Consider the following 57,671-nt stretch of genomic DNA (forward strand, 5'->3'; position numbering starts at 1 on the left):
CCCGCCCCGGCCGAGCCATCCTCGCGATTGCGCTTGGTCCATTTGCCGGTTGCGGTGTTTTTTACCTGACTGCGATCGTCGACCGAGCCGATGCGATGTTCGTCACCTGTATTGCGTGCCATTGTTGGCCTCCTTTGAAAGACCAACGGGTGGAGATTCCGGGGCGTTCCTACAAAAGTGGCGGTAGCCTGTCTGACGCAAAACGATGAAGAAGGAGCCGCTGATTGAAAATTGCCATAGAAAATCACGAAGTCGTCGCTGAACTAGGGCAATCTTTCTCAGGGTGTTGGCATTGTAGCTGACTTCGGCCGGCAAAAATCACAAAAGCGCAAACCTGTCGACGACCGAATTTGCAAGATATGGGAGCACTTCCAGCCGGTCACGAAAATTGTAACCGAAAAACGACTGACGGAATCCTCTAAATCTCGTACCGTTCTCATCGATTTCTTTTGAAGAATGAAATTCGAGAATCTCTAGTATCCGCTCAATGTTAGAGTGTTCTTCCCAGTCTCCAGCACGCAGGATTTTTTCAATATCTGTGTATTCGAACTTGCGCTGCTTGATCTTGGCGAATGCATCCGGATGCATACATTTCAAGAAGCACAGATAGGCAATTAGGTAAGCCGGCCGATATTCTTTATCCGTGTGAGAAGCGTGCGCCAGCGCTGCGGTAGAAGCAATCCTTTCTATTTGCCGAAAGGTAAGATCAAACGCCCCGGCAATCTCAGCTACCGATTCCTCAATATCCCTGGCCTCCTCCGAGGAACTGCCGAGTAAGTCGGCAATCACCTTTCGCGTGTAAACAACCGGTGCTGAGGAATTGCGATACGAACCGCTTTCCTCGAAGAAGATTGAGAAATCAAAAAATTTATCAAGGTATTCTTTGCTCGAAGACCCTAAGCCATAACGGTGTGTTACGGAATTTTGTAAAAATTCCTTATTCGCGACTAATACAAAGTGAAGGCCGTCAACATCGAAGAAATGCTTCAGCGTTTCAATAAGCTTCAACGCAAAGTCAGGTCGACATCGGTCTAGCTCGTCTATTATGAATATGTACCTACCCTTTTGATCCCCATCTTGATCTCCAGAGTCTGCAATTATTTCCGATAGGCCCGCTCTGAAAACCGAAAATGTTGCTTCAGCTTTGGACTGTTCTTCTAAAATACTTTCCGCAGCTCGTTCCGCAAGATCAGCAGCGGCGTCTGCAATAGTTCCCGAAATCTCATCGGTCATATCAAGGTCTGAAATTGAAAGAGCACCAAGCGTACCCGCTTTCACCCCGACTTTCGCACCCGCTACAATTAGCTTTTTCGAAACCGCCACAGCCTTGGACTTGAATGAGCGAATGGCGGCATCGTTTTTTCCACGTCTTGCTTCCAGTTGCCTCAAGATCGAGGCACTTAGCGCGACAAATGGGTTATCGACATAGTCGTTCTCAAAAGCGCTGAAATAGTTCGTAGCAAAGCCCTCTTGATCAAGGCCAATTGACCACTTTTTGACAAAGGTAGTCTTTCCTGAGCCCCAGCGCCCATGCAACAAAGCTACAGTACCGTGCTCCAAAGAACTGTACATTCTCGACAAACGTAGCGCCAAGTCGACGCGAGACAGAGCTTCTGAACCGCTATCGTACGGCGTTTCGAGAAAATCTTCCGGTAAATGAGGCCGAATACGCAAATTATCTCCAATCGTCAGTCAAGCGCTAAGGAGCGTTGCCCTTTCCTACGTGAGGCAAATATAGCTTCTCGCCCTTCTCCCGGTAAACCTTGCTCATCTCTTCCATCCCCTCGCGCGCTTCCTCGGCTTCTTGCGGAGAGGTTTCGCGCTTAATGTTCTCGCTGGCGAGGTAGCTGTCGGAGTTTTGTTTGGCGGCGAAGTCGCGCACTTCCTGCGTGATCTTCATGCTGCAGAACTTGGGGCCGCACATGGAGCAGAAATGCGCGGTCTTGGCGCCTTCTGCGGGGAGCGTCTGGTCGTGGTACTGCTCGGCCGTGTCGGGGTCGAGGCTGAGGTTGAACTGGTCGCGCCAGCGGAATTCGAAGCGGGCTTTCGAAAGCGCATCGTCGCGGACCTTGGCGGCGGGGTGGCCCTTGGCAAGATCGGCGGCGTGGGCGGCGAGCTTGTAGGTCACCACGCCCACCTTCACATCGTCACGGTCGGGCAGGCCGAGGTGTTCCTTGGGCGTGACGTAGCAGAGCATCGCGGTGCCGTACCAGCCGATCTGCGCCGCGCCGATGCCGCTGGTGATGTGGTCGTAACCCGGCGCGATATCGGTGACGAGCGGGCCCAATGTGTAGAAGGGGGCTTCGCCGCAGGCTTCGAGCTGCTTGTCCATGTTCTCCTTGATCTTGTGCATCGGCACGTGGCCGGGGCCTTCGATCATCACCTGCACGTCCTGCTCCCAGGCGCGCTTGGTTAGTTCGCCCAGCGTGTAGAGCTCGGCGAACTGGGCTTCGTCATTGGCGTCGGCGATGGAGCCGGGGCGCAGGCCGTCACCCAGCGAATAGGCGATGTCGTAGGCCTTCATGATCTCGGTGATCTCGTCGAAGCGTTCGTAGAGGAAGCTCTCCTTGTGATGCGCGAGGCACCATTTCGCCATGATCGAGCCGCCGCGGCTGACGATGCCGGTGACGCGCTTGGCGGTCATGGGCACATAGGGCAGGCGCACTCCGGCGTGGATGGTGAAATAGTCGACGCCCTGTTCGGCCTGTTCGATCAGCGTGTCGCGGAAGATTTCCCAGGTCAGATCCTCGGCAATGCCGCCGACTTTTTCGAGCGCCTGATAGATCGGCACGGTGCCGATGGGGACGGGGCTGTTGCGGATGATCCATTCGCGCGTGTCGTGGATGTTGCGGCCCGTCGAAAGGTCCATCACGGTGTCCGCGCCCCAGCGGATCGACCAGACCATCTTGTCGACCTCGTTGGCGACATCGGACGCGACGGCGGAGTTGCCGATATTGGCGTTGATCTTGACGAGGAAGTTGCGCCCGATGGCCATGGGCTCTGTTTCGGGGTGGTTGATGTTGGAAGGGATGATCGCGCGGCCGCGGGCGACCTCGTCGCGCACGAATTCCGGCGTGACGTAATCGGGCAGGCTGGCGCCCCAGGGTTGGCCGTCATTGCGCGCTTCGAGACGGGCGGCTTCATCGCGCAGCATGGCGCGGCCGAGGTTCTCGCGTTCGGCCACATACTCCATTTCGGGCGTGACGATGCCGCGGCGGGCGTAGTGCATCTGGCTGACGTTCATGCCGGGCTTCGCGCGCAGGACCTTCTTCGCGACATTGGGGAAGGCCGGGACGCCGCCGGAGCGGTCGGGGCCAAGCTGGCCATTGTCTTCCGGCTTCACTTCGCGGGCGGCGTATTCCTCGACATCGCCGCGGGCCATGATCCATTCGCGGCGCTTCTGTTCGAGCCCGGCGCGAATATCGATGGTGGCGGCAGGATCGGTATAGGGGCCGGAGGTGTCGTAGACGCGGATGCTGGGTTCGCCGCCTTCGAGGTCGATTTCCCGCATGGCGACGCGCACGCCGCTGCCGCTTTGCGCGCCGACATGGACCTTGCGGCTGCCACGGATCGGGCCGGTGGTGACGCCGATGTCGAATTTGCTGTTGATGTCGGCCATGCGCTTGCTCTCCTCGAGGCGGAGAAAGAGCGGAATTCCGTTGCCGCTCCACTCCCTCCGCCGATGCTAATCGGTTCAGGTTCAACGGGTCGCAGGGCGTGACACCTGCCTCTCAGCCAACACTGGCTCCCCGGGGATGTGCGCGAGTGTAGGGGCCTGCGCGCCGGCACGCAATAGGACCGGCCATGCGTGGGTGCCGCGGAAAGGCTTCTACGTTATTTACCGTAGTTTAAGCGCGCCCGGGTTATGGGCGCGGCGTCGTGATTTGCCAGCGTGTCGCTTTTGCGGGTGTTGCCCGCCCCCTTGCCCGGCGCGCCAGGGAATGGATCGCTGCGCTGTGCGTCATGATCGCCGCAGTCATGCTGCTGACCCCGCAGGACGCCAGTGCGCAGGATTGTTCGCGAGCAGGTGCGCGCGGGGCGGCGCCATCGTCGTGGCAGACTTACTGCTGGCTCAACATGAGCAATTACAGCGATGCGCAGGCGCGTTCCACCGGGCAGCCGATGAGCTATGTCCTGCCGGATGGATCGCGCCTGACGTTCCGCCTCCAGGTTGCGGTGACGCCGACCGCCACCGGCACCGCTCTGGTCAGCGCGGCCGCGCCGAGCTGGACCGGGGCGGCGGTCGGCAACAGCAGCTTCCTGAACATTCCGGGACGCCCGATCCTGTATCAGGCTACGAATGGTACCGTAACGACGCTCACGCTGACCAATATCGCCATCATTCCCCCCGGCGGGGTGACGCAGGCCAACCAGTATGCGTTCGTAGTGGCCGATGCGGAATCGACCGACAATTCGGAATACCAGCAATATACGACGAACGGCGGCGCCTGGCAGTTGCTCGACCGCGTGGCACCGCGCAGCGGTACGCAATATCCGGTCAGCACCGGGATCAACACAACCACTTTCCGCACCGCCGGTGGAGGCCAGACAGGAAATGTCGGCGCGTATATCGTCAGTTCGCTGAACCCCACATCGGTGACCATCACGATGCAAGGGTCCGGTCTGCAGGGCGTAATGCTGGCGATACGGTTCGCCTCGATCACCTTGAGCAAGACGATCGCCGGGACCCGGATCGCAGACAACGACCAGTTCCGCTTCGTGATCGAATCCCAGAACGGCGCGACCACCTATGCGTCGGGACAGACGAGCGGAACCGATCTCGGGCCGTTTCCGGCCGCGGTCTTCTCCTCGACATCCGGCGTGCCGCTCGTGCTTCGCGAAGCCATGGTGGCGGGCAGCACCAGTGCGCTGGCCGATTATCGTGCCAGCCTGACCTGCACCAATATCAACAGCGGTTCGACCACGAGCCTGCCCCGCGACGTGGTGACGAACAGTTACAATTTCGGCACGTTGCAGTTCGGCGATTTCGTCGATTGCGTTTTTACCAACACGCCGCTGCCACGCCTGCAGTTGCGCACGGCGATCGCCGCGCCCGGCCGGATTTTCGGCACCGATCAGTTCACCTTGGCAATCCGCAATCAGACGGCGAATACCGAGCTGGCAAGCTTTACCACGACCGGAATGGGAACAACGGCCACGCCCGCGGCCACAGGCCTGCTGGGCGCGATTGCCGGTAATTCCTATCTGCTTTCGGAAACCGCGAATGGTTCGACCGTGCTGACCCGCTATTCTCCGACGCTGGCATGCGCCAATCGCAATGCGACATCGACGACGGCGCTACCCGCGGGAGGCGCGACGGGAACGCTGACCCCGCAACTTGGGGATGTTATCACTTGCACGATCACGAACACCCGGTCCGCGGCACGGCCGATCCTTTCGGTCGACAAGACGTCGCGCATCGTGTCCGACCCCACCGGCAGCGCCAATCCAAAGGCGATCCCCGGGGCAGTGATCGAATATACGGTGACGGTCACCAATTCGGGCGATGCGCCAACGGACGCGTCCACCCTGAGGCTCGTCGATATACCCTCTGCCGCATTGGCGTGGCGGACGGATTTCCCGCCGGTCTTTATCGATGGCGCGACGGTAAGCGGACTTGCGTTCAACGGCGCAAGCAACGTCGCCTATTCCAACCAGCCCGGCGGGACCGTCACCGGTTATTCCCCGCTAGCACCCTTCGATCCTGCCGTGACCGGTATCCGTTTCTCCCCCTCTGGCACGCTGAGGGCATCGAACGGAACTGCGCATCCCAGTTTCACCCTGCGATACAGGATGGTCATCGAATGATCGCACATTACCCTCGTCGATATGCGGGTTGAAGCGGATACGCCCATGCTCCGACAGGCGAATGGCTTATCTGCGAATGATTCTCATTAGCCTTGACTCTTGCAATTAATTCGCAGTAGCGGGCCCTCATATTCGAACGCGAGGGTTTACAATGCGAATGTTGAAGTCCGCCGTGCTTTGCGCAACGGCGCTTGTCCCGTTCCCGGCGCTGGCCAACGTTGCCGACGAGAGCGAACAGCGCACCATCATCGTGACCGGTGCGCGCGATCAAGGTACGACCGCCACGAAGACGGACACGCCGATCATCGAAACGCCGCAGCCGATAACGGTTATCGATGACGAACTGTATCTGGCGCAGGGCGCAGTAAGTATCGGCGACACGCTGAACTATGTTTCCGGCGTGACGGCCAACCCGTATGGCCCCGACAGCCGTGTCGATGGCGCTTTGGTGCGCGGGATCAACGCGCTGCAGTTCCGCGACGGTATGCGGGACATTTTCAGCTATTACGCCAGCATCCGTTCCGACCCGTATAATTTCGACCAGGTCGAACTGGTGCGCGGCCCGGCGTCGGTCCTGTTCGGTCAGGGCGCGCTGGGCGGGATCATCAATCTCGTGTCCAAGCGTCCGGAATTCGAAGCCGGGGGAGAGGTTTCGCTGCGTTACGGTTCGTTCGACCGCAAGGAAGCGCTGGTCGATGTAACCGGCCCCGTGAGCGATACGGTTGCAGCCCGGATGGTCGCGCGGGTCCGCGATGCCGATACGCAGACCGATTACGTGCCGGATGACCGGATTCTGTTCGCGCCGTCCATCACCTTCCAGCCGACATCCGACACCGAACTCACCCTTATCGGCCTTTACCAGGAAGACGACAGCGGTTCGACGTCGCAGTTCCTGCCGCTGGTCGGCACTATCCTGCCCAATCCCAACGGGCAGCTTCCCAACGACCTGTTTGTCGGCAAACCAGGATGGGACCGGTACGACGGCCGACTGCTGCAGGGCACCGCGCTGCTCGAGCATCGCTTCGGCGATAGTGTCCGGGTCAACCTCAAAGCCAGGTATATCGACAGCGACCTGACTTATTTCACGCATTATCCCGATAGCTATACCAACCCGGCAAACCCCTTCGTCCTGCTCGACCCGGCAACCGGCCAACCGGTACTCGACGACGAAGGCGGCTTCGTGCCCGATCCCGAACAGCGCACGATGCGCCTGTATGCGGACGGAACCCTCGCCCGGATGGAAATCTTCTCCACCGACAATAACGTGCAATTCGATTTCGCTACGGGAGCGGGCATCGAGCACACGGTATTGGCGGGCGTCGATTACAGCACCAATTCGGTTTACAAGACCGGCGGCTTCGCCACCGAAGTGTTCGATATCTACGATATCGATTACGGCGCCCTGTCCGACTTTGGTGGCGGCCTGCCCAGCCCTGCCTATGTCGCCGAAGATGTCGATCAGGATCAGGTGGGCATTTACCTTCAGGACCAGATCCGCTTTGCCGACCGGGTGTCGATCGTACTTGGCGCGCGGCGTGACTGGACCAGCGCCAGAAGCATGGGCGGCCCTGCACGGCGCGATTCTGCAACGACGTTCCGGGCAGGTATAATCGGCGAAGTGGTCGAGGGCGTTTCGCCCTTCTTCAGTTATACCGAAAGCTTCGAGCCCATCGCAGGTACAGCCAGCGACGGAAGCGCCTTCATTCCCAAGACAGGGCGCCAGTTCGAAGCGGGCATCAAATTCCACCCGACCGACGCCGTACTGATCACCGTGACCGGGTACGACATCCGGGAAAGCAATCGTCCCGTTTCGGATGACAGCACCCCAGACCCCTTCGACCAGATCCAGATCGGCGAACTTAATTCCAGAGGCATAGAGTTCGAAAGCAGCGCATCGTTGCCCGGCGAGCTGACCGTCATCGCCAATGCGAGCTATAACGAGGCCGAAGTAGCCGGGACCGACCGCCAGATCGATAATGTGCCCAAGGTCAACGCATCGCTCTGGACGACGAAGGGTTTTGTGCTGGGGGATGACGTCTCGCTGCTGCTGGGCGCAGGCGTGCGCCATGTCGGCAAGAACCGATCCTTCGGACCGGCTTTTCCGGATGGCATCGTCACGCCGTCTTTCACCCTGGTCGATGCGTTGGCCGAAGTCGCATTCGCGAACTGGAGCGTGGCCATCAATGCGACCAATCTGTTCGACAAAAGCTATTATTCGGCCTGCCTCGCACGCGGCGACTGCTTCGTCGGCAGCGAACGCAATGTGATGGGCACCGTGAGCTACCGCTTCTGATGGCGGGGGACGTGCTCATTCTCGTAAGCGCCGGGTCTGCCATCCTCGGCATCGCGATATTGCGATACTCTTGGCGCCGCACAGGTCGATCTGTCCCGCAAAACACCGCCGGGTGGTTTTTGCTCGCCGTCGGTGCCGCTGGCGGATGGAGCGGCGCAGGAGCGTGGGGTCTGACCGTCATAATGCTGGTTGGGACGGCCGCAGCCTGCATCGCGCTGATCCCTGGCGCCTTTGAAATGCCCAAGGCTTCGCGGCGAGCAAGGGCCGCGGCAAACGGGGCGAGCGGCGCCGAAGCCGGGGATTGGCGCCGCGGCCTGATGACTTTCGCGCTGACGGGACCAGCGGCATTGGTCGTGACAATCGCCATCGCCCTTGCCGCACGCGATCTTGCCATGCGCTGGCCGGTGGCAGAAGCCGATGGCAATGTCATGGTACTCGGCCTTGTTCCGCTCGTCTGGCCGTTGCTGACCTTCGCGATGCTGATGTGCACGAAGCGCACATCGCAGATCGCCATGCTGGCCATCCCGCTCACCCTGTCGCTCGTTCCGCTCATCCTGCTGGGAGGCCGCTCGTGAAACCACTCTTCGCCAAGCAAACCGTTCGCAAAGGGGTTTCCGCCCATTCCGCCATCGGCCTCGTCTGCTGCGCGCTGCTCTACCTGATCTGCGTGACCGGCACGGCCATCGTGCTGTTCGAGGAAATCCAGCGGTTCGAACAGCCGGGTGCGCCCGAAATGGACCGGATCGCACCGCAAGCGGTCGATGCGGGTATCGCCAATGTCGTGGCAGCCGAGGAAGGCGCCACACCGACCACCCATCTTTACGTACATATGCCGACGAAAGCGCTGCCCCGGACCACGATCACTACGGACACGCAGGCCTTTCATATCGATGCGCAGGGCGCGATTGCCGTGCCGGAAGAAAACGCCTGGGCGGAGTTCCTGCTGGCCTTGCATTACCGGCTCAACCTGCCGGCCATCTGGGGCATGAGCCTGGTGGGACTGTTCGGCGCGATGATCGTGGCGTTGGCTGTCAGCGGGATCGTGGCGCACCCGCGCATTTTCCGCGATGCGTTTCGACTGCGCGCACGGCGTAACGATGAAGTGTCCACGCTCGACTGGCATAACAGGCTGGCGGTGTGGACCCTGCCCTTTGCACTCGCGATTGCTCTGACGGGGGCGATGATCGGTCTGTTCTACATCTCGGGCTACAGCCTGGCAGCAGCGGACTATGACGGGGATAGCGAGGCTGCGATTGCGCCTGTCTTCGGAACGGAACCGGACGAGGACGAGGCAGCAGCGCCCCTGCCCAAGGTGACGCCCGCCCTGGACTATATGACCCGCAACTATCCCGAGGTCCGCGTTTCCTATGCCATCCTGCACGATCCCGGCACGCGCGGGCAGCATGTGCAGATTGTCGGCGTACATGGCCAACGCCTGATCTTCGGCGAATATTACGCGTTCGGAGCGGACGGCACATTCAATGGCACCGCCGGATTGGCGGACGGGACGCTCGGCCAGCAGATCGCGGCGTCGATCTATAATCTGCATTTCGGGAATTTCGGCGGCCTGGCGGTAAAGCTGGCCTATATCGTGTTCGGGATCGCGCTCACCATCGTGGTGTCGACGGGCACCTTCATCTGGTTGAACAAGCAGGACCGGAAGGGCAGCCCGCGCCCGTCCATCAGGGCAAGCTGGTGGGGCATCACGATCGGCATGCCGCTGGGTATCGCGGCGACGCTGGCAGCGCGCATGACGATGGGCAATGAAGCGCCCTTCGTGGCCATATTCTGGATCGTGACGCTTGCGGCGGTGGCGATCGCGCTGATGGCATCGCGCAGATCGACAATCGTCAAGGCAAAGCCCGCGGTGCCGGAATTTGCCCCCTAGCCCCCGATCGGTATAGCGGTCCCACACGTTTCAGGAGGATTGCACACACATGACTTTTCGCGCGCCGTTAACTGCGGGCATTCTGCTCGCCACCGCCTCGCTCGCCGCGCAGGCACAGGCCCGGCCGATGACGCCGGAAGATGTCGCCCGGTTGGAAAGCGTGGGCACGATTGCCGTGTCGTCCGATGGCAGCCGCATCGCCTATACCACCGCGAGCTTGCCCGATGTGACCGACGGCGAAGAGAACGGTTCCACCGAAGAGCGCCTCAATCTCGCTTATGGCCCCAACAATGCGCGCGCCTTCCTGCCCGAAGACATCGACGTGTCGGGCATTTCCTTCTCGCCCGATGGCCGGATGATCAGCTTCGTCTGGGCGGACGAGGACGAAAAGTCAGCCGTATGGGGCATCCCGGTCGATGGCGGCGGTCAACGCAAACTTGCTGCCGTCAACGGCGCCGGCGTGCGTTCCTATGCCTGGTCACCCGATGGCACGACAATCTGGATGCTCGCCGGAGCAGAGGAAGACAAGGCGCGCGACAATCAGTCCAAGGCTGGCTTCAATGCGATCGTCTACGAAGAGGAAGCGAAGCTGACGCGCCTGTTCTCGGCCCGCGTGGGCGAAACGCTCGATACCGATCCGAAGGCCGTGACGATCCCCGGCTATGTCAGCGCCTTCCGCGTTGCGCCCGATGGCCGCCACGCCGTGGTCGACAGCGCGCCCACTCCGCAGATCGACGATGCCTATACCTCGAAGCGCGCGCATATCCTCGACCTGACAAGCGGCAAGGTGCTGCGGGTGGTCGAAACGCCCGGCAAGCTCGGTGATATCGAGATTTCGCCGGACGGGACGCAGCTTTCGATGATTGCCGGGGTCGACATGAACGATCCTGCTGAGACGACGCTGCATCTGGTCGACATGGCAACCGGGCAGTATCGCGCGCTCAACGCCGGTGCGCCCGAAGCCGCGGTCGACGCCGAATGGCTGGCCGACGGACGGCTGGCGGCAGTGATCCACAAGGGCGCGCAGAGCGCTCTGCGGATCTATAATGCCGACGGTTCGGTCGCCGCGGAACACGATGGGGGCGAGCTTATCCTGTCGAGCATCCAGGCTGGCGGAAACACCATCGCGGTGGAAGCGAGCAGCCCGCAGCATCCGACCGAGCTCTTCGTCTGGAAGGACGACGGCTTCCAGCGCTGGACCACGCATAACGATTGGCTGAAGGAGATCGACTTCGGCAAGCAGCGCGCCTTCACCTATACCGCGCGTGATGGTCAGGAAGTCGAAGGCGTTCTGATCGAACCCGTGGGCGGGGCCAAGCGCGGTGGGGCGCCCCTGATCCTTAACGTCCATGGCGGCCCGGAAGCACATGACAGCAATGGCTGGCAGACCGCCTATTCGAAGCCGGGACAGGTTGCCGCCGGACAGGGCTATGCCGTGTTCCTCCCCAATTATCGCGGCTCCACCGGCTACGGCACGGCTTTTTCCAAGCAGCACACCGGCAATTACACCGATCCGGAATTCACCGATCTGGTCGATGCCAAGCGCGCCCTCGTCGACGCGGGAATAGCCGATCCGGACCGTACCGGCATCACCGGCGGATCCTATGGCGGCTACGCCACCGGCTGGGCCGCAACCGCACTGAGCGACGAGTTCGCCGCCGGCGTCATGTTCGTGGGCATTTCCAACCAGGTCAGCAAGTTCGGAACGACCGACATCCCATACGAGATGTACAATGTGCATTCGGGCAAATGGCCGTGGGACGACTGGCAGGCCATGCTGGAGGTATCGCCGATCTACCATGTCGACAAGGCGAACACGCCGCTGCTGATCATGCACGGCGCCGAAGATACCCGCGTTGCCCCCAGCCAGAGCTACGAGCTTTATCGGAGCATGAAGGTGCGCAAGCCTGACGTGCCAGTGCGGCTCGTCCTGTTTCCGGGCGAAGGTCACGGCAATAGCAGGGCCGCCGCCCGGTACGATTATAACCTGCGTATGATGCGCTGGTTCGACACCTATCTGAAGACGGGCGACCGCAAGGCGAAACTACCCGCCACCCGTCCCGATCTTCCAGCAGGCACGACCGGCACCGCCAGCGCGGACTGACGCCTGTGAGACCAAGAAGGGGGCCGCGCGACACTGGATCGTGCGGCCCCCTTTTTTTACCACTGCACGACCAGGCTATTGGCCGCCGGCTGCGATCCATGCATCGATCTTGGCTTCCAGTACCGCGAGCGGGACGTTGCCGCTGTTGAGCACCTGGTCGTGGAACCGGCGAACGTCGAAACCATCGGCTAGCGCCGCTTTGGCGCGAGCACGCAGTTCCTTGATTTTCAATTCGCCTATCTTGTAGCCAAGCGCCTGCCCCGGCATGGCGATGTAGCGAGCGACCTCGTTTTCCGCGTAATCGCGCGCACTGCCGTTCTCGACCATGTAATCGGCCGCTTGCTGGCGGGTCCATCCGAGGGCATGAATCCCGGTATCGACAACCAGCCGGACGGCGCGTTTCAACTCGCCATCCTCCAGGGCCTGCAGCCGCTCCACCGGATCATCGTAGAGACCCAGCTCATATCCGAGGCTTTCGGCGTAAAGTGCCCATCCTTCGCCGAACGCGGTGTACCAGCCGTGCTTTAGCGTATCGGGCAGGTTCTCGTCTTCGATGGCGAACATGATCTGGTAGTGATGGCCGGGGTTGCCTTCGTGCATGTACAGCCGGACCGATGGGCTCAGTTCGCGTTCGGCGGCATTCCAGCCGCTGAAGTAGAAGGTGCCCGGCCGATTACGCTCGGGGTCGCCCGCCTGATAGGACGCCGCGAGGAAGAACTGTTCGCGATAGGGTTCGTAAGGTTCGATCCGCAGCGGTGTTTCGGGTCCGCTGAGGAACATCGGGCCGATCTTGCTGTCGACTTCCTTGGCGGTTTCGTACCAGGCTGCCTGCAAGGTGTCCTTCGTTTTGTAGATTTGCGGGCGACGTTCACCCCGCTCCGCAATCGTCTGCTCGCGCGCCTTGCTGATCCGCGCGACTTCAGACAGACCGAGATCGTGAACCTCCTGCGCGGTTAGCGGCAGAGTAGTCATTTCGGCGATGCGATAATCGTAAAAGGCGTCGCCGCCCGGCATGGCAGAAAGACCAACCGTATCGCGTGCCTTGGGAAGATAGGTATCTGCCAGATAAGCCCGCAGACGACGGATTGCCGGATAGAGCGTTTGATCGATCGACGCTGTCAAATCTGCACGAGCCTGCTCTTTCTGACCATCGGTGAAACTGTCAGGCAGTGCCCGCAGCGGCGCATAATAGGCATTCTCTTCCGCAGGCGTCGAAAGCTGTGTGTCGAGCTGTTCGATCATCATCTCGACCGTCAGTCGCGGCAGGGTGATGCCCTGTTCCAGCCCGTCATCGAACCGCGCGATGACGTCTTCCACCATTTGCCCGTAAGCCTCGTGGCGAGCGATATTGGCGGCGTAATCGCCCGGCGTCTTGAACGGCATCACACCATCGGGGGCGGAAAATCCCGGATAATCGCCCTGAATGCCGGTGAAGTGATCCAGCGGCAGCGCCAAGCGGATTTTCAGGATTTCCGGCTGCAACCCGGCGAGCGTACGCTCACCGGCATAACGGAACGTATCGTAGGCGATCTGGTCCTGTGCGCCCAGCGCGGATCGATCGATCGTTGCCAGTTCGGCCAACTCTGCTTCGGTTGCTACGCGGTCAGCCGCAAAGCTTGCCGGCGAAAAATCGCCGAGCTTGTCCGCATCCGAAAAATCGCCCCTGTAAAATGCGGATATGGGCGAGCGGTCGAGTGCAGCGGCTTCGCTTCGGGCGAGAAGATCGCGCAGTTTCTGTCCTTCGCTGTGCTGAGCGGTTGGAGCCGTGCCAGGCTGGGCAAGCGCAGCCGGAGCCGCCACCGCAGTAACAGCGATGGCAAACGCGGAAGCGGCTGTCAGAGCAATGCGGTTCATGGCCGTTCGGGTCCCTTTCGCTGCGCTCACTGCCCACCCCCAGCAATCCACGCGTCTATTTTGGATTCCAGCACCGGCAGCGGCATGTCGCCTGTATTGAGCACCTGCTCATGGAACCTGCGCACGTCGAAGTTTTCGCCCAATGCGGCCTGCGCCTTGGCGCGCAGTTCCTTGATCTTCAGTTCACCCGTTTTGTAGGCGAGCGCTTGCGCGGGCATCACGATGTAGCGCGCCGTCTCGCTCTCGGCGAAATCGCGGGGTTGCCCGTTGGCAACCATATATTCGATCGCCTGATCGCGGCTCCAGCCGAGGGCGTGCATACCGGTATCGACAACCAGCCGCACGGCGCGCAGCAATTCACCGCCCTGAAGGGCTGCAAGGCGATCAACCGGATCGTCATACAGGCCAAGTTCGTAACCCAGGCTTTCGGCATACAGGCCCCAGCCTTCGCTGAAAGCGGTGAACCCGCCGTAGCGCATGAATTCGGGCAATTCCTCATTCTCGATAGCGAACATCGACTGGAAGTGATGGCCGGGATTGCCCTCGTGCATGTACAGCGCGATCGACGTGCCCAGCTTGCGCTCTGCAACATTGTAGCCGCTGAAATAGAAGGTGCCTGGCCGCGATCCGTCGGCTTTCCCAGCCATATAGCTGGCGGCAAGGTTGAACTTTTCACGGTAGGGTTCGTAAGGTTCGATACGCAGTTCGGTCTTTGGAATGCGTAGGAACAATTGATCCATCAACGGATCGACCCGTTCGGCGACGTCATACCACGCGGCCTGCAAGTCCGCCTTGCTGGTATAGGTTTCACCCGTACGCCCTGCGGCCTCCGCTTTCGCTTCCTCGATCGCAGTGTTGATGCGCGCGACTTCGGCGAGACCGGTGTCGTGGACCTGCTGCGCGGTCAGCGGGAGGGTCGTGTTATCCTCGATGCGATAGGCATAGTAAGCTTCGCCGCCGGGGTTGTCGGTTGCAGCAATGCTTGTGCGCGCTTGCGGCAGATATTCGTTGGCCAGATAATCCCGCAGCTTCTTGAACGCAGGCATCAACGTGCCGGTAAGTACCTCGCGATGCTCCTTCGTCAGCCGTTCCTGTTCGGCCTGCGAAATGCTGTCGGGGAAATTTGCAACCGGAGACCAGTAGGGGCTTTCTTCGATCGGCGCATCGAGCTGAAGATCGAGTTGTTCGATCATCAATTCTACCGACATGCGCGGCAAAGTGATGCCCGATGCTGCGCCAGTCTTGAAGCGCGCGATCGCCTGATCGACGATCTTCGCCATTTCACGGTGACGGCTGAAATTGTTTTCGTAGTCCTCGACCGTGTCGTACGGCATCAGCGCGCCGGGCGCGGAAAAACGCGGGTAGAACACATGCATCCCGCGGAAATGATCGATCGGCAGCGCAAGCACGGTGGGCAGTATCTCGGGCGAGGTCATCGCCAGCGTCCGCTGTTGAGTGTATTCGAAGACATCATAGGCGATGCGATCGGTTTCGCTCAGAGCATCGCGGTCCACGGTCGCCAATTCGGCCAGATTCGCCTCCGCAGCGGCGCGCTCTTCGGCGTAGCTGGCGGGAGAGAAATCTCCCAGCTTGTCCGCATCGGAAAAGTCCCCGCGAAAGAAGGCGGTAATGGGATTGCGATCGAGCGCTTCGGCTTCGCTGCGCTCGAAAAGTGCATGCAGTTTGGCAGCATCGTGTTCGCTGGCAGACATGCCGGCATGGTGCCCCGAATGATCCTGCGCGAAGGCAGGTACGGACACGGTGGCGCAGGCGATGGCGATCGCCGATGCGAGGCGGCTGAAATTACGGCTCATTAATGTAGCTCCCCAGATATGCGCCGGGAAGCTAGCTGCACTCGCTCCGGTAGCAAAGCCCTCTCGACCAACGGTCGGCAAGGGCCCGCGAAATGCGTGGACCTATGCGCCCAGAATGCCGGGAAGGTGCAGGCCCTTTTCTCTCGCGCAATCGAGCGCATCCTCGTAGCCCGCGTCGGCGTGGCGCATCACGCCGCTGGCCGGGTCGTTCCACAGCACGCGCTCGAGCCGCCGCGCGGCATCCTCGGTCCCGTCGGCCACGATGACCATGCCCGCATGCTGCGAAAAGCCCATGCCGACCCCGCCCCCGTGATGCAGGCTGACCCAGGTCGCTCCGCTCGCCGTGTTGAGCAGCGCGTTGAGCAGCGGCCAGTCGCTGACCGCATCCGAGCCGTCCTTCATCGCTTCGGTTTCCCGGTTGGGGCTGGCGACGGATCCGCTGTCGAGATGGTCGCGACCGATCACCACCGGTGCTTTCAGCTCGCCGCTGGCGACCATCTCGTTGAATGCCATGCCCAGGCGGTGGCGGTCGCCCAGCCCGACCCAACAGATCCGTGCCGGCAAGCCCTGAAAGGCGATCCGTTCGCGGGCCATGTCGAGCCAGTTGTGCAGAGCGTGGTTGTCGGGCAGCAGTTCCTTCACCTTGGCGTCGGTTTTGTAGATGTCTTCCGGATCGCCCGACAGCGCGGCCCAGCGGAACGGTCCGATCCCGCGGCAGAACAGCGGGCGGATATAGGCAGGTACGAAGCCGGGGAAGGCAAAGGCATTTTCCAGCCCTTCCTCCAGCGCGACCTGGCGAATGTTGTTGCCGTAATCGAGCGTCGGCACGCCCGCCTCCCAGAAGGCGATCATAGCTTCGACCTGCCTGCGCATGGATGCGCGCGCGGCCTTTTCCACCGCCTTGGGATCGCTTTCGCGTTTGGCGCGCCATTCGCCCATGGTCCAGCCTTCGGGCAGGTAGCCGTTGACCGGATCATGCGCGCTGGTCTGGTCGGTAACGATGTCGGGCCGCACCCCGCGCTTCACCAGTTCGGGAAAGATTTCGGCGGCGTTGCCCAGCAGGCCGACCGACTTCGCCTCGCCCGCGGCGGTCCAGCGCTCGATCAGGGCAAGCGCTTCGTCCAGGCTTTCGGCCTTCTCGTCGAGATAGCGCGTGCGCAGGCGGAAATCGATGCTCTCGGGATTGCATTCGACCGCCAGGCAGCAGGCCCCGGCCATCGCCGCGGCAAGCGGCTGCGCCCCGCCCATGCCGCCAAGCCCGCCGGTCAGGATCCACTTGCCCGTCAGATCGCCGCCATAATGCTGGCGACCCGCCTCAACGAAGGTTTCGTAGGTACCCTGAACGATGCCCTGCGTGCCGATGTAGATCCACGAACCGGCCGTCATCTGGCCGTACATCATCAGGCCCTTCCTATCGAGCTCGCTGAAATGGTCCCAGTTCGCCCAGTGCGGCACGATGTTGGAATTGGCGATCAGCACGCGCGGGGCATCGGCATGCGTGCGGAACACGCCCACGGGCTTGCCCGACTGCACCAGCAGCGTCTCATCGTCCGCTAGGGTCTTGAGGCTCGACAGGATCGCTTCGAAATCGCTCCAGCTGCGCGCCGCGCGGCCGATACCGCCATAGACCACCAGCTCGTCAGGGTTTTCCGCCACCTCGCGGTCGAGATTGTTCTGGATCATGCGGAACGGCGCTTCGGTCTGCCAGCTGCCGCAGGTGAGTTCGGGGCCGGTCGGCGCCTTGATGTCGCGGGCGTTGCGGCGGTCGATACTCATGCAAGGTCTCCGAATGTGCTCTGGATGCCGCCGAACACTGCGGCGATCGTATCGCGCAGGCTGGCGGCCTTGTCGGGGGAGTAGGCGAAGGGCGGTTCCTCCGCTTCGAGATAGGTCGACTGCGCGATTTCCATCTGGATCGCGTGAACCTTGCGGTCGGGCCGGCCGTAATGCCGCGTGGTCCAGCCGCCGCGGAACCGCCCGTTGACGACATGGCTATAGGGCCCGGCGGCACAGGCGTTCGCGACCGCCGCCTCGATCGCGGGATGGCAGGTCGCGCCATTGTCGGTGCCGATATTGAGATCAGGCAGCCGGCCTTCGAACAGGAATGGCAGGCACGACTGGATCGAATGGCAATCGTACAGAACGGCGAAACCGTGGACGCCGCGCACCCGCTCCAGTTCGGCCTGCAAGGCCGTGTGATAGGGGCGGTGAAACGCCTCGCGACGGCGCGCGATTTCGGCGTCGCCCGGTTCTTCGAGCCACAGGGGGTGGTTTTCGAAATCGACCATCGGGACCAGCCCGGTGGTGTTCTGCCCGGGATACAGCGTCGCGCCATCGGGCGGACGGTTGGCATCGATCACATAACGGTTGAATTCGGCCCGCACGATCGTGGCATCGGGTACCAGATCGTCGTAGAGCTGCGGAATATGCCAGTCCGTATCGGCGAGCTTGCGGCCCCGCGCGGTAAGGTTCGCCGCGATGTCCTGCGGCACGAACGTGCCCGAATGCGGCTGGGCCAGCACGATCGGGCCGTCGCCCGCTATGACCGTGACCGGGCTCACCCGGCGAATTCCGCGATCGAGGAAAAGGCAACGCCTTCGCTCAGGAGCCGGGAGCCCAGCAATTGCGCCATGGCGGCGATATCGGGTTCCATCAGCCGATCTTCGGTAAGCGTGGGCGAGGCGTCGCGGATACGCGCGATAACCGCGCCCAGCGTGTCGCTGGTGGCGAGAGGCGCGCGAAACTCGACGCCCTGTGCTGCCGTCATCGCCTCGATCCCGACGATTGCGGCCAGATTGCCGTTCATTTCGATCAGGCGGCGCGCGCCGTGGCAGGCCATGGACACATGGTCTTCCTGATTGGCGGACGTCGGGGTGGAATCGACCACGCGCGGATTGGCCAGCGCCTTGTTCTCGCTCATCAGCGCGGCGCTGGTGACCTCGGCGATCATCAGCCCCGATTGCAGGCCCGGCGACGGCGCAAGGAAGGCGGGCAGCCCGAAACTCAAGGCGGGATCGACCAGCAGGGCGATGCGCCGCTGGGCGATGGCGCCGATTTCCGAAACGGCGATGGCGATACCGTCTGCCGCCATGCCGACGGGTTCCGCGTGGAAATTGCCGCCCGACACGATGGTGCCGTCGCTCAGCACCAGCGGGTTGTCGGTCGCGGCATTGGCCTCGATCCGCAGGACTTCGCCGGCATGCGCCAGCTGGTCGAGACAGGCGCCGATCACCTGCGGTGCGCAGCGCAGGCAATAGGGGTCCTGCACACGCAGATCGTCTTCGCGGTGGCTTTCGCGGATCTGCGATCCGTCGAGCAGGTCGCGAATGATTTGCGCCGCCACGATCTGGCCGCGATGGCCGCGCAGCCGGTGGATCTCATCATGGAATGGCGCGGTCGAACCCATCGCCGCATCGAGCGACAGCGCCGTGGTGACAAGCGAATTGATCGCCAGCCGCCAGCTGTCGAACAGCGCGGCAAAGGCCAGAGCGGTGGACACCTGCGTGCCATTGAGCAGCGCGAGCCCTTCCTTGGCTTCGAGCACGAGCGGTTCGAGGCCTGCGCGCTGCAGGGCCGCGCCCGCCGCCATGCGTTCGCCCCTGTAGAAGGCGTCGCCCTCCCCGATCAGGGTGGCGGCGACATGGGCCAGCGGGGCAAGATCGCCCGATGCGCCGACCGATCCCTTTTCCGGGACCACGGGGGTCACGCCAGCTTCGACCAGCTGCTGCAACCGTTCGACAACCACGGGCCGGACCCCGGATGCCCCGCGCCCCAGCGAAAGGCACTTGAGCGCGATGATGAAGCGCACGATCTGCGGATCGAGGGGCGGGCCGAAGCCTGCGCTGTGCGAAAGCACCAGATTGCGCTGGAGCGTGCCGAGATCGGTTTCGCCGATGCGGACGCTGGCAAGCTTGCCGAAGCCGGTGTTGACGCCGTAGATCGCATCGCCCGAGCCGAGCGCCGCGCCGAGGCGGTCGGCCGACTGGGCTACGGCATCCATCGCCGGCTGGTCGATCCGGAAGGAGCCGGGCGAACGGTACAGTTCCTCGATCTGCACCAACCCCAGCGAACCGGGCGACAATTCAAGCATCGTGATATGATCCTGCAGTGATCCGGCCGCGCAGCAAGTGCCCGCCGATCCAGTAGCTGAGATAATCGGGGTGAGAGACGCCCCATACCGCGAGGTCGGCGCGCTTGCCCGCCTCGATCGTGCCGTGGTCTTCCTCCAGCGCCAGCGCCTTCGCGGCATGGCGGGTCGCCCCGGCGAGCGCTTCTTCGGGGGTCATGCGAAAGAGGGTGCACCCCATGTTCATGGCGAGGCGCAGCGAGGACAGGGGCGAGCTGCCCGGATTGCAATCCGTGGCGAGCGCCATCGGCACGCCGTTCTCGCGCAGCGCGTCCAGCGGCGGCAGGCGCGTTTCGCGCAGGGCATAGAATGCCCCTGGCAGGAGGACCGCGACCACGCCTTTTTCGGCCAGGATGGCAGCGTCCTCGGGCGCGAGCCATTCGAGATGATCGGCAGACAAGGCGCCATATTCGGCGGCCATTACCGAGCCCTTGAGGTCGCTCAGCTGCTCGGCATGCAGCTTGACCCGCACGCCCAGTTCGCGTGCCTTGTCGAACACCTTGCGGATCTGCGCGGGCGAAAAGCCGATGCCTTCGCAAAACCCGTCGACCGCATCGACCAGACCTTCGACGACGGCGGCCTCGAGGCCCGGGATCACGATTTCGTCGATGTAGCGGTCGGCCTCGCCCTCGAATTCGGGAGGCAGCGCGTGGGCCGCGAGCCAGCTTGTGCGGATGCGGACGGGGCGGTGCCCCTCGATCGCGCGCGCAACGCGCAGCATGCGCATTTCCTGTTCGATGGTCAGGCCATAGCCCGATTTGACTTCGATCACCGCGACACCGTCTGCGAGCAAATCGTCGACGCGGCGCACAGCGCTGGCAAGCAGGTCCTCATCCGTTGCTTGCCGCGTCGCAGAAACAGTAGAACGGATGCCGCCACCGGCCTTCGCGATCTCTTCATAGCTCGCGCCCTCGAGACGAAGTGCAAATTCGCGGCTGCGATCGCCGCCAAAAACGAGATGCGTGTGGCAATCGACCAGCGCGGGCGTGACGAGTGCCCCCTCCAGCTCGACCTTCTCCCAATCGGCGTAATCCTGCGGCAGATCGGTTGCATCCCCGACCCAGGAAATCCGCCCCCCTTGCACTGCAATCGCAGCGTCTTCGACCAGACCATAGCCCGTCGCCTCTGCGACCAGCGTCGCGGCCTTGCAGTGGGTGAAAACTCGGCCTGCCATACTCTTGCGCATCTCCTTACCGTGTGATTATGTATGCACATATTACCAAAAAGGCGCAACGGTAAATGGCTGGCATCATCTCCGCACGGCAGGTTCTAACGCCCTCTGGATGGCTTGCCGACCACGCCATTCACCTCGACGAACTTGGCACTATCGTGGAGATATCCCCGCGCGGTTTCGATCCCGCCACTGCTGTCGGGACTGCACTGCCCGGCCTCGCCAACGTCCACACGCACAGCTTTCAGCGCGCCATGGCAGGGCTAGCCGAAGCGCGGGGCCCGCAGGGGGCGGACGATTTCTGGACGTGGCGGAAAGTGATGTACCGGTTCCTGGATATATTGACGCCGGACCACATCGAATCCATCGCTGCACTGGTGCAGATGGAAATGGCACAGGCGGGCTATTCCGCATCGGCCGAATTCCATTACGTGCACCACCAGGTCGGCGGCAAAAAGTTCGACGACATCGCCGAATTGTCCAACGCCATCTTTGCGGCGAGCCAGACCAGTGGCATCGGCCTCACCCATCTGCCGGTACTCTATACTTATGGCGGGCTGGACAGGCGTTCGCTGAATGGTGGCCAGTTGCGGTTCGGCAATAGCGTCGACCAGTTCGAGGCGCTGTATACGCGGATCGCCGACAACAGCCGCGGTCTGCCGGAAGACTTCCGCCTTGGCGTTGCCCCGCATTCGCTCCGGGCAGTCGATCGGGACGGGATCGAGACATGCCTGGCGCTCTGCCCTGAAGGGCCCATCCATATCCATGCCGCCGAACAAATCAGGGAAGTTGAAGAGGTAGAGGGCCATCTGGGCGCGCGTCCTGTTCGCTGGCTGATCGACAATATGCCGGTGGACGAGCGCTGGTGCCTGATCCATGCAACTCATCTCGATGCAAACGAGGTTAAGGCCCTTGCCGCTTCGGGCGCGGTGGCGGGCCTTTGCCCGACCACCGAGGCAAACCTTGGCGACGGGATTTTCGCAGCCCGTGACTATTTTGCGGCTGGCGGGCGCTACGGCATCGGTTCGGATTCCAACATTCGCCTGTCGGTTGCGGAAGAACTGCGCATGCTCGAAGTTTCGCAGCGACTGAAGCACCGCCAGCGCGCGGTGCTGACCGATGACGCGACCCGGTCCAACGGGCGCTATCTTTACGAGCGGGCGGCTCGCGGCGGTGCGCAGGCAATCGGACGGAAAGCAGGCACTATCGAAATCGGGATGCGGGCCGACATCGTCGGCCTGCGCGATGATCTGCCCTTCCTCGACTGGCCGCAACCGGACCAGCGGCTCGATGCGTGGATTTTCGGCGTGGAAGCACACGCCGTTAGCGACCTGTGGTCCGCGGGCCGCCATATCGTGCAAGACGGTGAGCATATTCGCGCTGCCGACATCCGTGCGCGCTTCGCCCGCACTATCCGGGAACTGGGCGCCGCCCTGTGAATGCACAAACGCACCGCGGCATTCGCGAAGCCATTCGTGCCCGCATCGTGGCGGGCGAATGGAAACTGGGTGAACTGATCCCGGGCGAGGTCGATTTCGCCGAGCAGTATGGCTGTTCGCGGACCACGGTGAATCGCGCTCTTCAGGCCCTGGCCCAAGAAGGCATCGTGGAACGCAAGCGCAAGGGCGGCACCCGCGTACGCCCACTGCCCCTCCCCCAGGCGCAGGTCCGCATTCCGCTGGTGCGCGAACAGGTTGAAGACATGGGACGAACCTACAGCTGCGAAATCGTAAAGCGCCGGAAGACGCAACCACCCGTCACAACTTCGCTTAACCTTCAGATCGCGGAAGACAGATCGGCAGCCTATCTGGAGACCCTGCATCTTGCGGATGGGCAGCCTTTCGCTTTCGAAACACGCTGGGTAAACCTTGCTACGGTACCCGATTTCGAAACTGCCGACCTCGGCACGCTGAGCGCAAACGAATGGTTGGTTCGCAAAGTCCCCTTCACGCGCGGCGAGGTAGAACTGTCGGCGATATCGGCTGACGCGAGAATAGCGCAAATACTGAGTATCGGGCGCGGAGAGGCGCTTTTCACCATGCGCCGAACGACGTGGCTCGGCGAACGCTCTGTCACGACCATGGCGTTGCACTATACTCCCGGATATCGGCTGGATTTCACGATCTAGGTCGAAACGAACGGGCTAAGGTTCCAACCGCTTCAGATCGTGCCTTGTGTCGATATCGGCGATGGAGCCGGGATCGTCGGTTGGAACACGGATAACACCGCTTTTGCCGGCAAGGACGGCGCGAGCGCCCTGATCGCCCTTGAGACTTTCGATCAGAGGAAATAGCTTGCTGGACAAAGCCACCGGATGCCCCGGGATACCTTTACACTCGGGATACGCTGCCGGGGCGCCGCCAGCTACCTCTGTCAGCACACGATCGGCCAGTCCGGGATCGAGATCGGGCATGTCGCCCAGAAAGATCGCTACCGCGCGCGTGTCCTGTGGCAGCGTTCGCAGCCCGAATGTCAGCGACGCCGACAACCCTTCTTCCCACTGCCTGCAGCGAACCAGAGAAAGACGGCGATCGGCGAACGGTGCCAAGGCTGCCGCGACGTCATCGGCCTGCGCTCCAAGAACAGCCGTTACGCTGGTTACACGGGATGAAAGGGCTGCTGCGACGGACCAGTAGATGAGCGGGCGTCCGCGAAAAGGGGCAAGCAGTTTCCCGCCTCCGAACCGACTACCCGTCCCCGCGGCGAGGACGATGGCATGGCACCCGGTCGCTTCAGGCAGCGACATGCGGTTTGCGCGAGGGAGCAACGACACGGCGTGTGTCCCCGCGGCAGGCGTCCACTATTTCGGCGACGACCGACAGTGCCACCTCCCATGGAGACGACGCCCCGATGTTCAGACCAATGGGAGCCGAAAGCCGTGCGATCGCTGGCTGATCCAACCCGGCAGACCGCAGGCCGGCGAGGCGTTGGTCCAGCTTGCGACGCGAACCGAGCACCCCGACATAGCCTGCAGGCGATTGCAGGGCAGGGATCAGGGCGCTTTCATCCTGTTCGAGATCGTGAGTCGCCACGGCGACGGCCGTCCAGCGGTCGGGCGCCGGATCGTTCATGGCCTCTGCAAGGGTCCGCCGATCATAGGATACGCCAATGGGCGGATGGGCTTGCGGTCCGAATGGAGCAAGAATGGATACGTCCCAGCCGACGGTCTGGCCGAGCCCCGCAATCGCAAGTGCAAAGGGATCGGAGCCGATGACCACCAGCCTCTGACACGGAAAGTAATGACGGACGATCAGGGCTGGCGCGGTGTCATCGCCATGTTCCTGCGCAATGCATTTTCGCAGCCGTCCATCGCTGATCCAGACAGCGGGTCGGCGCGCAGTTGTAAGCGATCGCAGATCGGCGAGCGCCGCATCGGTCGGCGACACCCGCTCGATGATCACTTCGATACTGCCGCCACAGGGCAGGCGGATGTCAATCAGCGGACTTCCGGTTCCATAGACGATAGTGCGGGGTTGCCCGTCATCGATTACCTCGCGCGCATTCAGCGCCACGTCGTCTTCGATGCAGCCACCCGACAGAAAGCCCCAGCTTTCTCGCGCGGTGACGACCATCTGTGCACCAACTGGCCGCGGGCCGCCATCGGCCTTCACGATGGTGGCCAGGGCAAAGGCATCGCCCCGATTTGCCACCTCGAACATACGCGGCCGGACATCGTCTTCGAGCCCGCTCATCAGCCAGGCAGAGTTTTCAGCCATCCTTGCGATTTACACCCCGTCTGCTGCGATCACGCAAGCGCCGGTAACCGGTCGAGATATTTATCGACCGTAATCGGGTATTCGCGCACCCGCACACCGGTGGCGTTGTAGACGGCATTGGCAACCGCCGCATTGGGCCCGCAAATACCAAGTTCGCCCACGCCCTTCGCCTTCATCGGGGAAACGATGGGATCCAGCGTGTCGAGGAATATGCATTCCTGGTGAGGAATGTCCGCATGAACCGGCACTTCGTAACCGGCCAGATCATGATTGGCGAAAAAGCCGAACCTTTTATCGACATGCAGGTCTTCCATCAGTGTTGCGCCCGCTGCCATGACCATTCCGCCGATTACCTGACTGCGCGCAGACAGCGGGTTCAGGATGCGCCCGGCATCGCAAACGGCCAGCATGCGCGTGATGTGCACTTCGCCGGTAAAGGCATCGACGCGCACTTCGGCGAAATGGGCGGCATAGGTGCCCACATCGTAATCCGATTTGAAATCGCCATAGGTCATTTCGCCATCGGCACTGAGTGCCCCGGCTTCGGTGATCTGCCAGCCCTGTCCATCCAGCGTCGCGAGGCCTCCTTGGAAATCCGCCGCATCGCCATCGAAGCCGAGCTTTTCGCCAATCATCCGGCGCAGATTGACGCAGGCTGCGTAAACGCCCGCAGTCGAGCTTGCGGCGCCCCATTGCCCCCCGGAGCCCGACGAGACGGGGAAGTTCGAATCCCCCAGTTCAACCGTTACGCTATCGAGCGGGAGACCCATGGTTTCGGCGGCGGTCTGCGCAATGATGGTGTAGGAGCCGGTGCCGATATCGGTCATGTCGGTTTCGACCTTGAGCTTGCCGTCCGCGGACAGGCTGACACGCGCGGCCGATTTGGCCGTCGGACCCGCACGGTATCCGGCAGCCACGCCCATGCCCGTCAGCCAGCGACCGTTGCGCGCCTGGCCTGGCTGGGCCTTGCGTTCGGACCAACCGAAGCGTTCGGCCCCTTCCTTCAGACAGCGGGCGAGATGGCGATCCGATATCTTGGTTTCGGGGTCGCCCGGAACGACACCGTGTGCATCGTTGAGGATACGCAGTTCCACAGGATCGATGCCCGCCTGTTCGGCCAGTTCGTCCATCGCGACCTCGAGTGCCATATGACCCGGCGCTTCGCCCGGCGCGCGCATGGCATTGCCTTCGGGAAGATCGATCTGCGAGACATAGGAAGCGGTCAGCCGGTTGGCTCCGGTATAGAGTTTGGGCGTTTGCAACGTGCCATGCTCGCCATCCTCGCCGGTGATATTTGCCGACCAGCACTCATGCGCGATGGCGGTGATCCTGCCATCCGATCCCGCCCCCAGGCGCACGCGCTGGATGGTGGCCGGGCGATGGGTCGAATTGTTGAACATCAGCGGGCGCTGCATCGCGATCTTGACCGGGCGCTTTGCCGCCTTGGCCCCCAGCGCGGCCATCACCGCGTCGGCGCGGATGAACAGTTTCCCGCCGAAACCGCCGCCGACATAGGGCGAATCCACCCGCACATTGTCGGCCTCGATACCAAGGATCGATGCCAGCGCCCTTTTGCCCCAGTTGATCATCTGGTTCGACGTCCACACCGTCAGCTTGTCGCCTTCCCAGGCAGCTATGGTGGCAAACGGTTCCATCATCGCATGCGCTTCGTCAGGCGTGGTGTAAGTGGCATCGATCTTCACGGCCGCACCGCCGAAAGCCCCATCGAAATCGCCCAGGGTGTCCTTCATCGATTCGCCGCTGAAGCCGGTGCCGATTTTGGCCGCGCTTTTGACGCGGGCAAGATCGTGGACGCCATCGGCGGCATCGTATTGCGTACGGATCAGGCTGGCGGCGGCCCTGGCCTGTTCGAACGTTTCGGCCACCACGACGGCGATCGCCTGATGATAATGGGCGATGTCGCGGCCGCCGAAGAGCGGTGCATGATTGTAGGGGCTGGTCCCAACCGGCTCATGTTCGGTCGCCGCAACGATCGCGACGACCCCGGGCGCCCGGCGGGCATCGCCCAGCTCCATCGACCGGATCCGGCCCTTGGCAATCGCCGCGCCGACGATCCAGCCATAGGCCTGACCAGCGACGACGTCGTGCCGCTCTGCCGCATAGGGCGCGGCGCCCGACACCTTGAGCGGCCCGTCGATACGCGGAGTGGACTTGCCGACTAGCTTGGCGCGGTCGAACAGGTTCTCAGTCGCAGGAGCGTTAAATTCCATCTGATCAGCCTCTCGCGTCTGCAAGGATGCCCGCAAGTGCCCGTTCGGCGAGCGGGATCTTGAACTTGTTCTGTTCGGTCGGACGGGCATCGGCAAAGGCCTCGGCCACCACAGCCGATGCCCCTTGCTGAAGCAGCGCGTCCGCCGCCTCCACACGCCACGGCTTGGGCGCTACACCGCCGAAAGCAACGCGTCCTGTGCCGTCAGCCTGTATGACCGCCGCCACAGACACCAGCGCAAAGGCGTATGACCGACGATCGCGGACTTTCTGGTAGAAATGCTGTCCGCCCAGCGGCTCCGGCAGAACCACGGCCGTGATGAGTTCGCCGGGCTCAAGCACCGTTTCGGTCTGAGGGGTGTCGCCCCAGAGGCGATGGAAATCGGCAATCGGTATTGCCCGCGCCGTCCCGTCTGGTTTCACGGTTTCGACCACTGCGTCGAGCACCCGTAGCGCCACGGCCATGTCTCCGGGATAAGTGGCAATGCAGGCATCAGAAATGCCGATGACACCCAACTGCCGCGAAAACCCGCCTAGCGCTGCGCAGCCATCGCCCGGCTTGCGCTTGTTGCAGGGCATGTTGGTGTCGTAGAAATATGCACAGCGGGTCCGCTGCAACAGGTTTCCGCCAGTGGTGGCCTTGTTGCGCAACTGTCCCGACGCGCCTGCCTGGATCGCCCGCGTCAGCACGGCGTAATCCCGCCGCACGGCAGGATGGGCAGACAGGGCAGTATTGGAAACAAGCGCGCCGATCCGCAACCCGCCTTCCGGCGTTTCCTCGATCGCATCGAAGCCCAAGTCCTGTACATCGACGAGATGAGTGGGCGTCTCCACCTCGATCTTCATCAGATCCAGCAGATTGGTGCCGCCGGCGATGAATTTGGCCCCCTGCGTTTCTGCAACCGTTTTGGCCGCGTCTGCCGCCGTTTTCGCCCGTTCGTAAGTAAAGCTGCGCATGATCAGGCCCCCGCCACTTCGGCCATCGCCTCGGCGATGTTGGAATAGGCGCCGCAGCGACAGATATTGCCGCTCATCCGTTCGCGCATCTCCACATTGCTCGGCTGCATTGCCCCATCGAGATCTTCGGTGACATGGCTCGGTATGCCTTTGCGAATCTCATCCAGTACGGCGACCGCCGAACAGATCTGCCCCGGAGTGCAATAGCCACACTGATAGCCATCATGCTTCACGAATGCGGCCTGCATCGGGTGGAGCCTGTCGGCAGAACCGAGTCCTTCGATCGTCGTTACCTCGTCACCCTCGTGCTGTACCGCCAGGCTGAGACACGAATTGATCCGCTCGCCATTCACGATCACCGTGCAGGCGCCGCACTGGCCATGATCGCACCCCTTCTTCGTGCCGGTTAGCTGCAAATGCTCACGCAAGGCGTCCAGAAGCGTTGTCCGCGTATCGAGGTCGAGCTGGCGATCTTCGCCGTTCACGGTAAATTTGAGGGGCACGGTAGCCTCAACGGCAGAAGCCCCGGAATTTTCCTGCGCAAATGCGATCGACGCTCGGCTGGCCGCTGCCGAAGCCACTCCCCCTGCCAGAACGCCCCTGCGAGAGACCTTGAGAAATCCGTCCTGAGCCATGGGCGCCTCCTGTTTTCCTGCCTTGCCATCACTATGGCAGCAAAGCTCCCGATACCAAAATGCTGATTTGCGACCATGCCGTGACTGCTTGGATGCCGACGTGGGTGCTTTTGACTTCGCCAGCAGCGGAGCAGTCGCCCGGCGAATTTGTGCAACGAGCACCTTGCTCGCTACAACGTAGAGCTTCAGAACCGAAACGCGCGACTATGCATGCTTCGATCGGTGACGAGGCGCGCTACGCTTGTCAGAGAGACGGCGGCACCGTGGCATGCAGTAGCGATCACTTGCATCGGGTCGCCGCCCGTCTCACGGGCCAACGGTGGCGGCGCATCAGCAGTCTCCACCGCAGTTTCATCATGTCCGGGGACACGAAGGCGTTCTATCACGGCTTCCAACTTTGCCGAAGCTTCCAAAGCGCGAGCTGGCGATCGCTTCACGCCGGCGCTATCCAGTTCGCGCACCGCAAGCGCGATTTCATGAACCCAATAGCTGGTAAGGACGAGCTGGCGCGTTATCCCGTCCCGCTGGCCGCTGGCACGCGCCCCGGGAAAAATACGCAATGGCTCGATCACGTCCCGCATGTTTGAAACCTTCGCCTCGAAATCATGCAGTGCGGCAGTCAGCTGCAGCCGGTCAATCGGGCCATCCGGTAGTGATGTTTCCAGCACAGCACGGGTTGTATCAAGAAGATCGTTCAATTGCTCACGGGCATAGGCATCTGTGCTCTTCGGCAGCACGAACGCTGCGACGATGATCCCGGCAGTTGCACCGATCGCCGTTTCTTCAACCCTCAGCACCATCAATGCGTCGGTGAAGCGCCCCGTTGCCAGAAACAGCAAGGCAACGGTCACCGTGATCCAGAAAGCCATCCAGGTATACGATTGAGTGAAGGCGTAAAAAACGCAGAAAATCGCGAGCGGCATCAGCGCCAGAGCGACATGAATGTTGCCCTGCAGGGCCCAGACAACGCCCATTGCCACCAGAATGCCTGCCAAGGTTCCGAATGTGCGCTGGAGGGACTTGGCCAGCGCTTGGCCGCGCGAAAATGTGCCTGTGAACATAACGAACACGGTTATGACCGCCCAATACCAGCGTTCGGGCGAGAGCATCACCCCGCCCAGGATAGCGAGCGCTGCAGCCGCCGCCGATTGAATAGCGGAACGAAATTGCGCTCGGACTGGCGCGGCCGGTGGCACTTTTCGCGACCTCGCGGCGTCGAGATCAGGCGGTAGCAACAGCGCTTGCTCGAGCCTGTCTATCCCAGAGCCAATCAGCGCAAGGTCGCCGTTGTGCGAGAGCGGCGTGTAATCGATCAGCGCTTTCGAAAGGCTCTCCAGTTCGCGCTTGTCGGCATTCGGCATGCCGACCCGTTCCAGCTGGTCCTGAAGCTGTAATGCAAAGCGCTCTGCCAGAGCCAGGATGGATAGAAGGGCTTCGGCAAGCGGCCGGTGAGCAAGCCGCCCGCCCGGAAGATTGTCCAACTCGTTTTCGGCAATGTTCACCGCATTGGCAACCCGGGCCAATTCCCGCTTCAAGTGAGGAGCTTTCTGCGTTTCACCGAAGCGTGCAGCCACTTCCAGCATGCCCCCCATGCGCATCCGTATCGAGCTGACTGCCCAACGCATACGCCGCCAGGGCCTGTGCGGCACGACCAGTTGGTGTACGATCAATGCGCAAACTGCGCCGATTACCACTCCGACCCACTGCCAGTGGAGCATCTGCGTGTCGGGTTTGAGAAACGCACCGAAGAAATAGCTGACATTCGCGGCAAGCCCGACCGGGATCCAGGGGCCGCCAAATTGACGTGCATATGCCACTGCTCCGATCAGCAGCACGAAAACGAAATGATTTATCCAACTCGTATGTAGCAGAGCCGAAAGCGTAAACATCGCACCTGCCGATGCGGACAAGGCGAGTATCTTGCCAATCCGCGCCCGCGTCTCGTCGTCGCTTATCGCCGCGCAGCTGAAAACCGTGACGGGAAAGGCAATGAGAAACGCCGTGACGGGTGCTCCAAACGCCCCACCGGCCAAAACGGTCACCGCCATCGTCAGCACAAAGGCGAACATGGCACGCGCACCGCGGGCAGTCCGCAGCAGCCCGGGATCGGCACGTACCAACATCCGCCGGGCGCCCGGCGGCAAGGCATTTACGAACAAGGTGAGGAGGGTTGGCACTGCCTTGCCGATACAGCAATTGCGGATGGGTGCGACAGTGTAATGCTGGGTCAAGCAAATACCTGCCGCTATTGCTCAAATGTTCTCGGCGGTCATGAATGGGGCCGCCAGGGACATGGCAGGATTTCGGTAAACCATGAAAGTGGTGCCGCTTAGGTGACTCGAACACCTGACCCCATCATTACGAATGATGTGCTCTACCAACTGAGCTAAAGCGGCACTTTCGCACTGCTGCGAGAAGTGGAGGCCCGAGCCGGAATCGAACCGGCGTGCAAGGATTTGCAGTCCTCTGCGTAACCACTCCGCCATCGGGCCTCGCCCGGCCTCTCGGCACGGGAAGCGGCGCACTAGCGATTCTCGCACCCAAAGGCAATCACCACATGACACCTTACGTAACGTCAGTCTTTACGCGTGGCCGGTTAGCGGCAATGTGATCGACCATGAGCATTGCCAATCTTCTCGATCCGATCACGGCCCAAGGCGGGCAAACACGCTTTTCCGGTCTCGACCAGTGGATGCAGGGCCGGACGCTTTATGGCGGTGCATCGGCGCTTGTCGCCTATACTGCAGCCACCCGCGCCTTTCCCGATCTGCCACCCCTTCGCGCCGCACAGGTCGCCTTCGTGGCGCCGACCGGATCAGATATCGAGGTCAGACGCGAAATCGTGCGGCAGGGGCGCAATGTGACGCAGGTGCGCAGCGAACTGTGGTGCGAAGGCCAGTGTGCGCTGAGCGCTTTCTGGCTGTTTGGCACCCTGCGCGAGGCGAATGCAGTCCATCCCGCTGCACCGATCGAGGAATGGCCCGGGCCGCCCGAAGATGCGGAGGATGCCATGAATGGGAAGGGGCCGGCCTTCATCACCAATAATTTCGAGATTCGCCGCGCGCAGGATGTGCGGGGCCCGGGCGCGCCGATCGTGCGGCGGTGGGCGCGCCTGACCGATCGCGACGCGCTCGATCCGATATCGCAGCTCATTCTGATGGGCGATGTGCTTCCGCCAGGCGCGATGCGAGTCATGAAACGACAAGGTCCGCTCAGTTCGATCAACTGGTCATTCAACCTGCTCGACACCGAACCGACCACACGCGATGGCTGGTTCCTGTCGGAAAATGCCAGCCAGCACGCCGATCACGGCTATTCTTCCGAGCGGCTTCGCCTCTGGAATGCCGACGGCCATCAAGTGCTGGACGGTATGCAGAGCGCCGCGATCTTCGGCTAGGTGCAGGAGACCGAGCGGGCGCCGAGCCCTCTCTGTTGCGGCTAGAGACAGATTTCCCGCTCCAGCGCGATAGCCCTGCGAAATGCCGCGTCATGGCTGACGCACAGAATGGCTCCGTCATAATCGCGCAAGGCCATTTCGAGCAGTTCGATCGCGTCGATATCAAGGTGGTTGGTCGGTTCGTCGAGGATCAGCAATTGCGGCGGATCCGGCCGCGCGAACAGACAGGCCAGAGCCAGCCGTACCTTCTCCCCGCCGGACAGCGCACCTGCCAGTCGGTCGGCCCAGTGGCCCCGAAAGCCGAACCGGGCCAGCGCAGCATGCGCCTCCTGCCGATCCAGCGCCGGATTGTGTCGCCGCATCGCGGCAATCAGCGTTTCATCATCACCCAGCAATGCCAGGTGCTGGTCGAGCACAGCGATACGATCCCGGTCCGCTTCGATCTGCCCGGTGGCGGGTTCGGCTGTACCGGTCAGCAGGTGGATGAGGCTGGTCTTTCCGGATCCGTTCGCCCCGACGAGCGCGATACGCTCGGGGCCGCGGATATGGATGTCGAGCGGGCCGAACAGACGGCGCGGACCGAAATCGCGTGCCACACCCGAAGCATCGACGAGCACATGGCGCGAGGACAGCCCGCAGGAGCCAAGCGCGATATGCACGGGCACCACGCGCTCGACCCGCGATTGCGCATCGCCCAGCGCCTCCTGCGTTGTGCGGGCCAAATCCTGCCTGACAGCCAGTGTGCGGGCGCCAGTCTTTTCCGCCCGCTGCTGCTGGGCATAGAGATGCATTTTGGGTTCCGCCTTGCGCGCGGCGACGGCGCGGCCGCGCTTGTCGCGCCGAGCCTGCTTTTCCAGTTCACGCTGCTGGGTGCGCTGTGCCGCCTTGTGATCCGCCTTGGCCGCCTCGAGCGCATTGATCGCACGAGCGCGCTCCCCATCGCGATAGTCGCGAAATGCCGACCAGGCACCGCCGAACACCGTGGCCCCGGCCGTGGACAGATCGACGATGCGGTCGACGTTTTCCAGCAGTTCGCGGTCGTGGCTGGCGCACAGGATCGCCCCATGCCACCCCGTCAACAGCCGGATAATGGCATTGCGCCCGTCGCGGTCGAGATTGTTGGTCGGTTCGTCGAGGAGCAGGATAGCGGGGTCGGGAAGCAGCAGCGCGGCCAGCTTCAACCGCATCCGCTCTCCGCCGCTGAAACTCGCATAGGGGCGGGTCCAGTCGACTGCGGGGAGATCGACCTGCGCCAGCGCCGCCTCCAGTCGTGCCGACAGGGTCCAGTCGGCACGATCGATATCGTCCTCGCGCGGCCTTCCCTCCTCTATCCGCCGCAGCCGTGTCAGGTCTTCTGTAGCACCCAGCACATCTGCAACGATGCGATCCCCCGCAATGCTTTCCTGCCGCAGAAAGCCGACGGCGCCATTGCATAGGATGGAGCCGGAGTACGAACCGTCACCCACGATCGCGCGCAGCAGCGTGGTCTTGCCCGACCCGTTCCTGCCGAACAGACCGATGGCTTCGCGACCGACGGTCAGCGATAGGGCCGGGAAAAGCGGAGTACCGTCGGGAGTCGCGACGGACACGGAATCGAGAACGAGATTGGGCATGGATCACCGGAGCAGAGAATTGTCGGAAAGGACGAATTTTCGCTCAGATGTTCATCGATGCCTTGCTCCTGTCAGTTCGGCCATACCGGGCCGCGCTCGCAATTTGGCGACGGATGTCGCAAAGTGCAAGCGGCCAGCGCCTCAGTCGGCGAAGCGGGGCGGGCGCTTTTCCATTTCCGCCATGACCGCCTCGACCTGATTGGGCGTGCGCATGATGCCATCCTGTTCGCGGCTTTCCGCCAGAAGGATGGCATCTTCGCCTTCTTCCTGCATGACCTTGAACAGGCGCTTGGAGCCGCGGATGGCATCGGGGTTCTTGTTGGCGATGGTTTCTGCCAGCGCGGTGGCCTTGGCCAGAGGATCGTCGTCGATCATGGTGGCGAAGCCCAGGCCGAGAGCCTCTTCGCCAGAGAATTCCCGGTTGGTATAGGTCAGCTCGCGGAGGGTGTCGTCACGCACCAGGCCGCGCCAGAGGGTATAGCCGCCCATGTCTGGGACGAGGCCCCATTTCATTTCCATAACCGCCATGCGCGTTGCCGGATGGACCACGCGGATGTCCGCGCCGCTGGCGATCTGGAGACCGCCGCCGAAGCAGACGCCGTGGACGGCGGCGATGACTGGGACGGGGCATTTGCGCCAGGTCATCGCGGCTTCCTGCGCGCGGTTGGCATTGCCGTGCGTGCGGTCGACGAGCTTTGCCTGCGGGTTCGAGCCGCCGGCCGCCATGCTGGACAGATCGAGCCCGGCGCAGAAGGCGCGACCTTCGCCAGACAGGACTGCCACCCGCAAACCCTTCATTTCGCGCAGGGCCTGGCCTGCTTCCAGCACGGCTTCGAACTGCGCGCCATCAAGCGCATTCATCTTGTCGCCGCGCGTGAAGCGGACCTGTGCCACGCCATTATCGGCGAGATCGATCGAAACGCGATCCTGGAAATTCATGCCTAAATCCTCTCTCCCGGCGCCGACGGTTCGCCGCCTACATGTCAATCATACGTTTGATCAGCCGTGTTCGGCGAGAAAACGCTTCACGTTTCGGGCAGCCTGTCTGATGCGCTGTTCGTTTTCGACCATGGCGATGCGTACGAAGCCTTCGCCTTCTTCGCCATAACCCACACCTGCCGCGACCGCGACGCCGGCATGTTCGAGCAACTGCTTGGAGAATTCCAGGCTGCCGACATTATGGAAGGCTTCCGGGATCGGCGCCCAGGCGAACATGCTGGCGGGCGGCGAGGGAATGTCCCATCCGGCGCGGCCGAAGCTTTCGACCATCACATCGCGGCGATGCTGATAGCGCGCGCGGTTTTCCTCCACCACGTCCTGCGGCCCGTTGAGCGCAGCACAGGCGGCCGCCTGGATCGGAGTGAAGGCGCCGTAATCGAGATAGCTTTTCACCCGCGTCAGCGCCGAGATCAGTTCCTGATTGCCGACCGCGAAACCCATCCGCCAGCCGGCCATGGAATAGGTCTTGGACATGGAGGTGAATTCGACCGCCACGTCCTTGGCGCCGGGCACCTCGAGGATCGAGCGGGTGGGCTTCCCGTCGTAATAGAGTTCGGAATAGGCGAGGTCCGAGAGGACCCAGACCTTGTTCTCTTTCGCCCAAGCGACCAGCCTTTCGTAGAACGCGAGATCGACCGTTTCCGCCGTGGGATTGCTGGGATAGTTCACCACCAGCACCGTCGGGCGCGGGACGGTATAGGCCATCGCGTTGTCGAGCGCCTTCCAGTAATGTTCGTCCGGCGTGGTCGGCACGCTGCGGATGGTGGCCCCGGCAATGATGAAGCCGAAGGTATGGATCGGATAGCTGGGGCTTGGCGCCAGCACCACATCGCCCGGCGCGGTGATGGCCGTGGCCATGGACGACAGGCCTTCCTTCGATCCCATCGTCACCACGACTTCGCGTTCGGGATCGAGATCCACATTGAAGCGGCGACCGTAATAATTCGCCTGAGCCTTGCGCAGGCCCGGTATGCCTTTCGACTGGGAGTAGCCATGCGCGCTGGGCTTGGCCGCGACTTCGCATAATTTGTCGATCACATGCTGGGGTGGCGGGCGGTCCGGATTGCCCATGCCGAGATCTATAATATCCTTGCCCGAGCGCCGCGCCGCATGCCGCATCGCGTTCACTTCGGCGATGACATAAGGTGGCAGACGCTTGATGCGGTAGAATTCGTCGGACATTCGAGCTCTTTCGGGCGTTGGTTGAGTCACACTGATTACCTATTCACCATGCAGGTGCAAACGCCGCAGGTGCAAGCAGACGCGTAATATCCTATTGCTGCCCAAACAGGCGCTTGAAACGCCAGAGGAGCGAGAATGACCGACGACGGCCCCGATCCCTTCACCAACATGTTCGAAGCACCCGCGAAATTCGCGCGCACGATGTTCGCGCCCTTCGCCGAGGCGAGTTCCGGAACGCCGCTGAGCGCGGAGGACATGCGCGAGTGGACCGCCGTCGGCGCGAAGCTGCAGGGGATGTGGCTGGAATACCAGACCGAGCAGCTGACCAATCCGCAGGCGCTGGCCGCCTATATGGACCCGACCCGCTGGATGAAGCTGGCGCAGGACTGGTACCGCCAGATGCCGATCGCCAACCCTGCGCAGCAACAGGCGCTGATGCAGGAAGGCATGGCGATGTGGCAGCAGGTGCTGGGCCAGTACGGCCTTGGTCCGGATGGCCAGCCCGAAGCGAAGGGCGAGCCCGACCTGCCGCGCACGGACCGGCGCTTTGCCGATCCGCGCTGGCGTGCCCACCCCGCCTATGCGCTGATCCACCAGACCTATCTGTTCCTGGCCGAACGCGTGGCCGACATGGTCGACAAGATGGAGGGCCTGTCGGACGACAAGCGCGAACAGCTGCGCTTCACCACCCGCACGATCACCGAAGCGGCAAGCCCCGCGAACTTTCCGTTGCTGAACCCGGTAGTGATGGAGCGCACGCTGGAGACGCGCGGCGAGAATCTGGTGAAAGGCATGGAGCATCTGATGGCCGATCTGCGCCGCGGGCAATTGTCCCATACCGATGCCAGCGCCTTCAAGCTGGGCGAGAATATCGCCGTGACGCCCGGCAAGGTCGTTCACGAAACGCCGATGTACCAGTTGATCCAGTATTCCCCGACAACCGAAACGGTGCTGGACGTGCCGCTGGTGATCTTCCCGCCCTGGATCAACCGATTCTATATCCTGGACCTCAACGCCAAGAAAAGCTTCGTGCGCTGGGCGGTGGAACAGGGCATCACGGTGTTTATGGTCAGCTGGAAATCGGCCGATGCCAGCATGAAGAACGTGATCTGGGACGATTATGTGCGCGCCCAGATGGACGCCATCGACCACATCCGCGAGCGGTTGAACGTGAAGAACGTGCACGCCATCGGATATTGCGTGTCCGGCACCACGCTGGCGGCGACGCTGGCACTGCTGCATCGCCGCGGCGAGCAGGACAAGGTGAAGAGCGCGACGTTCTTCACCGCACAGGTCGATTTCGAAAAGGCGGGCGAACTGCTGAATTTCGTCGACGACAATCAGCTGGGCATGGTCAAGGCGATGAGCGCCGATGGTTATCTGGACGGTCGTTATATGGCGGCGACGTTCAACATGCTGCGCGGCACCGATCTGATCTGGAATTACGTGGTCAGCAATTACCTGCTGGGCGAGGATTATCCCGCCTTCGACCTGCTGCACTGGAACGGCGATGTCACCAATCTGCCCGCCAAATGGCATCAGCAATATCTGACCGACCTATACCGCGACAACAAGCTGGTCGAAGCGGACGCGCTGAGCGTGGACGGCACGCCGGTCGATATCGGGCTGGTGAAAACACCGACCTATGTCCAGGCCGGCAAGGAAGACCATATCGCCCCTGCCGAAAGCGTCTGGCGGATCAACGATCATTTCAGCGGACCGCTGAAGTTCGTCCTGGCAGGTTCGGGCCATATCGCGGGCGTGGTCAATCCGCCCGATGCGAAGAAATACCAGTACTGGACCAATGACGGATCGCCGCGCACGCTGGCAGAGTTCCGCGAGGGCGCCGAAGAACATCCCGGAAGCTGGTGGCCCGACTGGATCGACTGGCTGCACCAGCAGGACGATGCGACCGTACCTGCAAAGGGCAAGCGCAAGCCCGGCGGCAAAGGCGACACGGTCATCGAAGATGCGCCGGGACGCTATGTTTCGACACGCTAAGTAGCCGACATTAATAGACTTTCCGGATTATTGTGCACTGCACAAAAAATCCTTGACTTCGCTGGTGCAATGCCTATTTTGTGCAGTGCAACAAAGCGAGGTCTCCCATGGCTGATAGCCAGAGTAAAATCGATGCGGCCGCCGAAAAGGCATTTGCCGACGCCGCCGAGAAAAAGACCGCGGATTCGGCCAAGCAGCCGGTAGACGCCAAGGCAGTCGAAAAGGCTGTCGATGCTGGAGCTTCCGCTCCGGTCAAGGCCGATGCCGTCGCCAAGGCCGTCGCTGCCGAGCCCGCCCCCAAGGCCAAGGCATCTGCAGGAAAGACCAAGCCGAAGAAGGCACTTGCAAAGAAGAAGGCCGCACCGAAAACCGCTGCTGCCAAGACTACACCGGCGTCCTCGACCAAGGGCGCTCCTGCCAAGGCGACTCCCGCCAAGCGCAGTTCGATTTCCCAGTTGAAGGATACGATCATGGCCACTGCCAACAAGACCACCAATATCGAATATACCGCCAAGGCGAAAGAAATGGCTGCCGACATGCAGACCCGCGCCAAGGCCGCTTATGAAAAGGGCACCGAAATGACCAAGGACGCCGTCGAGTTCCAGAAGGGCAACATCGAAGCGCTGGTCGAATCGGGCAAGATCCTGGCTGCCGGCATGCAGGACATGGGCCGCACCTATATGGACGAAGCCAAGTCGGCTGCCGAAACCGTCCAAGGCGACGTCAAGAAGTTCGCTGCGATCAAATCGCCGACCGAACTGTTCCAGCTGCAGGGCGAAATCGCCCGCCGCAATTTCGACGCCATGGTTTCGACCACTTCGAAGAACACGGAAGCCATGCTGAAGCTGGCCAACGAAGCCTTCGCACCGGTTTCGAACCGCATGAGCCTGGCCGTCGACAAGGTTTCGAAGGCCGCCTGAGCGCGTTCGACCGAATTCAATTCCGCCGGGCCCTCTCTCCTCTCTCCCAAAGCCCGGCGAATTGGACACCGTGGGCCGGATGGTTTCGAACCATCCGGCCCATTTTTTGTCGTTTACGCCGCGCAGCCGTGCTTTCTTGTCCTGCAAATGGCTTTGCTGGCCGCTGACGCCTTGCGATTTGGCAAACCGATACGATAATGGGTCACGTAATGTTTTATTCCCCGCCCCGCCTGCCCGTCCGCGCCGCCGGAAACGACGACGAATCGCGTGACGGCGAAGGCCAGCTGGGTATTGCCACCAAGACCCGGGCCAAGCCCAAGAAGCCGAGCCAGTACAAGGTTTTGCTGCTGAACGACGATTACACGCCGATGGAGTTCGTCGTCATCGTGCTGAAGCGGTTCTTCAAGATGGACATGGAAGAAGCGACCCGCGTGATGCTGCATGTTCACCAGAAGGGCGTGGGCGTATGCGGGATCTTTCCGTACGAGGTCGCCGAGACCAAGGTCCATCAGGTGATGGATTTCGCGCGGCAGAACCAGCACCCGCTGCAATGCACGCTCGAAAAGGCCTGAATGCCCGCCGCGCCCACGAAGGGCATGACCTGCGCTCAAAAGCGCGCTAGGGCCGTGGTCCAAGACAACTGATCCGGCGAAATCTTGCTCAAGTTCCTGCCCAGCATCGACCGTTACATCTTCAGGCTCGTCATCGTGCCGATGCTGTCGGTCTTCGCCATCGCGGCATCGCTGCTGGTGCTCGACAAGATGCTGCGGCTGTTCGATTTCGTCGCGATCGAAGGCGGTCCTGTCGGCGTCGTGTTCAAGATGCTGATCGCGTTGGTGCCCGAATATGCGAGCCTGGCCATTCCGCTGGGCCTGCTGCTGGGCGTATTGCTCGCCTTCCGCAAGCTGGCGACCAGCAGCGAACTCGACGTGTTTCGTGCCGTCGGCCTCGGCTATGGGCGATTGCTGCGCGTGCCGTTTGCGATCACGGCCGTGCTTATGATCGTCAATGTGGCGCTGGTGTTCTTCATCCAGCCGGTCAGCCGTTATTATTACGAGCAGATGGAATACGAACTGCGATCGGGTGCGCTGGGCGCATCGATCAAGGTGGGCGAATTCACCACGCTGGCCGACCGGATGGCGCTGCGGATCGACGGCAGCGAAGACGACGGACGCCGGCTGCAGGGCATTTTCGCCCGCGTGGCGAACGACAAGAACCAGGTGCTGTCGATTTCCGCCAAGGAAGGCGCTTTCCTGGCAACGTCCGACAATCCCGACACGATCATCCTGCGCCTGACCAATGGTACCATCGTGCAGGAAACCGGCAGCCAGACGCCGCGCGTCCTTACCTTTACCCGGCACGATCTGCCGATCGACCTGCCCACGGTCGACCAGTTCCGCGCCCGCGGCGATGCCGAACGCGAATATATCCTGCCCGAACTGCTGCGGATCGGGTGGAATTCATCGCTGCCGGAAGGGCAGCGCGACGCCAGCCAGGCAAGCTTCAACTTCCGGCTGGTGGAAGTGGTGATGATGGCGCTGATGCCGCTATTGGCCGTGGCGCTGGGCGTACCGCCCAAGCGATCGACCAGCGCGCTGGGCGTGTTCCTGTCCATCGTGATGGTGGTCGCCTATCACAAGGTGAACCAGTACGGCGAAGATGTCGCCGCGCTGGGCCGGGTCGATCCGATCCTGGCATTGTGGGGGCCATTCTTCCTGTTCGCGGCACTGATCATTTGGATGTATTGGCGGGTGGCCCATGTACCCGGCGGGCAGGCCATCGGTGCGCTGGAAATCTGGTTCGAGAAGATGACCAAGCGGATCGGCAGGCTGTTCCGTCGCCGTTCGGTCAAGATCGATCTGGCTGCGGCCGAATAACGGGATCCGATGCAACTCGACTTCTTCCCCTCGCGCACGCTGACCGTCTATCTGGCAAAGCTCTTCACCGTACGCATCGCGGCGATGCTGTTCGTGCTGGTGCTGGTGCTGCTGATGCTGGACCTGCTGTCGAAGAGCGGCGAAATCCTCGCCGTGCCCGGCAACGGGCAAGGCGAATTGCTGACCTATGCGGGATTGCGCGTGCCGCAGCTTATCTCACGCTTCCTGCCCTATTCCGTGCTGCTGGCGACGCTGATCACGCTGGTGACGCTGAACCAGAACAGCGAGGTGATCGCGATGAAGGCGGCCGGCCTGTCGGCGCATCAGGTGCTGGCACCGCTGTTGCTGACGGCAGGCATCGTGTCGGTGGCGACCTTCGTCTTCAACGAACAGGTCGTGACGAAATCGACCCAGACGCTGAAGGCGTGGGAGGCGGTCGAATACGGGCCGATCCCGACGGAAAGCGGGGTGAAGACCAACGTCTATCTGACCGATGGCGACAATATCCTGACCGCCGCCTATGTCGCCGGATCGGGCGAGGCGATCGCCATGCGCAAGGTGACCTGGTACCGGCGCAATCCCGACGGGATGATCGTGGAGCAGATCGATGCGGACCGGGCACGCTATGCCGGGCCGGGATGGCGGCTCGAAGGGGGGCTGACCCGCTTCAACGTCCAGAATGCAGTGACCGACGATCCGGCCAGCGTCGTGGTGGGCGAAGGCCTGCTGCCCGAACAGATCGACCTGGCGAAGATCGACCCCGATGGCGAACCCTTCTGGACGCTGGGAAGCTCGATCGCAGAATTCGAACGCGCCGGGCGCCGCACATCCGAACTGCGCGCGAAATGGTGGCACAAGATTTCGGGGCCGCTCTCGGCTTTCCTCATGCCGCTGCTGGGCGCAGTCGCCGCTTTCGGACTGGCGCGGTCGGGCCAGCTGTTCGTGCGCGCGGTGATCGGGATGGCGCTGGGCTTTGCCTATTTCGTGGTCGACAACGCAGCGCTGGCCATGGGCAGTTTTGGCGGCTATCCGCCCTTCCTTGCAGCCTGGTCGCCGTTCCTGCTGTTCCTGCTGATCGGCGAAACCGTGCTTATCCGCACGGAGGAATAGGCCGGGAAAAGTTTGGTTTACCCTGTCGATGGCAGGGTGAAATGCGAAGGCCGTTCCCACCCACCGAGGGGAGCGGCCTTTTTGCTGCGCAGCGCGCCGTCAGCCGCGCGGGCGCATGGTGTTGCGCGCGATCCGTGCGACCAGCACGCCCATCCCGGCATGGTTTGCACCGTGATAGCTCGAAGTATTCTCCAGCTCCGCCACCAGCCGGCGATGGGCTTCGGGAAGGGAGTGATAGGGCATTGAGGGCATGAGGTGGTGCAGCGCATGATAGCGCAGGCCCACGGGGGCCCACAGTTCGGCGATGCGCCCGGGCGGCGGCACGTTGACGCTGTCGAGGAACTGCGCGGTGACAGTCATCGCGTCGCCTTCATTCTCCCACAGATGCGCGACCAGCGTGCGCAGCTGGTTGAGCACGGCAACCACGGAGAAGATCGCCAGGGCCACCAGCAAGGGCTTCCAGCCGAAGGCAAAGATGCTGCCGATCAGCACCCAGCTCCACAACATGCCGCCGAGCTCGAGCCAGAACACCCGCCGCGGCAGATCGCCTTCGGGCGGGCGGCGGCGAAATTCGGGATTGATCGCCAGCGCGCTGAAACGCTGCCACGTCAGCTGGCGCACGGGCGGAAAAAGCGCGCCCAGCGGCACCAGCACGGCGAAGCGGAACAGCAGCGCAGCAGGCGCAAGAAGCGCGACGAGCACGAAGGTTGGCAGGCTGAGTGGCTTCATCAGCGCCAGCGGCAGATATTCGGGATCCGCGGTGGTCCCGTATTGCGTGCGCTTGTGATGCAGCGTGTGCACCTGTTCGTACATGAAGGAAGGCGTCAGCATGGGGACACCGACAAGCGCATTCCATGCGGTGCGGAAACCCGGCAAGGCACCGTTCCTGAAATGCGAAATTTCGTGGATGAACAACAGCGCGCGATAGAGCGCGAGCACCGCCAGAACGCCCAGTCCGATGGCGAGAGGCACGCTTTCGACAAGAATCGCGCCCGCCAGTAAGCCATAGCCGACCAGCGCCGATCCGATCATATCGGGCCAGTAGATATCCGCCCGATGGTCGGAAATGTCCTTGGTCAGGTCGCGCGCGGCCCGGAGCATCGCCTTGTCATCCGGAATTTGCGCGTGCCAGCCCGATCCCGCGTCACGACGCGAGACGATATCGGCGGCCGAAATCTGTGTCTGTTGCACGTTCATTATTAAGCTTCCCGGGAGGCCTTAGCCGAAATAACGCGAGCGATACAGCACCCGCTGTCGATCATAGTGATCGCGCATCCGCGTTTCCTTGACAAAGATCAGCTAGCGCACTCAGGGCTAACGCAATCTGAACGAAGGTATTGCGCGAATGTCCGATGCAAATGTGGTGATTGAACTGGTCGAGGGCAAGGCGGGGCGGGCGGCCTTCGTCAATACCGGTCGCGACTTTGCGGCGCGTGAACCACACTGGGTCCCGCAACTGCGTTCCGAACAACTGGAACTGGTCAATCCGGAGAAGAACCCGTTTTTCGGCCATGCCGCACACCAGCTTTTCCTGGCCCGTCGCGGCGGCAAGCCGGTAGGACGCATTTCCGCGCATATCGACCGCCTGGCGCTCGAACTGCCGCGCGAGCAGGGATTTGGCCCGGGCGCCGGCATGTTCGGCTATTTCGACGCCGAGGACGAAACCGTCGCCCATGCTCTGCTGAAACGCGCCGAAGAATGGCTCGCCAGCCAGGGCATGAACCGTGCCATCGGGCCGATATCGATGTCGATCTGGGAAGAACCGGGTCTGCTGGTCAAAGGGCAGGATCACGATCCGATGATCATGATGGGGCACCACCCGGCCATCTACCGCGAATGGATCGAAAGTGCAGGTTACTCGCGTACGAAGACGTTGCTGACATACGATCTGGACGTAACCAGCGACTTTCCGCCGCTGATCCGCCGCATCGTGCAGTCGGGGCAGCGTAACGACCGCATCACCCTGCGGCCCGTCGATGTGAGCCGATGGGACGAGGAAGTGGAAACCATCCTCGCCATCCTGAACGATGCGTGGTCCAACAACTGGGGCTTCGTGCCCTTCACCAATGCCGAGATCGCCTATGCCGGCAAAAAACTGAAGCCGATCATCCACCCCGATCTCAATCTGATCGCCGAACTGGATGGCAAGCCGGTCGCGTTCATGCTGACGTTCCCGGATATGAACGACGTGCTGCGCAAGGTCGGTGGCAAGCTGTTTCCGTTCGGCTGGTTCCATATCCTTCGCTGGTTACGCAAGCCGCGGCGAATGGGCATGCGTGTACCACTCATGGGCGTGCTTCGAGAGCTGCACAATTCGCGGCTCGCCAGCCAGCTGGCCTTCATGATGATCAGCCAGATCCGTGACGTAGCGGTAGACAAATACGAGACCCGCCGGGCCGAGATCGGCTGGATCCTCGACGACAATCAGGGGATGATGGCGATTGCCGATGCGATCCAGAGCACCATCAATCGCGAATATGCCATTTTCGAAAAGTCGCTGATCTCCTGAGAGTTATCGGCTGTCGCATTTGCGCCACTTCGTGGAACTGAAATGCAACTGCCGGGAACCCCGGCGGCCACCATCCCGTTGTTGGATGAAGCGCGGCACTCGCCAATTTCAAGAGACCCGATGAAGCAGCAATCCGTTACGACCGCGCGTAAGAAGCTGCCTGCCTTTGTGCTGGTGGTCGAAGATGACGCGGTGCTCGGCCTCACGATAGAGAATGCGCTGCTGGATGCCGGCGTGAAGCAGGTTGCCTTGTCGACGTCTACCGAAGAGGCGATGGAACATCTTCGCGACGAACGCCCCGATGCGATCGTGCTGGACGTTCATCTGGCCGACCGAGACGATGGCTGGGCGATTGCCGAACTGGTCCGCACCCTTGGGCCGGACAGCCCGCGCATCATCTTTTCGACCGGTGCGCCGCAGGACATTCCCGAAGATATTGCCGCGCTCGGCTGCGTTCTGGAAAAGCCTTACGATGCCGCCATTCTGGTCGATTTGCTGCGCGAACCCGAAAAGAAGGGGCTTATTTCCCGCCTTCGCGACGTTCTGCGTTAGCGTCCACAGCGCGTAACAGGCTGCGCATCATGTCACCGCCGACACGGCCTGCTTCGGGTGCCATCTTCCGCAATGTGAGGTCAGGATCGATATCCTGCGCTTTCTCACCCGCCATATCGGCGGCAGCCTGCGCCAGCGGGGCGATCGGCATGTCGAGCAGCACTTCGGTCATTGCCTGCATCATCAGCTTCATTTCGCGCTGGCGCTCTGGGTCGCGCAACTGGTGGCTCAGATCGCCAAGTGCCGCCACTGCATCATCAACATTAGCCTGCGCAACGGCAGGTGCGGGCAACGCAAGCGCACCGAGCATCACGGGAAGTACGAGTTTGCGCATGAAAGACCCCGGCGAAATGTGAGATTCGGTGAGCGATCTAGGCGCCGTGCGGTGACTTTTGTCTGAACGCAGCTTCACAGCCCCGATGCGTCCAGCATCATCAGGCAGGCGGGCATTACCTCGTCGATCCGTTCGGGCGTATCGAGCAGATCCGCGCTCTCCCTTTTCACGAGCGCCATGATGGTTTCGCGATCCGCGCCCAGATCGTCCATCAGCCGTGCAGTCGCGCGGACGAAGAATTCCTGCCCGCGGGGCGCCATGGCGGGATACTGCACTGCCGCAGCGTCCCCATCAGCCTGCTGGCGATGAACGATGCCGAAGGCGACCGAACAGCGCAGCGCGCTCGATTGTTCGAGCGTAAGTTTCGGCAGCGGCGGCGCGCCGGTCGTCGCTTGGGCTAGTGTCAGGGCGATGGGGGCGAGAAAGGTCAGCATGACGCGCTTCTAGACCTGCCAGTCTGAACCGCAAGCGACCAGCGCCAATCGCGGCTTGCCAGCCTATGGCGAGCGCTTAAGGTGGCGAATCGAAACTCAAAGGAGAGAGTACCGGATGTACAGTCACATGATGGTGGGTTCGAACGACATCGATCGGTCGAAAACATTCTACGACGCGACCTTCAAGGCGATCGGCGGAAAGGAAGCCATCGTCGACGAAAAAGGGCGCCTTATGTATCTTCATAACGGCGGTGCTTTCCTGGTCACCAAGCCGATAGACGGCAAGGACGCCACCCCCGGCAACGGCAGCACCGTAGGGTTTGCGATGACGCCGGAACAGGCGGATGCATGGCACGCCGCTGGCGTGGCGAACGGCGGCACCGCGATCGAAGACCCGCCGGGCGAACGCCCCGGTTCGGGCATGTATCTCGCCTATTTGCGCGATCCCGATGGCAACAAGCTGTGTGCCCTTCACCGCATCGGATCGTAAAACCACGTGCAAAGAGGCGAAGCGGGATTGCTGGCCGACCTGGCGACGCTTGCGATCCCGTTTGCCGCGCATGAGCATGCCGCGGTTTTCACCGTCGAGGAGAGCCGGTCGATCGACGCGGACATTCCCGGCGCTCACACCAAGAACCTGTTCCTGAAGGATGCAGGCGGGGCTTTCTGGCTGGTTACTGTTCCCGCACAGGCCCGGGTCGATCTGAAAGCCCTTCCCCATGCCATCGGCTGCAAACGCGTCAGTTTCGGCAAGGCCGACGATATGGAGCGCCTGCTGGGCGTAGCGCCCGGATCTGTGACGCCGCTGGCGATGATCGAGGCGCAGCCGGGCAGCATCACCGTGGTGATCGACGAGGAACTCGCCAGAAGCGCCCGGATGAACGTCCATCCCTTACGCAATACCGGGACATTGGGCCTCGCTGGCGCCGACGTGCTCGCGCTGGTGCGGCACTGGGGTCACGACCCGGTGGTGGCGGCCATACCGAAGAAATCAGCCTGAAAGATCAGCGCGAAAGTTCGAAGACAGCGAATTCGGCGCGCATATTGGCGCCCGCCCGCGATACCGGCCGCTTGCCGGCAAAATACCAGTCCCGCACTATCGTAGCGCCTTTTTCGCGAGCCAGTTCGCGAAAATCGTGGACCGTGACGTGGTGGATGTTCTGCGTTTCATACCAGCTTACCGGAATGCTCCGCGTCACCGGCATCCGCCCGCCGAACATCAGCGCCGCGCGCGTGCGCCAGTGAGCGAAATTGGGAAAGCTGACGAAGGCCCGCGTGCCCACCCTGAGCAATTCGTCGAGCATCCGGTCGGGCCGCGAGGCGGTCTGCAGCGTCTGGCTGAGGACGGCATAATCGAAGCCCTTGTCGGGATAATCGCCGAGGTCGCTGTCCGCATCGCCCTGCACCACCGAAAGGCCCTGCGATACGCAGCGCTCGACACAGGTGCCGTCGATTTCGATCCCGCGCACGTCGCAGCCCTTCTTGCGCAGGGCCATCATCAGCACGCCGTCCCCGCAACCGATATCCAACACCCTGCTGTCGGGGGTGATCCGACTGGCAATCGCTGCCAGATCGGGACGTTGATCGATTGCCGCCACGCTCATCCCAGGAACCCCCCGATCACCCGGTCAAGCGCCGGCACATCGAGCAGGAAACTGTCATGCCCATGCGGTGCAGACAGTTCGACGAAGCTGACCGCAGCACCTGCAGCATTGAGCGCATGCACCACATGGCGACTTTCGCTGGTTGGATAAAGCCAATCGCTATCGAAGCTGACGAGGCAGAACCGCGCATCCGTGCCGGCGAAAGCATCGGCCAGTTTGCCGCCATGTTCTTCGGCCAGATCGAAATAATCCATCGCCCGCGTGATATACAGATAGCTGTTGGCATCGAAGCGGCGGGTAAATCCGCTGCCCTGATAGCGCAGATAGCTTTCGACCTGGAAATCGGCATCGAAGCCAAAGCTCTTGGCCTCACGGTCCTGAAGGTTGCGGCCGAACTTGCCCGTCAGCGCCTCTTCGGAAAGATAGGTGATATGCGCTGCCATGCGCGCAACGGCCAGGCCGTTGTCGGGCCCATCGCCGCCGTAATAACTCCCGTCCTGCCAGCGTGGATCGGCCATGATGGCCTGACGGCCAAGTTCGTGAAAGGCGATATTCTGCGCCGAGTGCCGGCTGGTCGATGCAATCACCAGCACGCGGCGCGCCCGATCGGGCCAGTTCGCCGCCAGGCTGAGGGCCTGCATCCCGCCCATCGAACCGCCGACCACGGCGTGGAGCGTTTCTATATCGAGCATATCCAGCAACCCGATATGCGCCCGGACCATGTCGCGGATGGTGATGACGGGAAAGCGCATGGCGTAAGGACGGCCATCGCTCGCCTCGCTCGCCGGGCCTGTAGAACCCATGCAACTGCCGATGACATTGGCACAGATGATATGAAAACGGTCCGTGTCGATCGGCTTGCCCGGCCCGACCATCCGTTCCCACCAACCGGGCTTGCCCGTTATCGGATGCGGCGAGGCGACATACTGATCGCCCGTGAGCGCGTGGCACAGAAGGATCGCGTTCGATCGATCCGCATTCAGTTCGCCATAGGTTTCGAACGCCAGTTCCACGCGCGTCAGTTCGCCCCCGCCATCGAGCGGCAGCGAACCGGGGAGCGTCAGTGTTTGCGAGTGGGCGTTCAAATCGGACCTTGGGGTGAAACAATCAAACCCTGTCTCTATCGCCTAGCCTTGCGCTTGTCGAAGGGCCGATATTCTTTCATGCGAAGAAACTGACATGGCAGCGAGCGAGAAAATGGACCGGCCCAACATGAAACCCTGGATCGAGGGCATCCATGCCTATGTTCCGGGCAAGTCGAGGGGTGAGGACGGGCGCAAGCTGATCAAGCTGTCGGCCAACGAGAACCCGATGGGTTGCAGCCCGGCCGTGCTCGCCGCTCTGGCGCAGGGGCAAGAACCCAGCCTCTACCCCGACCCCGACGCCACGGCGCTGCGCGAAGCGATCGGCGCACTTCACGGCATCGATGCGGCGCGGATCGTGTGCGGCACCGGTTCTGGCGAATGCCTCCATGGCGCGGTACAGGCGTTCGCGGGCCCCGGCGACGAGGTGCTGTTCCCGCGCTATTCCTTTTCGCTCTACCCCCTGCTTGCGCACAAGGTCGGCGCGACGGTCGTGCTGGCTGAAGACACGGACTATGCGCCCGACGTGGACAAGCTGCTCGCCGCGGTGACGGAGCGCACACGGGTCGTCCTGCTCGACAATCCCAACAACCCGGTCGGCACATGGCTGCCGCGTGACGAAGTCGCCAGACTGCATGCCGGGCTGCCGACGAATGTGCTGCTGGTGATCGACCAGGCCTATGCCGAATTCCTCGACGAAGGCGAGGACGATGGAGGTATGGAACTGGCCGCAAACAACGACAATGTGCTCGTCACCCGAACGTTCGCCAAGGCCTATGGCATCGCGGGCGAACGCGTGGGCTGGGCGACCGGCGCGCCGCATCTGATCGATGCGCTGAACCGGCTGCGCGGGGCGTTCAACATCACGGCGAGCGGGCAACGTGCGGCGCTGGCGGCGCTGTCCGACCAGAGCTTCGTCGCCGCATCGCGGGATGCGAACATTGCGGCACGCACGCGCTTCGTCGAACAGATCGAGGCGCTGGGAAACCATGGGCTTCGCGCGCTGCCGAGCAAAGCGAATTTCGTGCTGGTCGTATTCGAAGGCGCGCTTGCGGCGGAAACTGCACTGCAGGCCATCGCCGCTGCCGGCTACGCCGTGCGCCACCTGCCCGGCCAGGGCCTGCCGCAGGCGCTGCGGATCACCATTGGCACATCGGCCCAGATGGACGAAATCGCTGCCGTGCTGCGCGGTGTTTGCGGAGCGCAGGCATGACTATCGAACGCGTCGCCATCGTCGGGCTCGGGCTGATCGGCGGATCGGTCGGGCTGGCGGTGCAGGAGATGCTACCCGGCATGGCGACGACGGGATGGGATGCCGATACCGATGTGCGCCAGCGCGCAGCCGGGCGCCGGCTTGTGGGCGAGGTCTGCGACACGGTTGCCGAGGCGGTACGCGGGGCGGATCTGGTGATCCTTTGCGTACCCGTCGGAGCGATGGGCTATGCTGCCGAAGCGATCGCACCTCATCTCGAACCCGGCGCGATCGTCAGCGACGTCGGATCGTCCAAGCGCAGCGTTGGCGATGCCCTTGCGGCCGCCCTTCCGGCTGCCATCGTCATTCCCGCGCACCCCGTCGCCGGGACGGAGAATAGCGGGCCGGATGCCGGATTTCCCGAGCTCTTCCGGCATCGCTGGTGCATTGTCACGCCCGGCAAGAATACACCCCCGGACGCTGTGGACGCGCTCACCCGGTTCTGGGAAGGACTGGGGGCGACGGTGGAGATCATGGATGCCGAACATCACGACCTGGTGCTCGCCGTGACCAGCCATATTCCCCACCTCATCGCCTATACGATCGTCGGCACGGCCAGCGATCTGGAGGATGTGACGCGGGGCGAGGTGATCAAATATTCGGCCGGCGGGTTCCGCGATTTCACGCGTATCGCCGCCAGCAACCCCACCATGTGGCGCGATGTCTTCCTGTCCAATCGCGACGCCGTGCTTGAAGTACTGGGCCGCTTCAACGAAGATCTCAGCCGCCTTCAGCGCGCCATCCGCAATGGCGACGGCGACACGCTGTTCGACCTGTTCGACAAGACCCGCACCATCCGCCGCTCGATCATCGAAGAAGGCCAGGACGATGCCAGACCCGATTTCGGGCGCGGAGATCATTGAAGCGCTGCATCGTCAGGGGAATCGTACCGTCTCGGCGCGCCCATTAACCACAATGATACCCCCATTTGCGGGTCTGGAAAGAAAGCTGCGACGTTATATTGTCGACTGACTGAGCTCGCTTGCACATCAACAACCTCGGAGCCATGTCTGATGGCGATTCGCATGTTTTTCCGGGATTTCGCGTTTTCGGCAGGCGAGTTGCTTCTACCCAAATCGATCCGGAACAGAGGCGCGCTGCTCGCGATGAGGCGCCTAGCGAGTGCGTGGGCGAGAGACGGTTATGTCCTGTCCTATCCAAAGTCCGGCAGAACCTGGCTTCGAACGATGCTCGGCAGCATGGTGTGCGCTCAGTATGGGCTCAAGGTTGAAAACCCGATGGAGCTTCAGCACTTCTGGAAACTTTCGTCGGACATTCCGAACATCGGCTTCACTCATGACGACAGCCCAAATCTCAAGTTCGGGCACGAGGTAGACCAAGACAAGTCCCGCTATCGCAATAAGCGGGTTCTGCTGCTCACACGCGACCCGCGTGACGTTCTGGTATCCTACTATTTCGACGCCAAGAACAGAATGAAGGTGATCGATTGCGACATCTCGACCTTCATTCACGAAGAAAAGGGCAGCGTCGACGCAATCGTAGCGTTCTATAATGCGTGGGCCGAAGCGCGTTATGTGCCGCGTGATTTTCTCTGGGTTTCTTACGAGGAAATGCATGCAGATCCTCGGCAGGTCATCCGCAGCACGGCGAAATTTCTCGGTCTTCCCGATCCGGACGAAACCCTGCTTCAGGAAATCGTCGAAAAGGCATCGTTCCGCAACATGCGCAAGGCCGAACTGCACGACAGCTTCGGCCATGAGCGCCTACGCCCGGCAGATCCGCATAATCCGGAAAGCTTCAAGGTACGCCGAGGGAAAGTGGGGGGCTATGTCGATTATCTTTCCAGCGAAGACATCGCCTATGTCGATGCCTACATAGACCGGCACCTCCATCCGTTCTTTGCCTGTTATTACAGCAAAGAGAAGGTGGCGCCCTCCGGGAAGGAACTTGCTCCCACCACAGGACAGATCCAGGCACCTACCATCGCCAGTATTGAACTGGCGCAGAACACCGAATTGCGTGCGAGCAACGACAACCATCGCCGCGAGCGATTCATGCGGCTGGCCGCAGCAGTCGCCTTGTTCGCCAGCGGCTGGATCGCCAACGAGCTCGATGCGAATTTCGCACCGCCCGCGAGCGCGGCATCGCTTATCAGTGAAGCGCAGGAAGCCTATGTCGCGAGCAGCGTGCGCGCGAAAATGGTTTCGCAAATAGAGACCAGCGACGTCGACAGAGGCGAGATTTTCGATGCCACCGGTGTCGATCTGCCGGAAATTCCCGTCGACTGGGTCGTGACCGATGCCCAGCTCTACCCTTCCGATCTGGGAAATTCGGTCGTGCTGACCATGGTCACGGCAGATGACGAGCGAGTATCCCTGTTTGCAGCAGAAGAAGACACATCCATTGGCGACAGCCCGTCGATGGAGCTGAACAACGGCGTTCCGGTTGCGTACTGGGAAGATGGCGAGGCCGCGCTCGCCCTGGTTGGGGAACTGGAGGGGCCCCGGTTACTGGAGCTTGCAACTACTCTCGATCGCGAATCCTGATCCCTGCCTCAGGAGATCATAATCGTGGCGCGATATCAGAGCCCCTCTTCATTGAGCGCGTTGATTGCCGCGAGGACGCGTTTCTCGATCTCGGGACGGGGCAGCCCCGGCGGGATCGGCTCACCGAAGCGGTAGATGATCCGGCCCGGCTTTTTCAGCCGTTTATGGTAGACCGGCCCGCTATTCACGGCGACGGGGACCACTGGCAGACCGAGCATCTTGTAAAGTCCGGCAAAGCCCGATTGCAGCGGGCGTACCTCACCATGGGGTACGCGCGTGCCTTCGGGGAAGATCACCAGCGGGCGTCCGTCAGCAACCAGTGCCTTGGCCGATCGGATCATCTGCATCAGCGCTTTGGCGCCAGCCTCGCGGGCCACAGGCACAAGGCCGAAAGACGCAGCGGCGCGGCCCCATAGCGGAATGTTGAAGAGTTCCTGCTTGGCGAACACGCTTGGCGTGTCGAACAGGGCGGGCGCATCGATCGCCTCGAAGAAGCTCTCGTGCTTGATCGCATAGAGCACCGGTTCTTCGAGCGGGGCGCCTTCCAATACCAGTTCGCAGCCGAGCAGATTGACCAGACACCAGCGCTGCCACTGCGCCCAGTTGCGCACGCGCCGACGGAAGGCCTCGACGCTGAAAGTCAGGGCGATAAGCGATACGGAGGTAAAAGTACTGAGCCGGTTCATCGGAGATCTCAGCGGCCTTCAGCGGGCCATCCGCAATGGCGATGGCGACACGTTGTTCGGCCTGTTCGATAAGACCATCCGCCGCTAGATCATCGAAAAAGGCCAGGACGATGCCAAATGCGATTTCGGGCGCGGAGATCATTGCGGCAAACTCAAGATCTTAGCCGAGCAGTACCTACTCAGCGGAAAGTCAGACGTTGCTCTTCTCGACCTTTTGGGCTTGTATTTAAGTTAGCGAGCATGGTCTAGCCGTACGTCTGTTATTTTCTGCGTTCACACGCTTCGCCCCGCTAAATAAGCGTTTACAACTTTGGGGAACTTTATTTTGATATAATTTAGATATCTCCATCTGCTTGCATTGGTACGTGCCATCGAGCACGTTGTCGCGGAATACATTCTCGAAGCTAGGGCATTCTCCCGACCGCTTTGTACAATCACTTCTTACGTCATTGTTGCAATACCAGTCCGAGTAGCCAGCCGCTCCGGACTTGATCAAGGTATTACCCACGATCGTATTGTTGTTTGATACATCACGAAGTCGAATGGCATCGCCGCTTACGTTTTCAAAGCGGTTTCTGATAATTGTATTACGATCTGACTGATGCGCCAAATACAATGCATGTATTAATCCCGACCCTCTTCCAACGTTCTGAATGTTTAAGAATTTGTTATTAATTATTTTAGTTCTATTGGAGTTCACCAAGCGGATCGCAGCCGTTGATGGCCCGAGCGCCTCATTGTAGCCATTTCCTATTTCTATGAAGGCCAAACCGCTAACAGTATTCCCACCAGCCAATTTCGACGGAGAATCTCGATTTCCGTTGAATGAAATGGCTGTGCCATAGTGTTTAACAACGAGATTATAAAAATGAATATTACTGGGCGCGTTGGCGCTCTCCCTTAGAGCAAACCATGTTCCTCCATCACATTGAACGGAATAAACGTTCGACTTGGAACAGCCGTCAAAAATCGGGGGGGGCTTGCCCTCATCCAATGGTAAGAACATAATGGAGTTGTGGGGCATGGTGAACGTCCACTTCACCCGCTGGTTATAGTACGTTCCCGAAGCAATCCATATTTTGACATCATTCTCAGGTTTTGATCGAAGTAGAATTTCGTGCGCCGCCGCAATGGTCGAAACCGGTTCATCTCGCGAGAGCCCACTGTTCGTATCGTCACCGTCCGGCGATAAAAATATTTCTATGCTATTGGCTTGGCCGGGCAGTTTCGTCGCGCCTGTCAGCACTAAGATTAAACCAAGTAAAGCTAACGATAGGGCGCCCAACTTCAATTGAGTCCCTAACGGGGGGTGATGAAGACCTTGAGGATGAGATAATCGCATTAATTGAGCAACGTTCTTTTGCATAAAGTGGTGCCACCGGTGACACTTGCACGTAAAGTCTGCCGAGGCTGCGATTTAGTCATTGAGCGCGTTGATTGCCGCGAGGACGCGTTTCTCGATCTCGGGACGGGGCAGCCCTGGTGGGATCGGTTCACCGAAGCGGTAGATGATCCGGCCCGGCTTTTTCAGCCGTTTGTGGTAGACCGGCCCGCTATTCACGGCGACGGGGACCACTGGCAGACCGAGCATCTTGTAAAGTCCGGCAAAGCCCGATTGCAGCGGGCGTACCTCACCATGGGGTACGCGGGTGCCTTCGGGGAAGATCACCAGCGGGCGTCCGTCAGCAACCAGTGCCTTGGCCGATCGGATCATCTGCATCAGCGCTTTGGCGCCAGCCTCGCGGGCCACAGGCACAAGGCCGAAAGACGCAGCGGCGCGGCCCCATAGCGGAATGTTGAAGAGTTCCTGCTTGGCGAACACGCTTGGCGTGTTGAACAGGGCGGGCGCATCGATCGCCTCGAAGAAGCTCTCGTGCTTGATCGCATAGAGCACCGGTTCTTCGAGCGGGGCGCCTTCCAATACCAGTTCGCAGCCGAGCAGATTGACCAGACACCAGCGCTGCCACTGTGCCCAGTTGCGCACGCGCCGACGGAAGGCCTCGACGCTGAAAGTCAGGGCGATAAGCGATGCGGAGGTGATCAGCAGGCTGCCGATGTAGAAAGCGAAGTAAAAGGCGATATTGCGGATGAGGCGCATCACGGATCAGCTCGGCAAGCCTTGCGACACCACTGCGGCGAGCAACTTGTTATATTCCAGAAACAGCGTCGCCAGGCTGGGGTGGGACGTGACGGCATCCTCCACTACGCGGATATCGGGTGGCAGCGTTTCTTCGAATTCCGAACTGGCGCGGGCCATGTGCCAATCGGTCGTCACCAGACGGACTGAGGTAAACTTGTTTTCACGCAGCCACTGGGCAGCTTCACCCGCATTGGTGCGCGTGTCCACAGCAAGGTATCCTAGCTTTACGCAGCATTCCATCGTGCCGCGCGACACGTCGAATTCAGCTGCAAATTCGGCGGGACGAACCTCGGGATCGACACCGGACACAAACATTTCCTTCGCCAGCCCCTGATCCACCACCGACAGTCCCCGCGCAATCCGGCCTGGACCTCCGGTCAGTACGATTACGGCATCGGTCGGCTCGCCCGCGAGAGGCTTGGGCAGCGAAACGGCAAAACCGAGGAAGCCGAATGCGTAAACCAGCAAAGCGGCGGCAAAGAAACGGAGGATCACAGAATTTTCCTGAGCGTGGCAAGCACGGTGAACCGCGCCGTCAGCACCGCTAGAACAACCGCCCCCACGGGGACAAGTGCCAAGACCAGCCAGTCCGACATTTGCAGCCCGCCCCCTGCAACCAAGCCGGAATCGAGCGCCGAGAACTGCAGGCCCATCAGCCATACCGCTGCAGCGCCGATTACGAAGCCGAGCGTTCCGCCGACCGCCGCATCGGCAAGGATGGATCGCTGGAAGATCCGCGCGATCTGGTCGTCGTTACCGCCAAGCAAGTGAACGATCTCGATCGTGTCGCGATTGGTGCCGAGCGCATTGCGCGCTGCCAGCCAGACCGCGGCTGCCCCGGTGAAGGCCAGCAGGCCGATCAGCCCCAATGCCGCCCAGCCCAGTGCCGACAATGCAGACAGCACCGGCGCAAGCCATTGCGCCTGTGCATCGATACGCGCGGCGGGCGCACGCTCGGCCAGCAGGTGGCGCAGCCGTTCGAGTGTCGTCTCGTCGGCGTCGTCGGTCAGCCGCAGATCGATCAATGCCGGGATAGGGACGGTATCCTGTGGGTTGTCGATACCCAGCCAGGGTTCGAGCAATTGCTCGACCCTTTCCTGAGGCACGATCTCGAGTTCTTCGACAGCGCCGTCCTGCGACAAAATGGCGGCGGCCTCCTGCGCCTGTCGGTCGCGCTGGCGCGGATCGGCTTCGACGATCTGCACTGTTGCACTGCCCGCCAGATCGCCCCGTGCCCGATCGGATAGATTGTCCAGCGCCAGCCCACCGCCCGCGGCAAGTACGGTGAGCGCCACCATGATCGCGATGACCCACGGCATCGGCCCGCCCAGCCGTGCACGGGGCAGCAGATGTGCGGCGCGGCGCCCACGGAAGGGCGCAAGCCCGCGTTCCACAGCCCGGGTGAGCGCCGGCGGTTTCGTCATGTACCGGCCCCGACCCGGCGCGGGGGATAGCGAAGGGCGCCGGTCGGATCGGCCAGCATTCCCTTGTCGAGCCGCATGATCAGCGAATCGGGAACCTTGCGCAGCAAATGCACATCGTGGGTCGCGACCACCACAGTGGTGCCCAGCCGGTTGAGCGCTTCGAACAGGCGGATGAGCTTGAGCGCCATTTCGGGATCGACGTTTCCGGTCGGCTCGTCAGCCACCAGCATGTCGGGCCGTCCGATTACCGCGCGAGCAATCGCGACACGCTGCTGCTCGCCGCCCGAAAGAGTGGCGGGCCGCGCATCGGCCCGCTGCGCGAGTCCGACCCATTCCAGCATGTCGGCAACCGGCGCCTGCAAATCCGCTTCGCGTACGCCGGCAACGCGCAGGGGCAGGGCGACATTGTCGAAGGCGGACAGATGGTCGACCAGGCGGAAGTCCTGGAACACCACGCCCATGCGCCTGCGATAGGCGGGCAAACGATCGCGCGGCAGCGTGATCACATCGGTGCCGAACATCCGGATCGCCCCGCGCGAGGGACGCTGGGCGAGATAGAGCAGCTTGAGCAAAGACGTCTTGCCGGCCCCGCTGGCTCCTGTGAGAAAATAGAAACGGCCTGGAAACAGAGTGAACGATACGTTGGACAGCACTTCGCGATCGGTACCGTAACGCAAGCCGACATTGTCGAATTGCACGATCTCATCTTCGGCCATGCTCACTGCCCGGCCAGTGGGATAAAGAGAAAAGGAGCACCCGCCATCGTCGCAAACAGCCTATAACCACGCTTGCATGTGGAAAAAAGCGGTTCTTGCGCTTTGCGAACAGGCCTGTCGCTTGTCGTGATTCGCATGGCACCTTAAGGCTTGGGTCATCATGATCATTGCCTGTCCTGCCTGTGCCACGCGCTACGTCGTTCCCGACAGCGCTATCGGTATCGAAGGGCGGACCGTGCGCTGTGCGAAATGCAAGCACAGCTGGTTCCAGGATGGACCCGATGCGGATCGGCTCGCGGCAGTTCAGGATATTCCTGCGCCCTCACCCGCACCGCCCCCTCCGCCGCCGGCGCCGCCCAAGGCTTCGCCGCCCCGCACCAGCGCAGCGGTCTATACCGATCCCGCAGTGGCGGATCGCGGTAATCAGGCTCCCGCAGCAGAAGAGATGCCGCCGCGGGATGGACCGGATTTCGACGAGACTGCCCCGCCCTATGGCGATGTGCAGGACGATCTGCCTCCTCCCCCCAAGCCGGAAGACGAGCGCGGGCCGTCGCGCTTCGATCATGCCCCGCCCTTCAGGCGGCGGCTCAACATCAATCGCCTGTGGACCTGGGCGGCAGCGATCTTTGCGGTGATCGCCCTCGGGACCGTGGTGGCGGTCAATTACGTCGGCGTGCCCGAATGGGTGCCGGTCACGCGTCCACTGTTCGGCGCTGCCCAACCCGATCTCGAACTGT

Annotated in this window: 49 protein-coding genes, 2 tRNA genes, 1 pseudogene and 1 riboswitch (1 of these 53 running past the window's edge); of the genes and pseudogenes, 22 read left to right on the forward strand and 30 right to left on the reverse strand. The window is 61.8% G+C overall.

Annotation, left to right across the window (positions count from 1 at the left end; translation table 11 throughout):
- Positions 1 to 318: 318 nt before the first annotated feature.
- Complete coding sequence (locus KYK83_RS14675) at positions 319 to 1,674, reverse strand: KAP family P-loop NTPase fold protein (protein WP_222828818.1); 1,356 nt, start codon at positions 1,672 to 1,674, stop codon at positions 319 to 321.
- Positions 1,675 to 1,699: 25 nt separating this feature from the next.
- Complete coding sequence (thiC, locus tag KYK83_RS14680; RefSeq protein WP_222828819.1) at positions 1,700 to 3,619, reverse strand: phosphomethylpyrimidine synthase ThiC; 1,920 nt, start codon at positions 3,617 to 3,619, stop codon at positions 1,700 to 1,702.
- A 34-nt stretch (positions 3,620 to 3,653) separates the two neighbouring features.
- Positions 3,654 to 3,762: riboswitch (TPP riboswitch) on the reverse strand.
- A gap of 117 nt (positions 3,763 to 3,879) precedes the next feature.
- On the opposite strand from thiC, the gene KYK83_RS14685 reads away from it, so the two are divergent.
- The 5 genes from KYK83_RS14685 (at position 3,880) to KYK83_RS14705 (ending at position 12,093) form a co-directional block, all read left to right on the forward strand.
- The gene (locus KYK83_RS14685; protein ID WP_222828820.1) at positions 3,880 to 5,808 is read left to right on the forward strand and encodes a CshA/CshB family fibrillar adhesin-related protein; all 1,929 of its coding nucleotides are present in this window, start codon (positions 3,880 to 3,882) and stop codon (positions 5,806 to 5,808) included.
- 151 nt (positions 5,809 to 5,959) lie between these two features.
- Positions 5,960 to 8,101 (forward strand): TonB-dependent siderophore receptor, encoded by a 2,142-nt coding sequence (locus tag KYK83_RS14690; RefSeq protein ID WP_222828821.1) that lies wholly within the window; start codon positions 5,960 to 5,962, stop codon positions 8,099 to 8,101.
- An 11-nt stretch (positions 8,102 to 8,112) separates the two neighbouring features.
- Entirely contained in the window at positions 8,113 to 8,676 is a 564-nt protein-coding gene (locus tag KYK83_RS17555) for a hypothetical protein (RefSeq protein ID WP_222828822.1), read from the forward strand.
- Positions 8,673 to 9,989 (forward strand): PepSY-associated TM helix domain-containing protein, encoded by a 1,317-nt coding sequence (locus KYK83_RS14700; protein WP_222828823.1) that lies wholly within the window; start codon positions 8,673 to 8,675, stop codon positions 9,987 to 9,989. The genes KYK83_RS17555 and KYK83_RS14700 overlap by 4 nt, the downstream gene beginning before the upstream one ends.
- Positions 9,990 to 10,038: 49 nt before the next feature.
- The gene (locus KYK83_RS14705) at positions 10,039 to 12,093 is read left to right on the forward strand and encodes a S9 family peptidase (protein WP_222828824.1); all 2,055 of its coding nucleotides are present in this window, start codon (positions 10,039 to 10,041) and stop codon (positions 12,091 to 12,093) included.
- Positions 12,094 to 12,168: 75 nt separating this feature from the next.
- Here KYK83_RS14705 and KYK83_RS14710 read toward each other — a convergent pair whose 3' ends face one another.
- The 6 genes from KYK83_RS14710 to hutI all read right to left on the reverse strand — a co-directional run bounded on the left by KYK83_RS14710 (position 12,169) and on the right by hutI (position 21,061).
- A complete protein-coding gene (locus tag KYK83_RS14710; protein ID WP_222828825.1) occupies positions 12,169 to 13,947 on the reverse strand; it encodes a DUF885 domain-containing protein in 1,779 nt (592 codons plus the stop codon).
- 26 nt (positions 13,948 to 13,973) lie between these two features.
- A complete protein-coding gene (locus tag KYK83_RS14715) occupies positions 13,974 to 15,761 on the reverse strand; it encodes a DUF885 domain-containing protein (protein ID WP_222828826.1) in 1,788 nt (595 codons plus the stop codon).
- Positions 15,762 to 15,863: 102 nt separating this feature from the next.
- Positions 15,864 to 17,537, reverse strand: a complete 1,674-nt coding sequence (hutU, locus tag KYK83_RS14720; RefSeq protein WP_222828827.1) for a urocanate hydratase — start codon at positions 17,535 to 17,537, stop codon at positions 15,864 to 15,866.
- A complete protein-coding gene (gene hutG, locus KYK83_RS14725; protein WP_222828828.1) occupies positions 17,534 to 18,322 on the reverse strand; it encodes an N-formylglutamate deformylase in 789 nt (262 codons plus the stop codon). Before hutG ends, hutU begins: the two co-directional genes overlap by 4 nt.
- On the reverse strand, positions 18,319 to 19,851 hold the full coding sequence (gene hutH / locus KYK83_RS14730; protein WP_222828829.1) for a histidine ammonia-lyase: 1,533 nt from the start codon (positions 19,849 to 19,851) through the stop codon (positions 18,319 to 18,321). Before hutH ends, hutG begins: the two co-directional genes overlap by 4 nt.
- Positions 19,844 to 21,061 (reverse strand): imidazolonepropionase, encoded by a 1,218-nt coding sequence (gene hutI / locus KYK83_RS14735; protein ID WP_222828830.1) that lies wholly within the window; start codon positions 21,059 to 21,061, stop codon positions 19,844 to 19,846. The genes hutH and hutI overlap by 8 nt, the downstream gene beginning before the upstream one ends.
- A 65-nt stretch (positions 21,062 to 21,126) precedes the next feature.
- On the opposite strand from hutI, the gene KYK83_RS14740 reads away from it, so the two are divergent.
- Positions 21,127 to 22,497: a formimidoylglutamate deiminase gene (locus KYK83_RS14740; protein ID WP_222828831.1), complete on the forward strand. Its 1,371-nt coding sequence runs from the start codon at positions 21,127 to 21,129 to the stop codon at positions 22,495 to 22,497.
- On the forward strand, positions 22,494 to 23,186 hold the full coding sequence (hutC, locus tag KYK83_RS17560) for a histidine utilization transcriptional repressor HutC (RefSeq protein ID WP_222828832.1): 693 nt from the start codon (positions 22,494 to 22,496) through the stop codon (positions 23,184 to 23,186). The genes KYK83_RS14740 and hutC overlap by 4 nt, the downstream gene beginning before the upstream one ends.
- 15 nt (positions 23,187 to 23,201) lie before the next feature.
- Here hutC and KYK83_RS14750 read toward each other — a convergent pair whose 3' ends face one another.
- The 8 genes from KYK83_RS14750 to KYK83_RS14785 form a co-directional block, all read right to left on the reverse strand.
- Entirely contained in the window at positions 23,202 to 23,804 is a 603-nt protein-coding gene (locus KYK83_RS14750) for a nucleotidyltransferase family protein (RefSeq protein ID WP_222828833.1), read from the reverse strand.
- Entirely contained in the window at positions 23,791 to 24,774 is a 984-nt protein-coding gene (locus tag KYK83_RS14755) for an XdhC family protein (protein ID WP_222828834.1), read from the reverse strand. Before KYK83_RS14755 ends, KYK83_RS14750 begins: the two co-directional genes overlap by 14 nt.
- A gap of 29 nt (positions 24,775 to 24,803) precedes the next feature.
- A complete protein-coding gene (gene paoC / locus KYK83_RS14760) occupies positions 24,804 to 27,005 on the reverse strand; it encodes an aldehyde oxidoreductase molybdenum-binding subunit PaoC (RefSeq protein ID WP_222828835.1) in 2,202 nt (733 codons plus the stop codon).
- 4 nt (positions 27,006 to 27,009) lie between these two features.
- Positions 27,010 to 27,960 (reverse strand): FAD binding domain-containing protein, encoded by a 951-nt coding sequence (locus KYK83_RS14765; protein ID WP_222828836.1) that lies wholly within the window; start codon positions 27,958 to 27,960, stop codon positions 27,010 to 27,012.
- A gap of 2 nt (positions 27,961 to 27,962) precedes the next feature.
- Positions 27,963 to 28,595 (reverse strand): aldehyde dehydrogenase iron-sulfur subunit PaoA, encoded by a 633-nt coding sequence (paoA, locus tag KYK83_RS14770; protein ID WP_222828837.1) that lies wholly within the window; start codon positions 28,593 to 28,595, stop codon positions 27,963 to 27,965.
- A gap of 185 nt (positions 28,596 to 28,780) precedes the next feature.
- A complete protein-coding gene (locus KYK83_RS14775; protein WP_222828838.1) occupies positions 28,781 to 30,826 on the reverse strand; it encodes an FUSC family protein in 2,046 nt (681 codons plus the stop codon).
- Between the two features lie 89 nt (positions 30,827 to 30,915).
- Positions 30,916 to 30,991: transfer RNA gene (locus KYK83_RS14780), tRNA-Thr, on the reverse strand.
- Positions 30,992 to 31,013: 22 nt separating this feature from the next.
- Positions 31,014 to 31,087, reverse strand: a tRNA-Cys gene (locus KYK83_RS14785).
- Positions 31,088 to 31,212: 125 nt separating this feature from the next.
- Here KYK83_RS14785 and KYK83_RS14790 point away from each other — a divergent pair.
- On the forward strand, positions 31,213 to 31,992 hold the full coding sequence (locus KYK83_RS14790; protein WP_196846957.1) for an acyl-CoA thioesterase: 780 nt from the start codon (positions 31,213 to 31,215) through the stop codon (positions 31,990 to 31,992).
- A gap of 41 nt (positions 31,993 to 32,033) precedes the next feature.
- Here the strand turns inward: KYK83_RS14790 and KYK83_RS14795 are convergent, their stop codons facing one another.
- From KYK83_RS14795 to KYK83_RS14805, 3 genes are all read right to left on the reverse strand, one after another.
- Positions 32,034 to 33,605 (reverse strand): ABC-F family ATP-binding cassette domain-containing protein, encoded by a 1,572-nt coding sequence (locus KYK83_RS14795; protein WP_222828839.1) that lies wholly within the window; start codon positions 33,603 to 33,605, stop codon positions 32,034 to 32,036.
- A gap of 141 nt (positions 33,606 to 33,746) precedes the next feature.
- A complete protein-coding gene (locus KYK83_RS14800; protein WP_222828840.1) occupies positions 33,747 to 34,544 on the reverse strand; it encodes a crotonase/enoyl-CoA hydratase family protein in 798 nt (265 codons plus the stop codon).
- 60 nt (positions 34,545 to 34,604) lie between these two features.
- Positions 34,605 to 35,786, reverse strand: a complete 1,182-nt coding sequence (locus tag KYK83_RS14805) for an LL-diaminopimelate aminotransferase (protein WP_103022252.1) — start codon at positions 35,784 to 35,786, stop codon at positions 34,605 to 34,607.
- A 135-nt stretch (positions 35,787 to 35,921) separates the two neighbouring features.
- Here KYK83_RS14805 and KYK83_RS14810 point away from each other — a divergent pair, with 135 nt between their 5' ends.
- The 5 genes from KYK83_RS14810 to lptG all read left to right on the forward strand — a co-directional run bounded on the left by KYK83_RS14810 (position 35,922) and on the right by lptG (position 41,694).
- A complete protein-coding gene (locus tag KYK83_RS14810) occupies positions 35,922 to 37,787 on the forward strand; it encodes a PHA/PHB synthase family protein (protein WP_222828841.1) in 1,866 nt (621 codons plus the stop codon).
- Between the two features lie 107 nt (positions 37,788 to 37,894).
- The gene (locus KYK83_RS14815; RefSeq protein ID WP_222828842.1) at positions 37,895 to 38,707 is read left to right on the forward strand and encodes a phasin family protein; all 813 of its coding nucleotides are present in this window, start codon (positions 37,895 to 37,897) and stop codon (positions 38,705 to 38,707) included.
- 209 nt (positions 38,708 to 38,916) lie between these two features.
- Complete coding sequence (gene clpS / locus KYK83_RS14820; RefSeq protein ID WP_196846962.1) at positions 38,917 to 39,279, forward strand: ATP-dependent Clp protease adapter ClpS; 363 nt, start codon at positions 38,917 to 38,919, stop codon at positions 39,277 to 39,279.
- Between the two features lie 84 nt (positions 39,280 to 39,363).
- The gene (lptF, locus tag KYK83_RS14825) at positions 39,364 to 40,584 is read left to right on the forward strand and encodes an LPS export ABC transporter permease LptF (RefSeq protein ID WP_222828843.1); all 1,221 of its coding nucleotides are present in this window, start codon (positions 39,364 to 39,366) and stop codon (positions 40,582 to 40,584) included.
- A gap of 9 nt (positions 40,585 to 40,593) precedes the next feature.
- A complete protein-coding gene (lptG, locus tag KYK83_RS14830) occupies positions 40,594 to 41,694 on the forward strand; it encodes an LPS export ABC transporter permease LptG (RefSeq protein ID WP_103022247.1) in 1,101 nt (366 codons plus the stop codon).
- A gap of 99 nt (positions 41,695 to 41,793) precedes the next feature.
- Here the strand turns inward: lptG and KYK83_RS14835 are convergent, their stop codons facing one another.
- Positions 41,794 to 42,891, reverse strand: a complete 1,098-nt coding sequence (locus KYK83_RS14835; protein ID WP_222828844.1) for a fatty acid desaturase family protein — start codon at positions 42,889 to 42,891, stop codon at positions 41,794 to 41,796.
- A gap of 148 nt (positions 42,892 to 43,039) precedes the next feature.
- Between KYK83_RS14835 and KYK83_RS14840 the strand changes: the two genes are divergently transcribed.
- Together KYK83_RS14840 and KYK83_RS14845 are read left to right on the forward strand one after the other, a co-directional pair.
- Complete coding sequence (locus KYK83_RS14840) at positions 43,040 to 44,203, forward strand: N-acetyltransferase (protein ID WP_222828845.1); 1,164 nt, start codon at positions 43,040 to 43,042, stop codon at positions 44,201 to 44,203.
- 120 nt (positions 44,204 to 44,323) lie between these two features.
- Entirely contained in the window at positions 44,324 to 44,755 is a 432-nt protein-coding gene (locus tag KYK83_RS14845; protein WP_103022244.1) for a response regulator, read from the forward strand.
- On the opposite strand, the gene KYK83_RS14850 is transcribed toward KYK83_RS14845, so the two are convergent.
- Complete coding sequence (locus KYK83_RS14850; RefSeq protein WP_222828846.1) at positions 44,724 to 45,089, reverse strand: hypothetical protein; 366 nt, start codon at positions 45,087 to 45,089, stop codon at positions 44,724 to 44,726. The genes KYK83_RS14845 and KYK83_RS14850 overlap by 32 nt on opposite strands.
- Before the next feature lie 74 nt (positions 45,090 to 45,163).
- Positions 45,164 to 45,523, reverse strand: coding sequence for a hypothetical protein (locus KYK83_RS14855; protein WP_222828847.1), 360 nt, complete (start codon positions 45,521 to 45,523; stop codon positions 45,164 to 45,166).
- Between the two features lie 115 nt (positions 45,524 to 45,638).
- On the opposite strand from KYK83_RS14855, the gene KYK83_RS14860 reads away from it, so the two are divergent.
- A complete protein-coding gene (locus tag KYK83_RS14860; protein ID WP_103022241.1) occupies positions 45,639 to 46,013 on the forward strand; it encodes a VOC family protein in 375 nt (124 codons plus the stop codon).
- A 27-nt stretch (positions 46,014 to 46,040) separates the two neighbouring features.
- Positions 46,041 to 46,523 (forward strand): prolyl-tRNA synthetase associated domain-containing protein, encoded by a 483-nt coding sequence (locus KYK83_RS14865; protein ID WP_248284504.1) that lies wholly within the window; start codon positions 46,041 to 46,043, stop codon positions 46,521 to 46,523.
- 4 nt (positions 46,524 to 46,527) lie between these two features.
- Here the strand turns inward: KYK83_RS14865 and metW are convergent, their stop codons facing one another.
- Positions 46,528 to 47,127 (reverse strand): methionine biosynthesis protein MetW, encoded by a 600-nt coding sequence (gene metW / locus KYK83_RS14870; protein WP_222828849.1) that lies wholly within the window; start codon positions 47,125 to 47,127, stop codon positions 46,528 to 46,530.
- Positions 47,124 to 48,212: a homoserine O-acetyltransferase MetX gene (metX, locus tag KYK83_RS14875; protein WP_222828850.1), complete on the reverse strand. Its 1,089-nt coding sequence runs from the start codon at positions 48,210 to 48,212 to the stop codon at positions 47,124 to 47,126. Before metX ends, metW begins: the two co-directional genes overlap by 4 nt.
- 94 nt (positions 48,213 to 48,306) lie before the next feature.
- On the opposite strand from metX, the gene KYK83_RS14880 reads away from it, so the two are divergent.
- The 3 genes from KYK83_RS14880 (at position 48,307) to KYK83_RS14890 (ending at position 51,968) form a co-directional block, all read left to right on the forward strand.
- Positions 48,307 to 49,422, forward strand: a complete 1,116-nt coding sequence (locus KYK83_RS14880; RefSeq protein ID WP_222828851.1) for a pyridoxal phosphate-dependent aminotransferase — start codon at positions 48,307 to 48,309, stop codon at positions 49,420 to 49,422.
- Positions 49,419 to 50,324 (forward strand): prephenate/arogenate dehydrogenase family protein, encoded by a 906-nt coding sequence (locus tag KYK83_RS14885; RefSeq protein ID WP_222828852.1) that lies wholly within the window; start codon positions 49,419 to 49,421, stop codon positions 50,322 to 50,324. The genes KYK83_RS14880 and KYK83_RS14885 overlap by 4 nt, the downstream gene beginning before the upstream one ends.
- Positions 50,325 to 50,486: 162 nt before the next feature.
- Positions 50,487 to 51,968: a sulfotransferase domain-containing protein gene (locus KYK83_RS14890; RefSeq protein WP_222828853.1), complete on the forward strand. Its 1,482-nt coding sequence runs from the start codon at positions 50,487 to 50,489 to the stop codon at positions 51,966 to 51,968.
- Positions 51,969 to 52,003: 35 nt separating this feature from the next.
- Here KYK83_RS14890 and KYK83_RS14895 read toward each other — a convergent pair whose 3' ends face one another.
- Positions 52,004 to 52,654 (reverse strand): lysophospholipid acyltransferase family protein, encoded by a 651-nt coding sequence (locus KYK83_RS14895; protein WP_222828854.1) that lies wholly within the window; start codon positions 52,652 to 52,654, stop codon positions 52,004 to 52,006.
- On the opposite strand from KYK83_RS14895, the pseudogene KYK83_RS17305 reads away from it, so the two are divergent.
- Positions 52,641 to 52,739: pseudogene (locus KYK83_RS17305) on the forward strand (prephenate/arogenate dehydrogenase family protein); the annotation flags it as partial. The gene KYK83_RS14895 and the pseudogene KYK83_RS17305 sit on opposite strands and share 14 nt — an antisense overlap.
- Before the next feature lie 141 nt (positions 52,740 to 52,880).
- Here the strand turns inward: KYK83_RS17305 and KYK83_RS14900 are convergent.
- The 5 genes from KYK83_RS14900 to ftsE are packed head-to-tail and all read right to left on the reverse strand — an operon-like array spanning position 52,881 to position 56,934.
- Entirely contained in the window at positions 52,881 to 54,020 is a 1,140-nt protein-coding gene (locus KYK83_RS14900; RefSeq protein WP_222828855.1) for a right-handed parallel beta-helix repeat-containing protein, read from the reverse strand.
- 51 nt (positions 54,021 to 54,071) lie between these two features.
- On the reverse strand, positions 54,072 to 54,752 hold the full coding sequence (locus tag KYK83_RS14905) for a lysophospholipid acyltransferase family protein (protein ID WP_222828878.1): 681 nt from the start codon (positions 54,750 to 54,752) through the stop codon (positions 54,072 to 54,074).
- Positions 54,753 to 54,758: 6 nt separating this feature from the next.
- Positions 54,759 to 55,289 carry a YdcF family protein gene (locus KYK83_RS14910; protein ID WP_221596347.1) on the reverse strand — a complete coding sequence of 177 codons (531 nt, stop codon included), beginning with the start codon at positions 55,287 to 55,289 and terminating at the stop codon, positions 54,759 to 54,761.
- A complete protein-coding gene (locus KYK83_RS14915) occupies positions 55,286 to 56,218 on the reverse strand; it encodes a cell division protein FtsX (RefSeq protein WP_222828856.1) in 933 nt (310 codons plus the stop codon). The genes KYK83_RS14910 and KYK83_RS14915 overlap by 4 nt, the downstream gene beginning before the upstream one ends.
- Positions 56,215 to 56,934 carry a cell division ATP-binding protein FtsE gene (gene ftsE / locus KYK83_RS14920; protein WP_248284505.1) on the reverse strand — a complete coding sequence of 240 codons (720 nt, stop codon included), beginning with the start codon at positions 56,932 to 56,934 and terminating at the stop codon, positions 56,215 to 56,217. Before ftsE ends, KYK83_RS14915 begins: the two co-directional genes overlap by 4 nt.
- 160 nt (positions 56,935 to 57,094) lie before the next feature.
- Between ftsE and KYK83_RS14925 the strand changes: the two genes are divergently transcribed.
- A protein-coding gene (locus KYK83_RS14925; protein ID WP_222828857.1) for a zinc-ribbon domain-containing protein crosses the window boundary here: on the forward strand, positions 57,095 to 57,671 show its 5' portion. The gene runs 275 nt beyond the window's last position; 577 of the gene's 852 nt are visible here — the first part of the coding sequence; it begins with the start codon at positions 57,095 to 57,097; its stop codon lies off the right edge, out of view.

Source organism: Qipengyuania pacifica (assembly GCF_019857205.1).
Classification (GTDB): domain Bacteria; phylum Pseudomonadota; class Alphaproteobacteria; order Sphingomonadales; family Sphingomonadaceae; genus Qipengyuania; species Qipengyuania pacifica.

Bases quoted from the DNA above. Each gene is read 5' to 3' on its own strand.
- KYK83_RS14810 (WP_222828841.1), top strand. From the start codon at position 35,922: ATGACCGACGACGGCCCCGATCCCTTCACCAACATGTTCGAAGCACCC.
- KYK83_RS14765 (WP_222828836.1), bottom strand. From the start codon at position 27,960: ATGCGCAGCTTTACTTACGAACGGGCGAAAACGGCGGCAGACGCGGCC.
- KYK83_RS14755 (WP_222828834.1), bottom strand. From the start codon at position 24,774: ATGGCTGAAAACTCTGCCTGGCTGATGAGCGGGCTCGAAGACGATGTC.
- KYK83_RS14895 (WP_222828854.1), bottom strand. From the start codon at position 52,654: ATGAACCGGCTCAGTACTTTTACCTCCGTATCGCTTATCGCCCTGACT.
- paoC (WP_222828835.1), bottom strand. From the start codon at position 27,005: ATGGAATTTAACGCTCCTGCGACTGAGAACCTGTTCGACCGCGCCAAG.
- KYK83_RS14855 (WP_222828847.1), bottom strand. From the start codon at position 45,523: ATGCTGACCTTTCTCGCCCCCATCGCCCTGACACTAGCCCAAGCGACG.
- hutH (WP_222828829.1), bottom strand. From the start codon at position 19,851: ATGCTTGAATTGTCGCCCGGTTCGCTGGGGTTGGTGCAGATCGAGGAA.
- KYK83_RS14710 (WP_222828825.1), bottom strand. From the start codon at position 13,947: ATGAACCGCATTGCTCTGACAGCCGCTTCCGCGTTTGCCATCGCTGTT.
- KYK83_RS14845 (WP_103022244.1), top strand. From the start codon at position 44,324: ATGAAGCAGCAATCCGTTACGACCGCGCGTAAGAAGCTGCCTGCCTTT.
- clpS (WP_196846962.1), top strand. From the start codon at position 38,917: ATGTTTTATTCCCCGCCCCGCCTGCCCGTCCGCGCCGCCGGAAACGAC.
- KYK83_RS14915 (WP_222828856.1), bottom strand. From the start codon at position 56,218: ATGACGAAACCGCCGGCGCTCACCCGGGCTGTGGAACGCGGGCTTGCG.
- KYK83_RS14840 (WP_222828845.1), top strand. From the start codon at position 43,040: ATGTCCGATGCAAATGTGGTGATTGAACTGGTCGAGGGCAAGGCGGGG.
- KYK83_RS14795 (WP_222828839.1), bottom strand. From the start codon at position 33,605: ATGCCCAATCTCGTTCTCGATTCCGTGTCCGTCGCGACTCCCGACGGT.
- KYK83_RS14750 (WP_222828833.1), bottom strand. From the start codon at position 23,804: ATGTCGCTGCCTGAAGCGACCGGGTGCCATGCCATCGTCCTCGCCGCG.
- KYK83_RS14900 (WP_222828855.1), bottom strand. From the start codon at position 54,020: ATGCAAAAGAACGTTGCTCAATTAATGCGATTATCTCATCCTCAAGGT.
- paoA (WP_222828837.1), bottom strand. From the start codon at position 28,595: ATGGCTCAGGACGGATTTCTCAAGGTCTCTCGCAGGGGCGTTCTGGCA.
- KYK83_RS14890 (WP_222828853.1), top strand. From the start codon at position 50,487: ATGTTTTTCCGGGATTTCGCGTTTTCGGCAGGCGAGTTGCTTCTACCC.
- KYK83_RS14885 (WP_222828852.1), top strand. From the start codon at position 49,419: ATGACTATCGAACGCGTCGCCATCGTCGGGCTCGGGCTGATCGGCGGA.
- KYK83_RS14850 (WP_222828846.1), bottom strand. From the start codon at position 45,089: ATGCGCAAACTCGTACTTCCCGTGATGCTCGGTGCGCTTGCGTTGCCC.
- hutI (WP_222828830.1), bottom strand. From the start codon at position 21,061: ATGGCAGGCCGAGTTTTCACCCACTGCAAGGCCGCGACGCTGGTCGCA.
- KYK83_RS14800 (WP_222828840.1), bottom strand. From the start codon at position 34,544: ATGAATTTCCAGGATCGCGTTTCGATCGATCTCGCCGATAATGGCGTG.
- lptG (WP_103022247.1), top strand. From the start codon at position 40,594: ATGCAACTCGACTTCTTCCCCTCGCGCACGCTGACCGTCTATCTGGCA.
- KYK83_RS14835 (WP_222828844.1), bottom strand. From the start codon at position 42,891: ATGAACGTGCAACAGACACAGATTTCGGCCGCCGATATCGTCTCGCGT.
- ftsE (WP_248284505.1), bottom strand. From the start codon at position 56,934: ATGGCCGAAGATGAGATCGTGCAATTCGACAATGTCGGCTTGCGTTAC.
- metW (WP_222828849.1), bottom strand. From the start codon at position 47,127: ATGAGCGTGGCGGCAATCGATCAACGTCCCGATCTGGCAGCGATTGCC.
- KYK83_RS14905 (WP_222828878.1), bottom strand. From the start codon at position 54,752: ATGCGCCTCATCCGCAATATCGCCTTTTACTTCGCTTTCTACATCGGC.
- KYK83_RS14880 (WP_222828851.1), top strand. From the start codon at position 48,307: ATGGCAGCGAGCGAGAAAATGGACCGGCCCAACATGAAACCCTGGATC.
- hutU (WP_222828827.1), bottom strand. From the start codon at position 17,537: ATGAGTATCGACCGCCGCAACGCCCGCGACATCAAGGCGCCGACCGGC.
- KYK83_RS14690 (WP_222828821.1), top strand. From the start codon at position 5,960: ATGCGAATGTTGAAGTCCGCCGTGCTTTGCGCAACGGCGCTTGTCCCG.
- KYK83_RS14860 (WP_103022241.1), top strand. From the start codon at position 45,639: ATGTACAGTCACATGATGGTGGGTTCGAACGACATCGATCGGTCGAAA.
- KYK83_RS14815 (WP_222828842.1), top strand. From the start codon at position 37,895: ATGGCTGATAGCCAGAGTAAAATCGATGCGGCCGCCGAAAAGGCATTT.
- thiC (WP_222828819.1), bottom strand. From the start codon at position 3,619: ATGGCCGACATCAACAGCAAATTCGACATCGGCGTCACCACCGGCCCG.
- KYK83_RS14805 (WP_103022252.1), bottom strand. From the start codon at position 35,786: ATGTCCGACGAATTCTACCGCATCAAGCGTCTGCCACCTTATGTCATC.
- KYK83_RS14705 (WP_222828824.1), top strand. From the start codon at position 10,039: ATGACTTTTCGCGCGCCGTTAACTGCGGGCATTCTGCTCGCCACCGCC.
- KYK83_RS14790 (WP_196846957.1), top strand. From the start codon at position 31,213: ATGAGCATTGCCAATCTTCTCGATCCGATCACGGCCCAAGGCGGGCAA.
- KYK83_RS14740 (WP_222828831.1), top strand. From the start codon at position 21,127: ATGGCTGGCATCATCTCCGCACGGCAGGTTCTAACGCCCTCTGGATGG.
- KYK83_RS14715 (WP_222828826.1), bottom strand. From the start codon at position 15,761: ATGAGCCGTAATTTCAGCCGCCTCGCATCGGCGATCGCCATCGCCTGC.